At 46.6% G+C, this 57,671-nt stretch carries 49 protein-coding genes and 1 pseudogene (2 of these 50 running past the window's edge); 37 read left to right on the plus strand and 13 right to left on the minus strand.

The features are described from left to right. The 10 genes from ACTJJJ_RS29620 to ACTJJJ_RS29665 all read left to right on the plus strand — a co-directional run. Positions 1-368, plus strand: the 3' portion of a protein-coding gene (locus ACTJJJ_RS29620; protein ID WP_188932009.1) for a 7-carboxy-7-deazaguanine synthase QueE. The gene continues 214 nt to the left of window position 1, outside the view; 368 of the gene's 582 nt are visible here — the last part of the coding sequence; its start codon lies beyond the left edge, outside the window; it ends in the stop codon at positions 366-368. After that, positions 368-2,299, plus strand: coding sequence for an OmpA family protein (locus tag ACTJJJ_RS29625; protein ID WP_426293738.1), 1,932 nt, complete (start codon positions 368-370; stop codon positions 2,297-2,299). The genes ACTJJJ_RS29620 and ACTJJJ_RS29625 overlap by 1 nt, the downstream gene beginning before the upstream one ends. 175 nt (positions 2,300-2,474) lie before the next feature. Beyond that, on the plus strand, positions 2,475-3,437 hold the full coding sequence (gene trxB / locus ACTJJJ_RS29630; protein ID WP_188927464.1) for a thioredoxin-disulfide reductase: 963 nt from the start codon (positions 2,475-2,477) through the stop codon (positions 3,435-3,437). A 78-nt stretch (positions 3,438-3,515) separates the two neighbouring features. Beyond that, the gene (locus ACTJJJ_RS29635; protein WP_426293737.1) at positions 3,516-4,589 is read left to right on the plus strand and encodes a peptidoglycan DD-metalloendopeptidase family protein; all 1,074 of its coding nucleotides are present in this window, start codon (positions 3,516-3,518) and stop codon (positions 4,587-4,589) included. A 12-nt stretch (positions 4,590-4,601) separates the two neighbouring features. Further along, entirely contained in the window at positions 4,602-5,330 is a 729-nt protein-coding gene (bshB1, locus tag ACTJJJ_RS29640) for a bacillithiol biosynthesis deacetylase BshB1 (protein ID WP_426293736.1), read from the plus strand. A gap of 85 nt (positions 5,331-5,415) precedes the next feature. Next, complete coding sequence (gene msrB, locus ACTJJJ_RS29645) at positions 5,416-5,985, plus strand: peptide-methionine (R)-S-oxide reductase MsrB (protein WP_188927458.1); 570 nt, start codon at positions 5,416-5,418, stop codon at positions 5,983-5,985. Between the two features lie 228 nt (positions 5,986-6,213). Next, on the plus strand, positions 6,214-7,413 hold the full coding sequence (locus ACTJJJ_RS29650; RefSeq protein ID WP_229221025.1) for a DUF4856 domain-containing protein: 1,200 nt from the start codon (positions 6,214-6,216) through the stop codon (positions 7,411-7,413). Between the two features lie 85 nt (positions 7,414-7,498). Then, on the plus strand, positions 7,499-8,623 hold the full coding sequence (locus tag ACTJJJ_RS29655; RefSeq protein WP_188927456.1) for an imelysin family protein: 1,125 nt from the start codon (positions 7,499-7,501) through the stop codon (positions 8,621-8,623). A 10-nt stretch (positions 8,624-8,633) separates the two neighbouring features. Continuing rightward, the gene (locus ACTJJJ_RS29660; protein WP_426293735.1) at positions 8,634-9,983 is read left to right on the plus strand and encodes an HTTM domain-containing protein; all 1,350 of its coding nucleotides are present in this window, start codon (positions 8,634-8,636) and stop codon (positions 9,981-9,983) included. Further along, positions 9,964-12,384, plus strand: a complete 2,421-nt coding sequence (locus ACTJJJ_RS29665) for a TonB-dependent receptor domain-containing protein (RefSeq protein WP_426293734.1) — start codon at positions 9,964-9,966, stop codon at positions 12,382-12,384. Before ACTJJJ_RS29660 ends, ACTJJJ_RS29665 begins: the two co-directional genes overlap by 20 nt. 10 nt (positions 12,385-12,394) lie before the next feature. Here the strand turns inward: ACTJJJ_RS29665 and ACTJJJ_RS29670 are convergent, their stop codons facing one another. The 4 genes from ACTJJJ_RS29670 to ACTJJJ_RS29685 are packed head-to-tail and all read right to left on the minus strand — an operon-like array spanning position 12,395 to position 14,840. Beyond that, on the minus strand, positions 12,395-12,781 hold the full coding sequence (locus ACTJJJ_RS29670; protein ID WP_188927449.1) for a VOC family protein: 387 nt from the start codon (positions 12,779-12,781) through the stop codon (positions 12,395-12,397). Positions 12,782-12,817: 36 nt separating this feature from the next. Next, complete coding sequence (locus ACTJJJ_RS29675) at positions 12,818-13,513, minus strand: hypothetical protein (protein WP_188927447.1); 696 nt, start codon at positions 13,511-13,513, stop codon at positions 12,818-12,820. Beyond that, complete coding sequence (locus ACTJJJ_RS29680) at positions 13,510-14,277, minus strand: LVIVD repeat-containing protein (RefSeq protein ID WP_188927445.1); 768 nt, start codon at positions 14,275-14,277, stop codon at positions 13,510-13,512. The genes ACTJJJ_RS29675 and ACTJJJ_RS29680 overlap by 4 nt, the downstream gene beginning before the upstream one ends. A 23-nt stretch (positions 14,278-14,300) precedes the next feature. Beyond that, positions 14,301-14,840, minus strand: a complete 540-nt coding sequence (locus ACTJJJ_RS29685; protein WP_440703733.1) for a hypothetical protein — start codon at positions 14,838-14,840, stop codon at positions 14,301-14,303. Between the two features lie 163 nt (positions 14,841-15,003). Between ACTJJJ_RS29685 and ACTJJJ_RS29690 the strand changes: the two genes are divergently transcribed. The 3 genes from ACTJJJ_RS29690 (at position 15,004) to ACTJJJ_RS29700 (ending at position 18,532) form a co-directional block, all read left to right on the plus strand. Beyond that, on the plus strand, positions 15,004-15,990 hold the full coding sequence (locus tag ACTJJJ_RS29690; protein WP_426293732.1) for a c-type cytochrome: 987 nt from the start codon (positions 15,004-15,006) through the stop codon (positions 15,988-15,990). 555 nt (positions 15,991-16,545) lie between these two features. Further along, positions 16,546-16,866, plus strand: a complete 321-nt coding sequence (locus ACTJJJ_RS29695) for a hypothetical protein (RefSeq protein ID WP_426293731.1) — start codon at positions 16,546-16,548, stop codon at positions 16,864-16,866. A gap of 964 nt (positions 16,867-17,830) precedes the next feature. After that, the gene (locus ACTJJJ_RS29700; RefSeq protein WP_426293730.1) at positions 17,831-18,532 is read left to right on the plus strand and encodes a LuxR C-terminal-related transcriptional regulator; all 702 of its coding nucleotides are present in this window, start codon (positions 17,831-17,833) and stop codon (positions 18,530-18,532) included. 62 nt (positions 18,533-18,594) lie between these two features. On the opposite strand, the gene ACTJJJ_RS29705 is transcribed toward ACTJJJ_RS29700, so the two are convergent. After that, complete coding sequence (locus tag ACTJJJ_RS29705; protein WP_426293729.1) at positions 18,595-19,662, minus strand: mannose-1-phosphate guanylyltransferase; 1,068 nt, start codon at positions 19,660-19,662, stop codon at positions 18,595-18,597. Positions 19,663-20,336: 674 nt separating this feature from the next. Between ACTJJJ_RS29705 and ACTJJJ_RS29710 the strand changes: the two genes are divergently transcribed. Further along, positions 20,337-21,677 (plus strand): UDP-glucose dehydrogenase family protein, encoded by a 1,341-nt coding sequence (locus ACTJJJ_RS29710; protein WP_426293728.1) that lies wholly within the window; start codon positions 20,337-20,339, stop codon positions 21,675-21,677. A 93-nt stretch (positions 21,678-21,770) separates the two neighbouring features. Here ACTJJJ_RS29710 and ACTJJJ_RS29715 read toward each other — a convergent pair whose 3' ends face one another. The 5 genes from ACTJJJ_RS29715 to ACTJJJ_RS29735 all read right to left on the minus strand — a co-directional run bounded on the left by ACTJJJ_RS29715 (position 21,771) and on the right by ACTJJJ_RS29735 (position 26,885). Continuing rightward, entirely contained in the window at positions 21,771-22,466 is a 696-nt protein-coding gene (locus ACTJJJ_RS29715; RefSeq protein ID WP_426293727.1) for a pseudouridine synthase, read from the minus strand. Between the two features lie 79 nt (positions 22,467-22,545). Beyond that, positions 22,546-23,283, minus strand: a complete 738-nt coding sequence (locus ACTJJJ_RS29720; RefSeq protein WP_229223386.1) for a DUF1361 domain-containing protein — start codon at positions 23,281-23,283, stop codon at positions 22,546-22,548. 70 nt (positions 23,284-23,353) lie between these two features. Then, a complete protein-coding gene (locus ACTJJJ_RS29725; RefSeq protein WP_188939450.1) occupies positions 23,354-24,757 on the minus strand; it encodes a DEAD/DEAH box helicase in 1,404 nt (467 codons plus the stop codon). 201 nt (positions 24,758-24,958) lie between these two features. Further along, complete coding sequence (locus ACTJJJ_RS29730) at positions 24,959-25,324, minus strand: DUF779 domain-containing protein (RefSeq protein ID WP_426295910.1); 366 nt, start codon at positions 25,322-25,324, stop codon at positions 24,959-24,961. A gap of 7 nt (positions 25,325-25,331) precedes the next feature. Continuing rightward, positions 25,332-26,885 (minus strand): aldehyde dehydrogenase family protein, encoded by a 1,554-nt coding sequence (locus tag ACTJJJ_RS29735; protein ID WP_426293726.1) that lies wholly within the window; start codon positions 26,883-26,885, stop codon positions 25,332-25,334. Between the two features lie 240 nt (positions 26,886-27,125). Here ACTJJJ_RS29735 and ACTJJJ_RS29740 point away from each other — a divergent pair, with 240 nt between their 5' ends. Next, complete coding sequence (locus ACTJJJ_RS29740; RefSeq protein WP_426293725.1) at positions 27,126-28,052, plus strand: AraC family transcriptional regulator N-terminal domain-containing protein; 927 nt, start codon at positions 27,126-27,128, stop codon at positions 28,050-28,052. A gap of 50 nt (positions 28,053-28,102) precedes the next feature. Here ACTJJJ_RS29740 and ACTJJJ_RS29745 read toward each other — a convergent pair whose 3' ends face one another. Both ACTJJJ_RS29745 and ACTJJJ_RS29750 read right to left on the minus strand, forming a co-directional pair. Next, positions 28,103-28,579: a DUF1905 domain-containing protein gene (locus ACTJJJ_RS29745; RefSeq protein WP_426293724.1), complete on the minus strand. Its 477-nt coding sequence runs from the start codon at positions 28,577-28,579 to the stop codon at positions 28,103-28,105. 14 nt (positions 28,580-28,593) lie between these two features. After that, on the minus strand, positions 28,594-29,235 hold the full coding sequence (locus tag ACTJJJ_RS29750; protein WP_440703734.1) for a 3-keto-disaccharide hydrolase: 642 nt from the start codon (positions 29,233-29,235) through the stop codon (positions 28,594-28,596). A 189-nt stretch (positions 29,236-29,424) separates the two neighbouring features. Here ACTJJJ_RS29750 and ACTJJJ_RS29755 point away from each other — a divergent pair, with 189 nt between their 5' ends. From ACTJJJ_RS29755 to ACTJJJ_RS29845, 19 genes are all read left to right on the plus strand, one after another. Beyond that, a complete protein-coding gene (locus tag ACTJJJ_RS29755) occupies positions 29,425-31,203 on the plus strand; it encodes an ABC transporter ATP-binding protein (protein ID WP_426293722.1) in 1,779 nt (592 codons plus the stop codon). A gap of 405 nt (positions 31,204-31,608) precedes the next feature. Beyond that, entirely contained in the window at positions 31,609-32,346 is a 738-nt protein-coding gene (locus ACTJJJ_RS29760; RefSeq protein ID WP_426293721.1) for a tyrosine-protein phosphatase, read from the plus strand. A gap of 217 nt (positions 32,347-32,563) precedes the next feature. Further along, on the plus strand, positions 32,564-33,391 hold the full coding sequence (locus tag ACTJJJ_RS29765) for a polysaccharide biosynthesis/export family protein (protein WP_426293720.1): 828 nt from the start codon (positions 32,564-32,566) through the stop codon (positions 33,389-33,391). Between the two features lie 45 nt (positions 33,392-33,436). Next, complete coding sequence (locus ACTJJJ_RS29770; RefSeq protein WP_426293719.1) at positions 33,437-35,821, plus strand: GumC family protein; 2,385 nt, start codon at positions 33,437-33,439, stop codon at positions 35,819-35,821. A 619-nt stretch (positions 35,822-36,440) separates the two neighbouring features. Further along, positions 36,441-37,454: an NAD-dependent epimerase/dehydratase family protein gene (locus tag ACTJJJ_RS29775; RefSeq protein WP_426293718.1), complete on the plus strand. Its 1,014-nt coding sequence runs from the start codon at positions 36,441-36,443 to the stop codon at positions 37,452-37,454. Between the two features lie 2 nt (positions 37,455-37,456). Further along, positions 37,457-38,722 (plus strand): UDP-N-acetylglucosamine 1-carboxyvinyltransferase, encoded by a 1,266-nt coding sequence (locus ACTJJJ_RS29780; protein ID WP_426293717.1) that lies wholly within the window; start codon positions 37,457-37,459, stop codon positions 38,720-38,722. Then, positions 38,723-39,262, plus strand: a complete 540-nt coding sequence (locus ACTJJJ_RS29785) for a serine O-acetyltransferase (RefSeq protein WP_426293716.1) — start codon at positions 38,723-38,725, stop codon at positions 39,260-39,262. Beyond that, positions 39,259-40,551: an oligosaccharide flippase family protein gene (locus ACTJJJ_RS29790; RefSeq protein ID WP_426293715.1), complete on the plus strand. Its 1,293-nt coding sequence runs from the start codon at positions 39,259-39,261 to the stop codon at positions 40,549-40,551. The genes ACTJJJ_RS29785 and ACTJJJ_RS29790 overlap by 4 nt, the downstream gene beginning before the upstream one ends. A gap of 11 nt (positions 40,552-40,562) precedes the next feature. After that, the gene (murB, locus tag ACTJJJ_RS29795) at positions 40,563-41,417 is read left to right on the plus strand and encodes a UDP-N-acetylmuramate dehydrogenase (RefSeq protein ID WP_426293714.1); all 855 of its coding nucleotides are present in this window, start codon (positions 40,563-40,565) and stop codon (positions 41,415-41,417) included. A 47-nt stretch (positions 41,418-41,464) separates the two neighbouring features. Continuing rightward, positions 41,465-42,502: a glycosyltransferase family 2 protein gene (locus ACTJJJ_RS29800; protein WP_426293713.1), complete on the plus strand. Its 1,038-nt coding sequence runs from the start codon at positions 41,465-41,467 to the stop codon at positions 42,500-42,502. 88 nt (positions 42,503-42,590) lie between these two features. Continuing rightward, positions 42,591-44,099, plus strand: coding sequence for a hypothetical protein (locus ACTJJJ_RS29805; RefSeq protein ID WP_426293712.1), 1,509 nt, complete (start codon positions 42,591-42,593; stop codon positions 44,097-44,099). 23 nt (positions 44,100-44,122) lie between these two features. After that, complete coding sequence (locus tag ACTJJJ_RS29810; protein WP_426293711.1) at positions 44,123-45,082, plus strand: glycosyltransferase; 960 nt, start codon at positions 44,123-44,125, stop codon at positions 45,080-45,082. Beyond that, complete coding sequence (locus ACTJJJ_RS29815) at positions 45,079-45,600, plus strand: acyltransferase (protein ID WP_426293710.1); 522 nt, start codon at positions 45,079-45,081, stop codon at positions 45,598-45,600. The genes ACTJJJ_RS29810 and ACTJJJ_RS29815 overlap by 4 nt, the downstream gene beginning before the upstream one ends. A gap of 274 nt (positions 45,601-45,874) precedes the next feature. Next, the gene (locus ACTJJJ_RS29820; RefSeq protein WP_426293709.1) at positions 45,875-46,135 is read left to right on the plus strand and encodes an acyltransferase; all 261 of its coding nucleotides are present in this window, start codon (positions 45,875-45,877) and stop codon (positions 46,133-46,135) included. A gap of 9 nt (positions 46,136-46,144) precedes the next feature. Then, on the plus strand, positions 46,145-47,455 hold the full coding sequence (locus ACTJJJ_RS29825) for a nucleotide sugar dehydrogenase (protein WP_440703735.1): 1,311 nt from the start codon (positions 46,145-46,147) through the stop codon (positions 47,453-47,455). A 19-nt stretch (positions 47,456-47,474) separates the two neighbouring features. Continuing rightward, positions 47,475-48,653, plus strand: coding sequence for a glycosyltransferase family 4 protein (locus tag ACTJJJ_RS29830; protein ID WP_426293707.1), 1,179 nt, complete (start codon positions 47,475-47,477; stop codon positions 48,651-48,653). Between the two features lie 11 nt (positions 48,654-48,664). Then, complete coding sequence (locus ACTJJJ_RS29835; protein ID WP_426293706.1) at positions 48,665-49,477, plus strand: polysaccharide lyase; 813 nt, start codon at positions 48,665-48,667, stop codon at positions 49,475-49,477. A gap of 85 nt (positions 49,478-49,562) precedes the next feature. Then, a complete protein-coding gene (locus ACTJJJ_RS29840) occupies positions 49,563-51,107 on the plus strand; it encodes a capsule assembly Wzi family protein (protein WP_426293705.1) in 1,545 nt (514 codons plus the stop codon). Between the two features lie 123 nt (positions 51,108-51,230). Next, positions 51,231-52,004 (plus strand): rhamnogalacturonan acetylesterase, encoded by a 774-nt coding sequence (locus ACTJJJ_RS29845; RefSeq protein WP_426293704.1) that lies wholly within the window; start codon positions 51,231-51,233, stop codon positions 52,002-52,004. A 139-nt stretch (positions 52,005-52,143) separates the two neighbouring features. On the opposite strand, the gene ACTJJJ_RS29850 is transcribed toward ACTJJJ_RS29845, so the two are convergent. Next, positions 52,144-52,278, minus strand: a complete 135-nt coding sequence (locus ACTJJJ_RS29850; protein WP_426293703.1) for a hypothetical protein — start codon at positions 52,276-52,278, stop codon at positions 52,144-52,146. Positions 52,279-52,516: 238 nt separating this feature from the next. Between ACTJJJ_RS29850 and ACTJJJ_RS29855 the strand changes: the two genes are divergently transcribed. The 3 genes and pseudogenes from ACTJJJ_RS29855 to ACTJJJ_RS29865 all read left to right on the plus strand — a co-directional run. After that, complete coding sequence (locus ACTJJJ_RS29855; RefSeq protein ID WP_440703736.1) at positions 52,517-54,154, plus strand: DUF1800 domain-containing protein; 1,638 nt, start codon at positions 52,517-52,519, stop codon at positions 54,152-54,154. Between the two features lie 12 nt (positions 54,155-54,166). Further along, a complete protein-coding gene (locus ACTJJJ_RS29860; RefSeq protein ID WP_426293701.1) occupies positions 54,167-55,672 on the plus strand; it encodes a DUF1501 domain-containing protein in 1,506 nt (501 codons plus the stop codon). Positions 55,673-55,733: 61 nt separating this feature from the next. Continuing rightward, positions 55,734-57,671, plus strand: a pseudogene (locus ACTJJJ_RS29865) (hypothetical protein); its annotated part runs 580 nt beyond the window's last position; the annotation flags it as partial.

Below are 57,671 nucleotides of genomic sequence, written 5' to 3' on the forward strand. Positions count from 1 at the left end.
TAATGTACAATCTTGACGGTTTAACGAGTGCATTGCAAGCGGCTGGGTTCAAAACCAATATCGAAACCTCGGGCGTGTATCCTTTCACGGGGCATTGGGACTGGGTGTGTTTTTCGCCCAAAAAATTTAAGACGCCTCACCGGGATATTTATAAGAATGCCGACGAGTTGAAAGCGATCATTTACAATAAAAGCGATTTCGACTTCGCCGAAGAACATGCCGCCAAAGTTTCGCCTGACTGTACGTTGCTTCTCCAACCCGAATGGAGTAAGCAGGAGGTGATGTTGCCTTTGATAATTGACTATATCAAAGACAATCCCAAATGGAAAATGTCGTTACAAACTCACAAGTTTATGAACATTCCATAATGCACCGGGTATTTCTTTTCTGCATCGCACTAGGCTTCACCACACTCCAATCCGTTTCAGCTCAGGACGTTACATTATCCAGAACAGCCAGGCAAGTATACGACAAGGCACAAAAGGCCTGGCAAGAAAGAAATCTCCCCGAAGCAACTGAACTGTTTGAGAAAGTGCTCGAAATCGAGCCCAACAGCTATGACACCCACCTGCGGCTCGCGCAGGTTTACGAACTGCAAAGAAAGAGCGATCTCGTCCGCAAACATTATTACAAGGCCATAAGTCTCAAACCTGCCGCGCCGCAATCGGCAGCAGCCTTTCAGTGGATCGGCCGTGACCATTTCAACGTGCAGCGCTACGATTCAGCGCAGTTCTACTTCGAGAAGGCCTCTGCATTGTTCCCCGCCAAATCCAGTTTGGGCAGATTGGCGGAAAAGTCGGTGGCCTCGTCTAAGTTTGCGCAGCAGGCTGTTAAAAACCCGCTTCCTATTGAGAAAAGATCATTGGGCGACACGGTGAATTTCCTGGGAACGCAGTATTTCCCGGTGATGACTGCCGACGAGGAGACATTGATCTTTACAGGACTCACTGAAAACCGCGACGAGAACATTTATTTCACGCGCCGCATCAAAGCTGGCCGCGCGGCGGACCGCAGCCCGGCTGACCGTTGGGACGTGCCCGAAGAAATTTCCAAATCTATCAACACCACCAATAACGAAGGTACCTGCACGGTTTCCGCCGATGGCCGTACGCTGGTTTTCACCGCCTGCAACCGTCCCGACGGCCACGGCAGCTGCGATTTGTACATTTCCCACAAGGTAGGCAAAGATTGGAGCCAGCCCGCGAACCTGGGCCAGGAGGTTAATTCCCGCGAATGGGAATCGCAGCCTTCGCTTTCTGCGGACGGACATACACTCTATTTCGCTTCGGACCGAAAGGGCGGCGTGGGAAAGCGCGACATCTGGGTGACACACCTGGACGACAAAAAACAATGGACGGCGCCCAAAAACCTTGGACCGACTATTAACACCTCAGACGACGAGAACGCTCCATTCATTCATGCCAATAGTCGAACGCTGTTTTACTCTTCGAACGGCCTGCCGGGTATGGGCGGTTTTGATATTTTTATTACCCAAAAAACGGATACGGTATGGGCGCTCCCGGCAAACATAGGCTACCCTATCAACACGGTTTCAGACCAGGTCGGGCTATTTATCGCTTCCAACGGCGAGAATGCCTATTATACCGATGATAATACTGAAAAAGGCGGCGGCCGTTCGCTGATTTACACCTTCCGCGTTCCCGAATCGCTGCAAAAGATCATCACACCTACGCGCTATGCAAAGGGTAAGGTGTTTGATAAAAAAACGGGAACGGTTCTGGCTTCCGATATCGATCTTTTCGACCTGAAAACACAGACCAAGGTAGGCTCATTTACTTCTGATAGCCAAAACGGCTCATTTCTGGCTGTTTTGAATAGCGGTGGGGAATATGCATTTTATGTCTCAAAACCAGGGTATCTCTTTAAAAGCCTTTCATTTTCCGTTGATAACGACCAGTCGTTTGTAGACCTTGAAATCCCACTGGAAGCGATCGAAAAGGACCGCGCGGAGGTTTTGAATAACATTTTCTTCAAAACAGGGGAATATATTCTCGATGACAAATCCAAAGTGGAGCTCGACAAGCTGAGCGAGTTTTTGCACAAAAACAAAACCATTAAAATTGAAATATCCGGCCACACCGACGACGTAGGTTCGGATACCGAGAATATGGCGCTTTCCCAACGCCGTGCGCAGTCGGTGCAATATTATTTGCAACAGTCCGGAATTGCGACCGACCGGATTTTGGCCAAAGGTTATGGCGAAACAACGCCCAAAGCACCCAACGATTCGGATGAAAACCGGCAGAAAAACCGAAGGATTGAGTGGCGCATCCTCTAAATGCATTTGCATAACGGGCTGAAATTTTGCACTTTTGTCAGTCTGCCTGTGTTGTACTGACAGGTACAATAAGGCAAAATCAAGTCTCACACACGAAGATATGCCTTGCCTGGCACCGCTGGAATTTCCAGCTAAAACCTAGAAAAATCGTCATTAACAGTAGTTTTATATTAACATGTCATCCGAGAAAGTCTCTTGCTTAATTATCGGCTCCGGCCCTGCCGGTTATACAGCCGCCATATATGCTTCCCGCGCGGGATTGAATCCTGTACTTTACCAAGGCGCCCAACCGGGCGGCCAGCTGACTATAACCACGGAAGTTGACAACTATCCGGGCTACCCCGATGGCATTACCGGCCCTGAAATGATGATTAACTTCGAAAAACAAGCCAAACGTTTCGGTACCGACGTACGTTACGGTCTGGCTACTTCGGTTGATTTCACGGGTTATCCACATAAAGTGATCATCGACAACAAGCACGAAATCACTGCCGACGCGGTAATTATTTCGACTGGCGCTTCGGCCAAATGGCTTGGCCTTGAAGACGAAGAACGTTTGAATGGCCGCGGCGTATCTGCCTGCGCGGTCTGTGACGGTTTCTTCTTCCGCGGCCAGGACGTGGTAGTGGTTGGCGCCGGCGATACAGCTGCCGAAGAAGCCAGCTATCTTGCCAAGCTTTGCCGCAAAGTATACCTGCTGGTTCGCCGCGACGAAATGCGTGCCTCGAAGATCATGCAGAAACGTTTGGAAACGCTGCCGAATATCGAAATCCTCTGGAACACCGAAACTGTGAAGCTGAACGGAGAAGAGGGACTTGAATCGGTATTGGTTAAAAATAATAAAACCGGTGAGGAGCAACTTTTGGAAGCAACCGGTTTCTTTGTTGCGATTGGCCACAAACCCAACACGGATATTTTCAAGGGTTATGTTCACATGGACGAGACCGGATATATCCAAACCATTAAAGGAAGCTCTTGCACCAATATCAAAGGCGTATTCGCCTGTGGTGACGCTCAGGACAATGTCTACCGCCAGGCGATAACCGCTGCCGGAACAGGTTGTATGGCTGCGTTGGATGCTGAAAGATTCCTCGTAGAACGGGAAGTGGACGTTATTATCGAAGAAGAAACAGCTTAATTAATCGCACAACCCCTAATAGGAGTCAGGCTACGTTGAATGGTAAACATCAGCGTAGTCTGATTTGGTATTATACTTATGAAAGTAAAGCTTATTGTTTGTTTGCTAATGGCCGTGTGTCTGATCTCCTGGAACACGCAAGCGCAAGAGCGAGGAAAGTTCCGAAGAAACCCCAAGATCAACCAGTCGGGCAGCAATGCCAACGATGGCCCGACCACCAAAGCCACGCCTCAACCAGAGGACGAATACGAAGTAGAAACCTCCAACCTGAAATTCCAGAGCCAGTTCGAACCGGTCAAGCCGCTGAACCCCGTCGTCAATGAAGATACTGCCACCATCGACGAGGGGGAAACCGAAGTAGTGATCGCCGAAGATTCTGTACTCGTTGCCGATGAATGGGTAAAGGCTGCTGAGTATTACGTGATCTGGGACGCACGTACCATTAACCCTTATGGACTCAGCCCGGCCGAATTCGACGAGCCGGTTGATCTTAAATTGTATGACCAGACGGCTGGCCGTATGTGGGCCGCGCCTATGGAACGTACGCCGGTCACCTCTCATTTCGCCTACCGCTGGGGCCGCTGGCACAATGGTACCGACCTGGATCTGGAAACAGGCGATTCGGTTCGCAGCACCTACGATGGCATGGTGCGGATTGTCGCCTGGGACGGCAGTGGTTATGGCAGATTTGTCGTGGTACGGCATTATAATGGCCTGGAAACCCTGTATGGCCACCTTTCCAAACAAATGGTTGAGTCCGGGCAGCTTGTAAAAGCCGGAGAAGTAATTGGTTTGGGAGGAAATACCGGAAGGAGCTCCGGGTCGCATTTGCATTACGAGAACCGTTACGAAGGTAACCCGTTCGACCCTGAAAGTATATTCGACTGGCCCGGCGCAGCTATACGTTCCGATCATTTCCTGCTGACCAGCTCAGCATGGAGCCATATTCGTGGCAAATCAACCAAGAGCGAATTTGAAGCCGGCGATGCGCCTAAGGCATATTCGCGCTCCATTTTGCACAAAGTACGCTCGGGTGACACCCTGGGCTCGATCGCTTCACGTTACGGGGTGAGTATTTCAACCATTGCCCGCAAAAACCGCATGTCGACCCGCACGACGCTGCGGATAGGACAGAAACTGCGCATTAAATAAGCTGAAACTATCATGAAATTAGATATCCTTGCCATCACGGCGCATCCCGACGATGTCGAATTGTGCTGCGCCGGTACATTGCTCGCGCAGATTGCGCTAGGCAAGAAAGTAGGCATTGTGGACCTTACAAGAGGTGAACTGGGTACGCGCGGAACGCCTGAGGGCCGCATCCAGGAAGGCTTGGATGCCGCGCGCATTCTGGGCGTGCAGGTGCGGGAAAATGTGGGCCTTGCAGACGGCTTTTTCAAAAACGACGAAACGCATCAAAAGGCGATCATCCCTTTTATTCGCAAATACCGCCCTGAAATCGTTATTACCAATGCAATACACGACCGCCACCCCGATCATGGGCGAGGGGGAGCGCTGGTTGCCGAAGCCAGTTTCTATTCCGGGCTGCGAATGGTGAAAACCTACGACGAACAGGGCAGCGAGCAGCTGCCATGGAGGCCGAAACAGGTCTTCCATTCGATCCAGGACCGCTACATTAATCCTGACTTTATTGTCGACATCACCGAATTCCACGACAAAAAGGTAGAGGCTATCAAGGCATTCAAAAGCCAGTTTCACGTGCCGGAATACAAGGGCGAAGGCGAGCCGCAGAGCTATATTTCCTCGCCGGAATTCCTGGAATTTGTCATTGCGCGCGCGCAGGAAATGGGTCACGCGATCGGAGTGAAGTATGGTGAAGGTTTCACAACAGCACGCAAGCTGGGAGTACGCGACCTATCGGTATTCATTTAACATTTATTGTGAAAAAAATGAGGGAATTTGTTTGACCTATACGATTGTTTTCATCGTATATCTTGAAAAAACAGATCATAAACGCATGAAAAATTTCATCATGGTTGCCATTGCGGGTGTTTTTGCCCTTACCCTGCAGAACTGCTACGGGCAATCCCCGACCGGCCAGAGCAAACCGGCCCCAAAGGCGCCCGAATATTCACATAGCGAAACAGCACCGGTTAAGAAAAGCAACGACGACTGGCAGAAGATCCTCTCACCGGAAGTGTACCGGGTCGCGCGCCTGAAAGGAACCGAACGTCCGTTCACCAGCGAGTACGAGCATTCCAAAGAGATAGGCACATTCTACTGTGCCGTTTGCGGTAACCCGCTTTTCAAAAGCGACGCCAAATATGAAAGCGGCTGCGGCTGGCCGAGCTTTTTTGAACCGATCAACAAGAAATCGATCATCGAGGCGACAGATAACAGTCTGGGCATGCACCGGATTGAGGTTATGTGCGGCCGTTGTAAATCACATTTAGGCCACGTTTTCGACGATGGCCCGCCTCCTACCGGCCTGAGGTATTGCATCAACGGCGTGGTGCTGGATTTTGAAAAGGCGAAAACCGCCGAGAAGAAATTCAATAGTAAAAGGAAAGGAGAAAGCGGCAGCTAATACCTCCGCCTCTGATTTAGTAAGCAAAAGGGACATTCCTCTGATGCAGGTCAAAACGACTCGCACCCAAAGAGGAACGTCCCTTTTCTTTTCAGCACAAAAAACTTTTTCATACTCTTCATTTTATAATTTGTTCCAATTCTAAATAATCCCTATGTTTGCTGCGGTTTATAATTATTCTAAATAAACCACACAGTTACATCCTTAACAAAACGCTTACTGCATCAAATGCTACACCACAATTTCAAGTTGCGGGCTATGTTGTTGGCCTCTGTCGTTGCGTTCGGACTTGTCTCTTGCTCAGATGACGACGAACCTACACCTCCTGGGCAGCAAGACCTTCGTACCAAGATCGACTATGCGAAAGTAACGCCTACTACTCCTTATAAAAGCCTTTTCATCGACGCCAAAGGCGACACTACTGCCGATCTGAAATCGGGCACCGACCGTTACAGGATGTTCCAGGCACTGAATTACTACCTCGGCAGCGCTGTACGTGACTCGGCGACCCTTGATGCGACTGTGATGAAAAACATGTTTGCGAATAGTGGTAACCCGTTCAAAGACATTAAAGCGGGAGCTGTTGTGGTAAATGGAAACGATTTGAATGCCTCAGGCGTGCAGCTTCGTAACCTGACGGCCTCCTCGAGAGCCAATGCAGAGACAGACCGCAAGTTGCTGGAAGGCTATTTCAACGAGATGGCTGAAAGCAGCAAATCGGTGAAACAAACTGCGGCGAAAGGAAAGGCTGGAAAACTGGGCACTTACCTGGTCACTGCGAACGGTATTGAAATCGCGCAGATCATCCAAAAAGGCCTTATCGGCGCATTGCAGCTCGACTATATCGGTAACGTTGTGATGGACAAAGGTCTTGAAGCTGACAACAAAACATTGGTTTCCGGTAAAAAATACACTGCACTGGAACACAATTGGGATGAAGCTTTCGGTTTGCTTACGCCAAACCCTATTTTCCTCGAAGGAGCGACCGATGCCGCCAAAGGAGCAAAAGCGACCGAATCATTCCTGGGTTCTTACCTTTGGGAATACAACAAGGCTTCCTATGCCAAAATCCACACTGCATTTGTTAAAGGACGCGTGGCGATCGTGAATAACGACAAAACGGAGCTCAAAACACAGGCTACCTTCATCCGTACAGAAATGGAGAAAGCCATCGCCTCGGCAGCGTTGGGTTACCTGGCCAAATGGAAAAGCGGCACTACCGATGCGGCCCGCGCACACGCCATCGGAGAAGGGCTCGGCTTTATTTACTCGCTGCGTTACTGTACGATCAACGGCGCTGACTCTGACTTTTCCGACGCGATCCTTTTGGCACTGATCGGACCAGGCTCGCCCAACCAATTCTGGGACCTTACCAACGACAAGGTTAATGCCGCATCCGACGCTATTACCAAGAAATTCAAGCTGTAACAGCTCATATTATCTCTTTTCAAGTGGGTGGACTGGCATTTTGCCGGTCCACCATTTGTCGTTTTAAATATAACCTCTGATAAGAATGAAAAAGTACATCGCGCTCGTGCTGACATTGGTTTTCCTAGGCTGTTCGAGCGGAAGCGATAAGCCCGATCCGCAGCCGACAGACGAAGGAAAAGACCGGTCGGTGATGCTTAAAGCCTTGGCCGAAAATGTGATCATTCCCTCCTACGATCAGTTTAAAACCAAGTTTGATCTGATGTCGGCAAAGTCCAAAGCATTTACGGCAAAACCTGATAGCCAAACTTTGACTGAGTTCCGCAGCGCCTGGACCGATGCGTATGTGGCCTGGCAACGTGTGGAGCTATTCGATTTTGGTCCGGCTGAAAAACAGATTATCCGCAACTTCTTCAACATCTATCCCGCCAGCGAGGCAGGCATTGCAGCCAACATCACCGATCCAACCTCAAGCCTGGAAGTACCCGCATCCTACCCTACTCAGGGCTTTCCAGCGCTCGATTACCTTATCAATGGGCTGGGCGCCAACGACACCTCCATTCTTGCCCATTACACCACCGACAAAGATGCCGCCAAAAAACTCGCATACATTACCCGCGTGATCGCACGTATGGACTCGCTGCTGGGGAAGGTGATCAGCGACTGGAAAGGCGAATATCTCAATACTTTCATCAGTAAAACCGGCCTTGATATCGGCTCATCGACTTCATTGATGGTCAATGGCTCCGTTCTTCATTACGAACGCTACATTCGTTCGGGTAAGTTCGGGATTCCTTCCGGCGCCATGGCTAGCGGTATTCCGGCCCCGGAAAAGGTGGAAGCTTTTTACAAGAAAGACATTTCCAAAACACTCGCCCAAACGGCGCATAAAGCTTACGTGGACTTTTTCAACGGAAGACACGCGGTTACTGGCCAGGCCGGCCCAGGCCTTAAAAATTACCTGGATGCATTGGGCGCCAAGGACAGCGGCACCGGCAAATTGCTGACCGAGAGCATCAATGCACAGTTCCAGACTGCTGCCGCCAAACTCGACGTATTGAAGCCCAACTTGTACGAAGAGGTCAAAACCAATAACCAGGCCATGAAGGACACCTATACCGAAATGCAAAAGGCGGTGCGGATGCTGAAAGTGGATATGACTTCGGCCATGAGCATCACCATTACTTACACCGATAACGACGGCGATTAGCACCCAACCCATGCGGGCATATCTGCAAAAATATACCTCGGCGGCTCCCCTGGCCGTGTTCAGGGCCATTTTCGGCCTGATGCTGGCGATCAGCACAGGCCGTTTTGTGGCTTTGGGGTGGGTCAAAGAGCTCTATATCAACCCGCGGTTTTTCTTCCCGTTCTATGGTTTTGAATTCGTAAGGCCGCTGGGTGAATGGACTTACCTGCTGTTTGCGATTTGTGGCATTTCCGCATTGCTGGTCGCTATTGGCTGGCATTACAGGATGGCTTCGGTCGCACTTTTCCTGAGCTTCACCTACATTGAATTCATCGACAAAAGCACATACCTGAACCACTACTATTTTGTGAGCATGCTTTGTTTCATGCTGATATTTTTACCAGCAAACACCCTGTTTTCAATTGATTCACGCCAAAATCAAGCATTGCGTGCGGGGCAAATCCCTGCCTGGTGCCTGGATAGCATCCGGCTCATCGTGTGCATGCTGTATTTCTACGCCGGCATTGCCAAGCTCAACAGCGACTGGCTTTTGGAAGCACTACCCATGAAAATATGGTTACCTGCTAAAAATGACACGCTGCTCATCGGTACGTTGTTCAACCATTTGGAGACGGCTTACATTTTTAGCTGGATTGGATGCATTTATGACCTGAGCGTAGGATTTTTGCTCTGGAACGGCCGGACAAGACCCTTTGCCTACGCCTCGGTAGTGGTGTTTCATTTGCTGACGTCTCTGCTTTTCCCGATCGGCATGTTTCCCTATATCATGATCGTGACCGCATTGGTATTTTTTCCGGCGGAATTCCATCAGAAAATCATTGACCGTGCTGGTCGTTTGCTTGCATTACCTGCTGAGACCATCAAGCCTATTGCACCTTACCGGTTTCCCGCATGGCTTCAACCGATCGTTTACGCAGTTTTTGCGCTGTTTTTTGTATTCCAAATCACTTTTCCTTTCCGGTACCTGCTTTATTCCGACGAGCTTTTCTGGACCGAGGAAGGTTACCGGTTTTCATGGAGGGTTATGTTGATGGAAAAAGCAGGTTACACACAGTTTACCGTCACAGATGCCACTGGAAGACGACAGGTTGTAAACAATAACGATTTTCTCACGCATTTGCAGGAAAAAATGATGTCGACCCAGCCTGACATGATCCTGCAATACGCGCATATGCTGCGCGACCACTACGCTGCACGCGGCTTCACACGCCCTCATGTGTATGTAGATTCGTATGTAGCCCTCAACGGGCGCACCGGCAAACCATTGATTGCCCCAGATGTCGATTTGGCGCAACAAACCGACTCCTTCCGACACAAATCCTGGATTACCCCATTTGACAATGAAATTAAAGGTCTTTAAATTTTTACCCCTCCTGCTGCTGTTTGGCAGTTTTTCTCTGGCGCAGACCAGTCTGTCGGGCCGCATCTTTTCCAAGTCTGATACGACCGCTATTGCGGGTTGCACCATCTTTCTGAATGAAAGCCTCACCACAGTAACAGACCAGCAGGGCAGGTTCGTCTTCACCTCGGTGCCAAACGGGAATTATACCTTGCAAACCACGCTGTCGGGCTACCGGATCGAGAAAAAACATTTCAATGCCCGCGGCAAGGACCTGCGATTCGATATTTATCTGAGCTCTTCGGAGCAAAACCTTGACGAGCTAACCGTAAAAGAAAAAGCGGCGGATTTTGGTTTCTCGCGGCTACGCGGTGTGGAGAGTATGGGGATCTACGAAGGTAAAAAATCGGAGGTGATCACCCCCGAGCAACTGGTGGCCAATTTATCGACCAACAATGCGCGGCAGGTCTACTCGCGAGTGGCCGGGCTGAATATATGGGAGAATGACGGAGGCGGTTTGCAGCTCAGTATCGGCGGGCGTGGCCTGGACCCCAACCGGACGGCCAACTTCAATGTACGTCAGAATGGCCACGATATCAGCGCCGATGCGCTAGGTTATCCCGAAAGCTATTACACACCACCTATCGAAGCTGTCGGCAAGATCCAGATCGTGCGCGGGGCGGCTTCACTGCAGTACGGCACACAGTTTGGCGGGCTGATCAATTTTATCATGAAAAAACCGGTGCAGGATCGCAAAATGGAGGTGGTAGCGCGGCAAAGTGTGGGCTCTTTTGGGTTTTACAATGCATTTACCAGCGCCAGCGGCACAGTAGGCAAGCTGAGCTACTACACTTTTTTCCAATACAAAAGAGCCGACGGCTGGCGTGCGAATTCGCGGTTCAACAACTACACTTTTTATTCCGACCTTGACTATAAGCTCTCCGACAAAACCAGCATAGGCCTCGATATCACACACATGCATTACCTGGCCAAGCAACCCGGCGGGCTCACCGACGCAATGTTTGCCGACGATCCGCGCCAGACTAACCGCGAACGAAACTGGTTTGAGGTAAACTGGAACATGGCCGCCCTGCATTTCGACCATCGTTTCAATGCAGGTAATGAATTCAACCTGCGCGTTTTTGGCCTGGCAGCCAACCGGTATTCGCTGGGTTTCCGGCCCAACCGGGTGGCTACCATCGATGACAACGGAGAGCGCGATCTGATCAAAGGCGATTTCACCAACTGGGGCGCCGAAGCGCGTTACCTGAAAAGGTATTCGATTGCCAAGAAAATGTCGGTAATGCTCCTTGGGGGGCGCTACTATTATGGCTATAACCACAACTTGCAGGGACTTGGCAGCAAAGCAAAGGACGCTGATTTTACATTTGTGGAGCCCGACAGGTTTATCACCTACGACTACCGATTCCCCAACCGCAACATTTCTCTTTTCGCAGAAAACATCTTCTACCTCAACGACAAGCTCTCCATTACTCCTGGCTTGCGATTTGAATACATTAAAACCACCGCAGACGGCTACTATGGCAACATTTCGCGCGACCTTGCTGGGAATGTGATCAACATTTCCCGAACCGACGAATACCGCACCAATGCACGCCATTTCCTGCTTGCCGGCATCGGAATCGGTTATAAGCCTGCTGAAAAAGTCGAGCTTTACGGCAACATATCACAAAACTACCGCTCGATCACTTTCAGCGACATGCGCATTGCCAACCCATCCTCGGTCATAGACCCGAATTTAAAGGATGAAAAAGGGTACTCGATCGATATCGGCGTGCGCAGCCACCAGACCTCGCTGTTCAATTATGATGTTAGCCTGTTTTACCTCAACTACGATAACCGGATCGGCGAGGTGCAGTTTTATGACGAAAGCAACCGCGTGCTGCGTCTGAGAAGCAATGTCGGCCAAGCCATTATCATGGGGATTGAATCCTATGCAGAAGCTGACTTCATCAGGCTCGCCCGGCCGGAGCATAACGATTGGAGTGGCGTCCTGTTTGGAAATGTCGCGCTGATCAAATCCGAATATAATCATAGCGAGATCCCGGGCGTGCAGGGTAACCAGGTCGAATTTGTACCCAAACTCAACCTAAAAACCGGCTTGCGGCTCGGCTATAAGAAATTAAAGGGTTCTTTTCAGCTTACGCACCTGACTAACCAGTTTTCGGAAGCCACTAATGCTGTGGATGGCGGCGTATCCTCGGTGGTCGGCCTTATCCCGGCTTACAAGATCATGGACGTGAGCCTGTCCTACGAATGGAAGCGCTTCCGGCTCGAAGGCAGCGCTAACAACCTGACCAACGAAATGTACTTCACCCGCCGGGCAACAGGGTATCCCGGCCCGGGTATTTTGCCATCCGACGGGCGGGGCTTTTACCTGACATTACAGGTTAAAATCTAAGCCGGCAAAACTATTCGACCGGCGCTGAATGCAGTGCGATACGGTTCCCTTCCGAATCGATGAATGCGGCCATATAGCCGTATTCGGGGCTGATCTGCGTTTTGGGAACGGTAACTTTCCCACCTGCGGTGGCTACCCGGTCGAGCACGATCTGCACGTCCGGGTTTGCATTCAGATAAATCAACGGCCCATCGGTGGCGGAAGGTTTGTGAAACCCGCCGCTGTATACGAGCGCCCCGCCTACCCCGGTAGCCATATTGTCGATGGGGAACATCCGCATTTTAAGGTTCGGCGCGTCTAGCGGAATGAATTTAATCTCAAAAATCGACTCGTAAAAAGCGGTAGCACGATCTAGGTCGGCGGTTGGTATTTCAAACCAGCTGATGGCATTGTCCATAGTTGTCCGATGTTTAGGGATTGAATGGTAATGTAGTCAATCTCTGCGGTATTTCCCCAAAACAATCCCCAAATGGAAGCCTAGGACTGCGCTGGGACGAGTTTCGCTCTTCTCCGGATCAAGGTCTTCCCAGTTATCATGAATTCTAAGAACCTGTGAGTCGGGGATTCCCGGCGAATGTGAGGTGGCGAAAATGTGGCGGAACCCCAGGCCGGCAAAAAGATCAAACGTGAACCGGCTTGGCGTAATGAACTGCCAGCCGAAGCGCGCATGCCCGGCCAGAACGTTCTTATCGACCCGGACGTTCTGGTTTTGAAAAAAACTGCATGGGCCAAATGGACCACTGCAATCCCTGCCCGCCCATTGACTGTCGCGGTAAACGACTTTTTTGTACAAAATCTCGGGTCCAAAGTAAGCACGCATCCTGCGTCTTTCCACAAAATACCACCTCAAATGCGTGCGGGTTTTAAAAATCTGCTTGTCTGGCCGGTCATCATCGCTATACCAAGTACTGAAAGAGGAGTTTCCATAGCCCAAATCTTCCTGTAACGCGAAAACCCCGTCACCCAAAGGCACTTCCACCCCGAACTGAACGGTATTGTCGAAGTCGAACATCGGCAGCGGCGAATACTTAATGATCACGTGCCGCTTGGCGGTTTCGACGTCGAACTGGGCAAAGCAATTGTAAAAGGGATACAAGAGTGTAAGTATTGCAATGAGCGTGCTTCTCATAGAACGGGAATTTTGCTCAGGTACTCGATGCTGTCCGACTCATCGAACTTATACTGGTAGAGGCCTTCCTTGCCTGTAACGATCAACTGATTGTTTCGCACGATCACATCATATGAGGGCACTTCCTGAAAAAAATGTTTCTGGATCGGCACTTTACGGTCGGTAATATCCATCACGCGGAGTCCTTTATCACCTTCACAAACAAAAAGTTTGTTACCCGACACGCCCAACCCGTAAGGGGTATCCATTCGCTGGCTATTGACCATTTGAGGTTTGGTCGGATCGCTAATATCGACCACATCCAGCGAGCTGAAAGAACCGCCCGGCCGGCAGTTTACGCCCGCCCTCAATGTCACGTAGGCATACTGGCCCTGCACCACTACGGGATCACAGGAAAGCACATGGGTGTATTTCGATAAAAGGACCGGATCGTTCGGCGTGCTATTGTTATAAATATACATTCCGTCCGTAGCCCCTATGAACAGGCTCTTCTGATAGGGGAAGATTGTTTCAATCCCCACCCCCAGGTTCTTTGTGACCGCCTTGGCGGGGCTTCCACCTTGGTTGATATCGTAGACTTCCAAGGATTGTTTTGAAACTATATAGAGCGTGTTGCCTGTGATCGCAAACCGCGCCATTGACCCGCCTGTTCCGGTCTGCGGGCTGGGTGCAGAGTCAGACGCTCCGTCATCGCAGCTATTAAGCAAAAGCATCAGACCAACAGCGGCAAGTCCGAGAAATAAAAGGGGTATCAACTTTTTCATAGCTAAAAGATGTCTGTTAATGATTACCTGTAACATTTGGGCTGCTTCTCCATCTCGACCTTTTCCCAATCCACTATCACGCCTTTCTTCTCATCGGCACATTCAAAATAAACCCCCAGCAAAGGCGGATAGTCATGTACGGGAATAGCGTCCGGAATGACCTTGGTCACCTTCGGAGCCTTAGGATCAGCAATGTCAATAACAAGAAGGTTCGAGTGGTTGTCCGCATACAGCCAGTTATCCTTGACTGCGATATCGTAGTTACCAATAATCGAGACAAATGAAAGGTTTTCGGGCTTTTTCGGATCGGCATTGTCAATGATGTGAATGCCTTTACCGAGCTCATTAATAAAAAGGTAGCGGTCGAAAGTATAGATCTTGCCGGGCTTTCTCAGCGACTGGGCGGCTAACACCTCTACCTTCGAAATATCCTCCGGGTTTTTGTAGACCGGCCGGTAGCCTGTGCCATCGAACTTCACATTGCCGATAAAGGGTTCGGAGTCCCGGTAATAGCACGAGACCATCAGCAGCACCAGGCAGCTTGCAAGTAAGGTTCTTTTCATGGCAGGAATCTGGATTGAATTTCAGTTTTAGACACCATGTTGCATTTAAACGTTGCATTCGCTTCACCGAATTTCACTAAATAACTAAGTATTTGGACTTTAAGGGAATTATTGTACCTTATCAACAATCCTCATATTCACCATCTACTATCACCCCTCTGTTATGAAAAAGCTACTCAAAATCGTGGGCGTCCTGCTTCTTGTAATCATTCTGGCGGCCGCTGCTGCCGCTACCTATGTCAAGACTGCCCTTCCCGATGTGGGCGAGGCCCCTGTGCTTTCGATTGAAAAAACACCTGAGCGTATCGAACGCGGCAAGTACCTTGCCAACCACATTGCGGTTTGCGTGGATTGCCACAGCACACGCGACTGGTCGCGGTTTTCCGCTCCGCTTGCCGCCGGCAATTTTGGTGGAGGAGGCGAGCTTTTCAGCCGCGATATGGGTTTCCCCGGCAAGTTCTACGCCAGAAATATTACGCCCTACGGCATCGGCGAATGGACCGACGGGGAGGTCTTCCGCGCCATCACCACCGGCACCAGCAAGGATGGCCGCGCATTATTCCCTATTATGCCTTACCTGAACTACGGCCAGCTCGACCAGGAAGATATCTACTGCTTGATTTCCTATATACGCACCTTAGCGCCCGTAAAGCATGACATTGAAGCCCCGGAATACGACTTTCCGGTCAATATCCTGATTAACACGATGCCTACGAAAGCCAATCTCTCCAAACGGCCTTCTGAAACCGACCAGGTCGCCTATGGCCGCTATGTGGCCACGGCCGCAAGCTGCGTGGAATGCCATAGCAAACGCGAAAAGGGTGAAAAGGTACCGGGAACCGAATTTGGCGGCGGAATGGAATTTATCATGCCAAACGGCATTACCACCTCGGCAAACATTTCTCCCGACAAAACCAATGGTATCGGTTCGTGGACGGCCGACGCATTCGTCCAGCGTTTCAAACCCTATGCCGATTCCGCTTATCAGCCACATAAGGTAGGGGCCAAAGAAATGAATACGCCCATGCCATGGACCATGTATGCGGGAATGAAGGAAAGTGATTTGAGAGCGATTTTTGCGTATCTGCAAACTGTGAAACCGCAAAGCAACAAGGTGGTCAAGTTCCGGCCCCAATATTCGGCCGACTAAGCCGGGCGATCCTGAAAACAAAGCGGGGGCTTTGCATTACGCAAACGCCCCCTTTTCTATCGTTGAGTAAAATCACAAGCAAAATAGTGACCTAATTCGTATAATAAGTAAAATTCATATGACATTCTACAAGTTAATTATCGACCGGCTACCTCTGTAATACTCGTTAATGACGCGTCCACATCAGGAAAGCAGTGTAGATTGACAGCGCTAAACTTTTAACTACGCAGCGAGGGCGACGGAATAAAAAACGATACGAATAAATTTGATGCCACATTTCGAACAGTCACTATATACCGGATCGTTCTACACCTTTAATAACGAAAGCAGCTGACTTCAAACGGGTTGTGACGTATTCAACCGCTAAATAAATAGTCTATTATTTTATTTAACGCACCTGGGACTGCAAGTCTCTTCAAGTAACTGTGTGTAAGCTATTTCAAGTCAATCCGTCTCTATTGACGCTGCGGGCAAAAGCGGAGTGGGTTGCTTGCAAGGCAATAAAATCATAAAATTGTTAAATGGTTACCCTATACAAGCCTCTTATCCTTTATCATGAAACCTTCTAACATATTTGCCTACGCTGAACTGTCGAAATTCTCCGACGGCCTGGATAATGACGATTGCCGGTCGACGCTTCTGAAATTGCACGCTTACTTCCATGTGATACCAGCCAAAATGTTTTCGGAGCAACTTGCTTTGGAGTGGGAAGAAATATATAAAAATGTAACCAAGCATGGTCCATTGTTAGATGAAGAGGGCCGTATTGTAGTCAATTCGGTTAAGAACACGATCAGTCAGATGCAAAAAAATGAATGCTTCGACCTGGTCAGGCAAATCAGGCTACTCAGAGAAAAAGTGGCCGCTGAATTTTAGCTTAAATAAGGTTTGTTTTTGCTGTCTGAATGTCCCCGATGGACCGTCGTAATGCGCTGTTTTGACAAATTCGTTGAAGCCGATGCAGCGCAGTACAGCCACGTACATAGATCAAATACGGCTATAATCATCAAACGTATATAGATTAGAGTAACTACCTCACGTTGCAACCTTTCAATGTAATCTCCCCCGCACACACGTCTAAAACTTTCCTGACAAGATCCACAATCGCGCATCTACACAGCCCCGCAAGCCGAGTCAACAAACATGAAATTATCCAATTAATTTATATAACTAATTGAACAATTATTAGTAAAGTCGCATAATATTACAATTACTGGCTTGCTATAATAAACTTTGTTTAATAGCTTCAACCACAAATATTCTATGCCTTGGCTTGCGTTTGGCGATCAACTAAATCGACCGTAGCCAAAATCACAGCCAGGTTCAAAAACTGGCAACGCCAATTAACCCCGCACACTCAATCTTGACAAGTCCGCTTTGGAATGATATCAAAGTGAATTTTACTCAACGTTAATCTTTCGAATAGATGCTACTAACAACCACTTTCGCAAACCGGCCGAAACGGTCAGTTTCTCAAACAAGGCCCGGCGAACATGCCTCCTCAGCCGAGATAGCGCGCTGGAAAGCGCACTTCCGACGATAATCTTACAGCAAGCATTGGTGAGCCTTAGGGTACTCTCCTGTCTTCACAGCCTCGGTCATTCTTATGCGGTTGCATATGGACAGGTGTCGGCTAAATACCGTTTGCCTATTTGCCTATCTGGTAGAGTTAGTCTGAATAAAATCAGCGGAATGATGCTATGACCGTACCATAAAAACAACGGGCTTTACCAATGACTGCACTTGCTTGAACATTCCCAGCAACCTCTGGTTACCTAAAAATAATTGTATCCATTGGCAAGCGGCTCCGAAACCCGTTTGCCATTAACATCCTCCTGTCATGAAAATTGCACTGATCGATAGTCATCGAATCTTCACCGAAACCTTAAAAGAAAACCTCTTGAAAGCGATGCCCGGGCTAGAAAATATAAATATTTACAGCTCTATCGAAGCCTTCATCACACGTCAAAGCGAAGAAACCGCGCCGCTGGTCATAACTGAGCTCGTTTTCAACGGCCGGTATGACAAAGGTGTAGATTTGATTTTTTCCTCCGGGCCAAAAGCTGACGTAGTCATCTTAACCTCTATGAGCGATGAATGGCGGATTAGAAGCTATATGAACCTGGGCGCGAAAGCTTTCCTGACAAAGACTTGTCCGTTTCAGGAACTTTTGGACGCCATCGTGCAGGTGCAAAAGGGGAATTTGTTCCTATCGCAGGACATTCAGGATTTGCTATGGGCCGGAATAACAGCTGGCGGGCCGTCCCTGGATAACCTGTCAAGTATCGAGCGGGCAATCCTGGAAGGTTTATCGCGCGATGAGCCATTCAAAACGATCGCCAAACACCTGAACATTTCGATGATCGAGCTCAAATACCACCGGAGAATGCTTATGGAAAGATTCAGCCTCAAACATTTTGCAGATCTTTCGGCCATTGCCAAAAAGCCGGGCGTTTTGAACGCCGGTGCGTCCCCGAGCTACGTCGTTCGTCCTAAAAGGGCCAAGCGCCAGCGTCCGGCTCAGAAAGCTGACATATCATAAATGCCAAAGCCAGGCATCAAAGACCTGGCTTTTCAAGTGATTTGTATTAAACAGATATCGGATCAAATATATTTTGGATCGAGCGCCTTAGCCTGGGCTACGAATTCCTTTACTTTTTGCTCATCATCCTTTTTGCAGATCAACAGCACACCATCGAATTCAGCAACGATAAAGCCGTCAAGCCCGTTGATAACCACCAACTTGTCGCTTGGTGTCTTAATGATCGAGTTGGTGGTATTGTGTAGGATCAAGGTACCATCTGTTACATTCAGATTATCATCCTTTTCTGATATTTCATACATCGATTTCCAGGTTCCCAGGTCCGACCAGCCGAAGCTCGCAAGTACTACCTTGACGTTTTCAGCTCTCTCCATAATGCCATTGTCGATCGAAACGCTGCCACAATGTTGATAAACTTGCTGAATAAAGGATGCTTCCGAATCGAGATAATAATGCTCATCTCCGCTTTCAAAAATTTCAGCGATATCCGGTATGAACCGGGTCAATGCTTTTTTAAATGCGTTAACGTTCCAAATAAAAATTCCCGCGTTCCACACAAAGTCACCACTATCGAGGAATTGTAATGCGAGTTCAAAATGTGGCTTTTCAGTAAAAGACTTTACTTTTTTGACCGCCTGCTCATCGGGAACATACTGGATATAGCCATAACCGGTGTCTGGACGGGTTGGCTGAATACCTAATGTCACCAGAATATCTTCCTTACGAGTGGCCTCGAGTGACAGTTTGATCGTATTCTTGAATTCTTCTTCGTTAAGAATGATATGGTCTGCGGGAGCTACCACGACATTGGCGTTAGAACTACGTGCGGCAATTTTGTAGCAAGCGTACGCAATGCAGGGCGCAGTGTTCCTCCGGTTTGGCTCTAGCAAAATCTGGTGGTCGGCCAACTCGGGAATCTGACCTTTGATCAGATCCTTATATTCCTGACTGGTAACTATATAAACGTTTTCAATCGGGCAAACACCTTCGAATCTGTCGACAGTTTGTTGCAAAAGCGTCCTGCCCGTACCGAGGACATCATGAAACTGTTTGGGAAAGTCTGTTCTACTAAAAGGCCAAAATCGGGTGCCTATGCCTCCCGCCATGATAATAACATAAGTATCCTGCATCTGTGTTGAGTAAGTATTTTGAATTGCACTAATTAATCCTTCAAAACTATTGATAAAGCGTCAGGATGCTTTACTAAGACGGCGAAAATTCTTAAAAAACTAGTCAGCTAAGGCCCGTCCTCTCAAAAAACTTTGCGAATTCATTCCTTACCAGAAGCTTTTAGGCTAAAACATCATCAACCAATCGCATGCGAGGTGGCTTTGAATTGATACAGTTCTTGTTGCTGTTGGTTCACAGCAAAAGGAACTGTGCTCCTACCGGCTTCAAACCGACGCGCTCGAAAAGGAAATCCAACCGCAAACAAGTTTTCGTCAGTGGTCCATTTTTTAAGATTTTACTTGGGCAAGATACTTTTTCGAAGAAGGAACATTCAGCTTCTATCAGTTGCTGCTCAGCCAAAATCACCAATCCGTGCAAACAAGTTATTTTCTACATAAGGACACCTCAGAGTGGGCAAGATTTCATAACGGACGTTTGTAGAACTTTCCAGAGATGTTCAAAACAACAACCGAACGGACTGTTACGTGTCGTAACCATCAGCATCTGTGTTGAAATCGATGCGGTATAAACTCCGAGTCGTAGAAAAGCCTTATATTTACGACTCTTCCATAATTACAATTTAATAGCCTAATTTTGGGGAATTATTCAACGTTTATCTTTTAATATTTATATTATGAAAATTGCAGTAGTAGGAACAGGATACGTTGGTTTGGTAACAGGCACCTGCTTTGCCGAGACCGGTAACCAAGTGACTTGTGTCGACATCGACGTCAGAAAGGTGGAACGCCTTCAAAAAGGAGAAATACCCATTTACGAGCCAGGTCTGGACGTTCTTTTCGACCGCAATGTGGCCGAGGGACGTCTGGTTTTTACCACCAACCTGGCCGAAGGCATCAAGGATGCGCAGGTGATATTCCTCGCATTGCCAACGCCTCCGGGGGAAGATGGCTCCGCCGACCTTAAATATATTCTCAAAGTTGCCGACGATCTCGGACCGATCCTGGATCACTACGCGGTAATCATCGATAAAAGCACAGTTCCGGTGGGAACAGCTGAGAAAGTACGGGCAGCAATCGCTGAAAATGCGAAAGTGGACTTCGACGTGGTATCCAATCCGGAATTCCTTCGTGAAGGCGTTGCCGTGGAAGATTTCATGAAACCCGACCGCGTGGTAGTAGGAACAACCTCGGAAAAAGCAAAAAAGGTAATGGAGAAGTTGTACGCTCCGCTGGTACGTCAGGGTAACCCTGTTATCTTCATGGATGAGCGCTCGGCGGAAATGACCAAATATGCGGCCAACTCGTTCCTGGCGATGAAGATTACCTTCATGAACGAAATCGCAAACCTTTGCGAGAAAGTAGGAGCCAATGTCGACGATATTCGTCGTGGTATCGGAACCGACAGCCGTATCGGAAAGCGTTTCCTGTTTGCGGGTATCGGATATGGCGGTAGCTGTTTTCCAAAAGATGTTCAGGCTTTGGCTAAAACTTCATTGGATTACGATTACGACTTCCGCATCCTAAAATCGGTCATGGATGTGAATTACGACCAGAAGAAGAAATTGCTTCCAATGGTAGATAATTACTTTGCAGACGGTTTAAAAGGTAAAACGATCGCCGTTTGGGGATTGGCATTCAAACCTTATACTGACGACATCCGCGAAGCACCGGCATTGGAGAACATCGAAGCATTGCTGGCCGCCGGTGCGAACGTGACCGTCTACGACCCAGAGGCAATGAATAACGTAAGGAGAATTCTGGGCGATCGGGTTACGTTTTGCCACACGCCTTACGCAGCGCTCGACGATGCAGATGCTTTGATGATCTTTACCGAATGGCCTCAGTTCCGCACACCGGAATTCGAAAAAATGGGTAAACTGCTGAAAAACAAAGTGATTTTCGACGGCAGAAACCTGTACGAACTCGACATTATGCGGGAGCTAGGTTTTGTCTATTACAGTGTTGGTAGAGAAAAGGTGACGCCGGTATACGCCTCCTTAGAGAAACTTGTCTAACATTGTGTATGATAAATAGGCTTAATGAACTCTTCATAGAGTTCATTAAGCCTATTTATCAACATTATCTTCTGAAATTCGGTTTTCCTAAACCTAAACTGACGAATCCAATAGAAGAACTGTTCTTATTCTTGAAAATTCCGTGAGGTAAGGCGCTTCAATTTTCACATATCCGTTTGTATTAGGGTCAATAAATTCAACCGACACCGCATGCAACATCATTTGCATCATATTCAACTCTTCCTTAAAAAACCTGTTCTGCTTGTTGCACCCATGCGGCCGGTCGCCGATGATCGGGTGCATGATGTGCGCCATGTGCTTGCGGAGCTGATGCATACGGCCGGTGACCGGATTTAGCTTGACCAGCGAGTAGCGTGATGTAGGATGTTTACCGACAGCGAAGGGCATTTCCGTTCTTTGGAGCGTTTCAAAAAAGGTTACGGCATCCTGAACCACGCCGTCGTCGCGTTTGAGGGGGTAATCTATTTCCCCGCTATCAGGCGCATAGCCCCTAACAATAGCGTGATAGGTCTTTTTGACTTCACCGTCCATGAATTTGCGCTGCATTTCACTGTTCGTAGCTTCGTCGAGTGCGAAAAGCAACACGCCTGAGGTCTTACGATCCAGGCGGTGTACAGGGTAGACCTTCTGCCCAAGCTGGTCGCGCAGGAGTTGTACGGCGAAAACATCGGCGTCGCTGGCGATTGGTGAGCGGTGCACTAGCAGGCCATTGGGTTTATTGATCGCTACAAGACGCTCGCAGCGAAACAGGATCTGTAAAGGGTTCATTAAAATGTCTGAAAGCGGGGAAATTTAGCCCACCAAAATCGATTGATGTGTCGAAAATCAACAGCCGGACACATTCACACTAGTGATTTCCCGAGTCCGGGCTCTTTTTCGAATGCCGGATCCGGAACCTGATTATCCCCCACAAGACCAGGTACAATATTCCCAGCAACATGCCGATCTCCATTGCGAAGACCCAGGCGGTGCGATCCAGAAGGCTTTCGAAGAGGTTATTGATAATGGCCCTTGGCTCATGAATGATGTCCCAGCTATTCATTCTCCGCACGCGTCCCAGATATACCCCGAACCCTGCCAGCGGAAGACTGATCAGCAGCAGGGTGTTGGCTGGCTTCTTGTCGTACACCCGTCGCCACGAGCGGTGGATCCAGTAAAGCGATACCAGACCATTGAACAGACTTACTTCCGCATAGGAGAAAAGCATGATGGTGTCGTGCCAGGTGAGGTCGCGTTGGTAGTCCACGGTGAGGTGGGCAAGATCGGTGATCATGTAAGGCGCATTGGGGAGAAATGCCAGCCAGGCAATACTCAAAATGCCCAGAATCACCGGAATATCCCCGAAACGCTTCGTAAGATTGTCCGCGAAGAAAGCGATAATGAGGGGTATCCAGCTCAGAAAGAGGTTCCAGTCGAGGGAAAAATCGACGGGGGAGTTGAAAAGGATGCGGACAAGGTGAAAAAACACCGCAAGCAGGCTCAGAAGCAAAAGCAGCAGTAGCGAAAACAAACCCTCCATCGTGATGATGGGAGGATCGGATACGCTGAATTTATAATTCCTTATCCAATCTATCAGACGGTCCAAGTGTACGTAATTTAAGTTCTTCCATGACGATTAAGCAAGACAAATAATGCTCACGTCTGACCAACGCTGATCAAGAGGCCTGTGCCTCAGTAGGGTTTACGGTTTTGGGCTGATCCTTTTTAGGTCTTCGCCGCTTGTTCCTGCGCTTCGGCATGTCGGTTGCCGTCACAACGGCGCCCGTCGCCACAGCGCCCACTTCCACGCTGGTGGAGTCCTGGGGTTTTGCCTCGCGGTGTGGCTTTCTCGCAGACGTAGCCCCCGGTCCATCTTTCTTTCTATTCTTCCTGTTGCTACTGTTACGCCCTCCCGAACGAAAACGTGGCGGCTCAAATACAGGAGCCTCTCCCAGTCCCAGTTCCGAGGTAACGGATTTTTTCTCCAATTCCTTCTCAAAAAGCCTTTCGATCTTCAATACATATTTCTGATCGTGCTCATTGATCAATGTCATGGCTGTACCTTTCGATTCCGCTCGTGCCGTACGCCCTATACGGTGCACGTAATCTTCGGGATCGCGGGGAACGTCGTAGTTCACCACATGGCTGAGATTATCAATATCTATGCCGCGGGATAATACGTCGGTCGCGACCAGGATTGGAAACTGCCGGTTTTTGAAATCACGTAGTACGATTTCACGCTCACCCTGCTCTGAATCAGATGAGATACCATGCGCACCCAGGCCCAGTTTTCGCAGCGCCCGCACGATCGGCTCCACGTTCGATTTACGGGAGGTGAACAACACCATGCTGATATTTTCAACGCCTTTCAGCAAATGCATCAGCAAAGGTAGCTTTTGCTCGTCCCTGGCAAGGTAAAATTGTTGGTCAATCCGGTCAGCCGGACGTGATACCGCCAGTCTTATCTCCTCTGGGTCTTTCAAAATACGTTTGGCCAGATCGCCGATCTTTGGCGGCATCGTGGCCGAGAACATCAGCGTCTGTCTCTCAGTAGGCAGATAGCTCATGATCTTTAGTATATCACTCAGGAAACCCATGTCGAGCATACGGTCGGCCTCATCAAGAACCAAATGCCGCAGATCCCTAAAATGAACGTAACCCAACTGCAAATGCGCGATAAGCCTGCCGGGTGTTGCAATGATAATGTCGGCACCCTGAGTCAATGCTTTTTTCTGTTGGTCCCATTCGGGGCCTTTATTGCCGCCATACACGGCGATGCTCGTCGCACCTACAAAATAGCCCAGGCCCTGAATTTGCTGGTCGATCTGAACGGCAAGCTCGCGGGTTGGCACCAAAATCAGTGCACCGGTATGTTCATTGGCCTCGTGGGCGACCTTGTCGAGAATAGGAATCAGGTAAGCGGCGGTTTTGCCGGTCCCGGTCTGTGCGCAAGCGAGTAGGTCTTTGCCGCTGATAATATGTGGTATAGCCTGCTCCTGGATAGGCGTTGCCTGTTGGTAGTTCATAGAGTCCACGGCGTTCAAAACGTCTTCGTGGAGTTCAAATTCGTTGAAATTCAAAATTCAGCTTTTAAAAATCCGCAAATCCATTGATTTACAGATATGTTATAGATATAGCTGACTTTGATTTTCCCAGTCAGCAAACCGCTCGATTTGAACAAATATAACCAATAAGTGCTAAAATGACAAGAAGGTGCGAAACCATCGTGTAAAAGATTCACTACACGGCTGTCTCGCACCTTCTCCAATTAACCCGTTTTTTCAGACGTGGATCGTCGTCAGATCGTTCGCTTCCTCAGGCGTATAAAGTCTTGAACGGGTAAGAAAACGCAGCCCCAGCGGTATTTCCAGCGAAAAGCTCGAGCCCCTGCCGGGCACAACATCGATCGTCAGCTGGGTATGCTGCCAGTATTCAAACTGATCACGACTCATGAAAAACTCACAGCCCCTTATTTGCCCCAACAAAACATCATTTTCCGACAAGCGGAATTCGCCTCTGGGAAAACACATGGGTTGTGAGCCGTCGCAGCAACCGCCACTCTGGTGAAACATCAGCTCTCCGTGCAACTCCCGAAGCTGGTCGACGACCCTTTCGGCTTCGGGAGTAATCAATACGCGCTCTGTCATGACATACTCAGAAGAATCCCAACTTGTTCTTGTCATACGAAATCAGCATGTTCTTGGTTTGGCGGTAGTAGCCCAGCATCATTTTGTGGTTCTCCCGACCAAAACCCGATTTCTTATAACCACCGAACGGAGCGTGGGCTGGATAGGCGTGGTAGTTATTAACCCATACCCTACCCGCCTGGATCGCCCGCGGTACCTGGTAGAGCTCGTGTGCGTCGCGCGTCCATACACCCGCGCCCAGGCCATAAAGTGTGTCATTGGCAATGGCAATGGCTTCTTCGGTCGTTTTAAATGTTGTCACACATACCACCGGACCAAATATCTCCTCCTGGAACACCCGCATTTTATTATGACCTTTGAAAATGGTGGGTTGAATGTAATACCCCCCCGAAATACCGTTCTCAAAAGCCTGTGCAGCCCCGCCAGTGAGCACCTCTGCGCCTTCTTCTTTGCCTATTTTAAGGTAGGACAGTATTTTTTCATACTGGTCATTCGAAGCCTGCGCGCCCATCATCGTACTACCATCAAGCGGATGACCCATTTTGATAGCTTTCGTACGCTGTATCACTCTTTCAATAAACTTGTCGTAGATACTTTCATGCACCAGCATCCGCGAGGGACAGGTACAAACTTCGCCCTGGTTCAATGCGAACAGCACCGCGCCTTCGATGGCCTTGTCCAGAAACGCGTCGTCCTCATCCATTACCGACGGGAAGAAAATATTGGGCGACTTACCTCCAAGCTCCATCGTTACCGGCACCAGGTTGTCGGAAGCGTACTGCATAATAAGCCGGCCGGTAGTGGTTTCCCCTGTAAATGCAACCTTGGCCACGCGCGGCGACGATGCGAGCGGCTTTCCGGCTTCCACGCCGAAGCCGGTCACAATGTTGAGCACTCCCGCAGGCAAAATATCTCCTATAAGCTCCATTAATACCATAATAGAAGTCGGTGTCTGTTCGGCGGGTTTCACCACCACACAATTTCCCGCAGCTAGTGCGGGCGCGATTTTCCAGGTTGCCATCAGCAAGGGAAAATTCCAGGGGATGATCTGCGCGACCACGCCCAGCGGCTCATGCAGGTTAATGCAAACGGTATTTTCGTCATGCTCAGAAACACTGCCTTCCTCCGCACGGATGACGCCTGCAAAATAGCGAAAGTGGTCGACGCAAAGCGGCAAATCGGCTGCGCGGGTCTCGCGGATCGCCTTGCCGTTATCGATGGTTTCTACAATAGCCAGATATTCAAGATTATCTTCAATCACCTGCGCGATTTTCAGGAGCAGGTTGCTGCGATTGGTCGCGGAGGTTTTGCTCCAAGCCGGAAATGCGGCATGTGCCGCGTCAAGGGCGGCTTCCACGTCTTCCTTCGTGGAACGGGCGGCCTGGGTGAACACCTGTCCGTCGATCGGCGAGACGTTTTCGAAATACTCTCCTTTGGCGGGTGCCACAAATTTTCCGTTGATATAATTACCGTATTTTTCCTTGAAATCGGGCCGCCTGGCCAGATTCTCACTACTGTACGTCGTATGCTCGGCCGTCTGATTTCCGGTGATCGTGTCCATGATTAAAGGTTAATTTTAGAAATAATTGACATTACAAACCTAGTCTCGGCAACCGTTAATCATTGGCACGATCGTGTCAAGTGTTAGGATAATTATCTCATTTTTTCAAAAAACAATTATATTTAATGATTGAAGGAAAGGAAGGATCGAGAAAAGGAACGATCTTCATTTGCGATCAGAAGCAATTCACCTATTGCAGGGATTCTGAAAAAGGTTGTTGAGATTTTAAATAAAAGGACAATGGCGGCAGGTTTGAGATTGGATCAGGTGGCGGTTTCGGGAGAGAAATCGTTGAAGACATTGGTAGAAAACCGCAGAGCATTTACGCTGGAAAACTGTGAGCTGAACCTGTTCGAAACTTTACAGACTTCGGCATTGGTGCCACTTACATTCCCTGATTTTGTGGTGACTAGCATGCTGCGTGGTAAAAAAATCATGCATTTGTTTGATCAGCCGGGCTTCGAATATTTACCAGGCGAAACCGTGCTTGTACCAGCGAATGTGACGATGAAAATCGACTTTCCCGAAGCTGCCCGCGAGAATCCCACCCAATGCATTGCCCTGGCGATCGACCAAATGAAAATCCAGCAGATCGTCGACCGCCTAAGTGAGGCTTACCCGCGCGAAGGTCGGCAGCAATTCTGGTCGTTACAGCACAGCCAGTACCATTTCCTCAACAATATCGAGCTCGCCCAGACGCTCAACAAGCTCATAAAAATCTGCTCGGGCAGCGCATTAGGCAAAGACATCCTCGCCGATCTCACATTACAGGAGCTCATCGTGCACATCATTCAAACTCAGCACTTGGCGGCCACCGACGAAGCCTCTTACCTGCATGAGGACAACCCATTGGCATTTGTGGTGAGTTATATCAAGGCTAATATCAACGAAAAGATCCAGGTAGAAGACCTGAGCGAAAAAGCGTGCATGAGCCGGGCATCATTCTACCGCGCATTTAAACGCGAGTTCAGCATCAGTCCCCTGGATTTTATATTAAGAGAAAAGATCAAAAAGGCTAAGCAGCTTTTGTCCCACACAAAGGACAGCATTTCCGACATCTGCTACCAGCTTGGCTTCACCGATTTGAATTACTTCGGAAGGCAATTCCGAAAGTCGGAAGGCATTTCGCCAAGCCAATACCGGAATGTCTCGACTCGCGAGGAATGATGTTAGGTCAGATGGGGCAGGAATAGTCGTTGACCACACCTGACAAACCGTTACACGATACGCCCCGCCTTTAACCTGTCCGTCATCATAATAGACCGGTCGATTCGCACCTGCACCGATTTGGCGCCGGCGATATAGTGAATAATAGCCCGTTGGTTCACGGGTTTCGCATTTTGGAACAACCTGTTTGCTTCTTCGTCCTGGGCCAGCAGTTCCTGCAATTCCTCCGGCATATCCCGGCCGTACTCGCTGTCGTCCTTGCGGACGGTTGCATGTAGCTTTTGGCCTAATGCCAATTTGCCCTGTTGACGAAGTTGTGTAGCTACATTGATATAGAAGCCTCCCCCACCTTTCGGCCGGATCGCGCATTGAAAATGCACATGTCCGTTGATCACACAACGTACACGCGCGGGCTTGCGGCCCTCCACGAACTGGGCGGCCACCTCCTCAGGGACCATCATATAAAATTCGCCTCCCTTTTTGGGGAGGCGTTCCAGTATCGATTCAAAATGAACTTCTTCTTCCATCGGAAGTAATGCGGTTACTCAGTTAATGGTCTTACCTGAATGTCTTTATAATACACCACGCTCTTGGGATCGTGCGCCTGCAATGCAAATGTACCTTGTTTCAGGAACCTGTTCTTCATCTCACCCTCACGCTTGTCAACGCCGGTTTCTTCATAATCTACCACCACTTTGTCGTTGATCTTAATGGTAATGTGTTTGCCTTCGACTTTGACGTACTCGGTATACCATTCGTTGTCTTTCACGTAGGTATCTTTCACGTCTATTACATTATAAAGGCTGCCGGTACGCTTATAGTCGGTATGCGACTGGTTTACCTGCACTTCGTAGCCTAGCGCGGGCCAGCCGTCTTCCTGGTACGTGGTGTGGATGAAAATACCTGAATTGGAACCCGGCGTGGTTTTGACCTGTGCCTTAAACTCGAAATTTTTGAACATATGGTTCTTGACCGGCCATTCATAGAAAAGATGCGCCCGTGGCCCGGCCACTTTGATGGTGCCGTCCTCGATGGAAAAGGAGCTCGCATTCGCACCGATTTTCCAACCTGTAAAGTCCTTTCCATTGAATAGGCTAATCCAGCCGTCCTGTGCGTGTGCAGAAATTCCAAGGGCAATGCTCAGCAAAACAGCGCTGCAAAAACCATGCATTAATCTTTTCATAAAATTCCGGTTTGGTGGTTCAAAAAGGTTGGTTTGTGAAAATCAGTCAATGTGTAACTAAACCGCAAAGTCCCTAAAACTACTGATTCTTCACACAAAGTTTACCCACCGGACGGCAACCTTCGAGCCTGTTTTGTGGTTGTATGGTGTCGGGAGGCCAGCCGCCGTTCCGCAACCACCGAAATTTCGATGAAGAACCCCTATTTATCCCTTCTTGCCACTGCATGGCGCTACGCCCGGCAGCAACGCGGTCGTTACCTGCTCGTTTACGGAATGTTCGTGATGGCCAACCTGGTGCTGGCGGCACATCCACTGCTTTATGGATGGTTCATTCAATCCATACAACAAGACGCGGAGGGCACTTTGCGAAATGTGTGGGTATATGGAGGCGCATACCTTGGCCTGATCCTGCTGGAATGGGCATTTCACGGACCCGCGCGTATAATGGAGCGCAAACTGGCATTCGACCTGAGCCGTAATTTCCTAGACGAACTTTATCACCAGTCTTTGCATTTGCCCATTCGCTGGCATCAGGACCACCACAGCGGCGCGACAATCAACCGCATCCGCAAAGCCTATGAGGCATTGAAGGATTTTTTTCAGAACGGCTTTATGTTCCTGCATGCATTCGCGAAATTCGTCTTCTCATTTGTCGCTATCATCTGGTTTTCATCGCTATATGGGGCCATCGGTGTACTGATCGGCATTATCAATGTCTATGTGATTTTCAAGTTTGACAAACCATTCATCAAAGCGCTCGACGAATCGAACGAGAAAGAGCATATTGTTTCCTCAACATTGTTTGATAGCCTGTCCAATATCATCACCGTGATCACGCTACGGCTTGAAAAACGGATGAAAATCAGCCTATTGAATAAAGTCGGCGATGTTTTTCCTCCTTTCAGGCGGTCGGTGGTGATTAATGAATGGAAATGGTTTGTGGCCAGCGTCTTCATTGCTTTCATTTATGTAGTGGTCACAGTCGGTTATGTGCACCAGCATTATGTGCCAGGCGAAGTATTTCTGGTCGGCGGACTGGTGACATTGCTGAGTTACGTCAACCAGTTCACCAGCGTGTTCCAGGACATCGCCTGGCAATACACCGAAATTATCCGTTATAACACGGAAGTCCAGACCGCGAGAGCCATCGGTGAAGCTTATCATGAGCACCACCGGGTCGATGAGGCCGGCGATCTTCCCGACAATTGGCAGGAAATCCATATCAGTAACCTGAACTTCTCGCACGGCGAGGTTTACGACTCCAAAAAGCAAACACACAGTCTGCACGCGCTCGATATCCGCATCCGTCGGGGTCAGCGTATCGCATTCATCGGCGAAAGCGGCAGCGGGAAAAGCACCCTACTGGCATTGTTGAGGGGTCTATACCAACCGGAAAATGGCTCAAAAGTGTCCGTCGACGGCCAGGATGCCGCTATCGAAATGCTCGCCGACCAGGTGACACTTTTCCCGCAGGATCCGGAGATCTTTGAAAATACTATTGCTTACAACATAACTCTCGGCCTGCCATTCGAAGAGCGCGATATTATGCGGGTCTGCGAAACTGCGCACTTCGCCGAAGTGGTCGACAAGCTACCCAAAGGCCTCGAATCAAGCATTCAGGAAAAGGGTGTTAACCTTTCGGGCGGGCAAAAACAGCGGCTCGCGCTCGCTCGCGGCATCCTCGCAGCACGCACGAGTGATATTATTCTGCTCGACGAGCCTACCAGCAGCATTGATCCAAAAACAGAGGCACAGATTTACGATAAGATGTTTGGGGAGTTTTCGGACAAAGCGGTGATATCTACCCTACACCGGCTGCATCTCCTTGTGAAGTTCGACTACGTATATCTGCTACAAAACGGGCATTTAATAGATGAGGGAACATTTGCACATTTACGCCAAAACAGCCCTACCTTCAAAGAACTATGGCAACATCAGCAGGCGCTGGTGCACCGCCATGCAGAATAACTTCCTGGTTACCGGCACGTTTTTTTGAATGAATGTTAACAGAAGTTTAAATAAATAAAAATAGTGCAAATAACACGAAACATTATCCCATCTCCCGACTACGTACCGTCAATACACCTCTGCCAAGACCGACCACATAACAAACAGAAACCTGCTTATATCTGGCAAATCGCAGTTTGTGGTAGCTTTGAGACTGTCGGTAACAAAGTAAGTGCGCCATTGAATAGTACAATTCGTTACCGTTCAGTTAAATCTTGAATTTTAAACCCGGAATTTTTCGGTAAACGGACTATTTTGACTTATTTTGATCCAAAGTCTTTTAAACTTACTACTCCGGCTTAGCACTTTTGATAATTTCATTTTTCTAATTTTGTAAATCATCGAAGTCTGCTGGCGGAATTTCATATGCTCAACTGGTTATTTAATAAAAAGTCAAATAAGGAAGTAACGCTAGATCACATCGGTATCGACATACATTCCCATATGATCCCGGGAGTCGACGACGGAGTTGAGACGGTGGCGGACTCGGTAGCGATGGCCTCCAAAATGCAGGCCCTTGGCTACCGGCATATCATCACAACCCCTCACGTGATGTGGGATTGCTACCGCAACACCCCTGAAATTATCCTTGGAAAACTTGAAGAAGTGCGGCAAGCCAGCAAGGATGCTGGTTTAACCATCCAAATTGGAGCTGCCGCAGAATATTTCCTGGACGAACATTTCAACCATTTGCTGAACACCGGACAACAAATGCTAACCCTGCCAGGCAACCGGCTCCTGGTAGAGCTTCCCTATTCCACGCCACTGATGAACACTTCGGAAACGTTGTTCTCCATCGTTGAAAAGGGCTATCAGCCGGTACTGGCGCACCCTGAACGCTACACATACTTCTATTCGGACCCATCCATTTACAAAAAACTGGCGGATGGCGGCTGTGAGCTACAAGTAAATATTTTGTCATTATCAGGATACTACGGAGAAAACATCGGCAAAATGGCAGAATGGCTTTTAAAAAATAACCTGATCACATTTTTGGGCACTGACGCACATAAAATCCAGCATTTGGAGATGATTCAGCGCAGCAACAGGAACAACTGGATCTCGCGGTATCCTTTTCAAAATGAAAAACTTATAAATTTTTAATGACGATAATTGAATTTATTTTATATTTGTACTACATCCCGCCAATTTGAGTGGTTTGGACATTCCCAAGAAACAGCGATTTTAAGTTATTAACAATCTCAACGATGCTATATAGTAAGTCGCAAGCATCATTGCAGTAAGCTTGTATGTAGCAATATGTAATAAACCGGTTCGAATCAGAAATAATAGATAATAAAAAACTACTCAACGTTTACATATGAATCAATACCCCAGAAAATTTAAGCGGTCGGCCATAGTCCTAATTTTTAGCTGTATCGCAATATTTGGAGGATTCACTTCCTGCGTATCCCCCAAATCGATTGTATATTTCCAAGGCGACTCTACCAGGTACTCGACTCAGCAAATAGCTCAAAAGTATGTTCCTACTATTCAGCCAAATGACGTCCTATCGATTGTCGTTGGCAGTTTGAACACTGAGGCGAACGAGGTATTCAACACTGCTAATAGTACGAATGTCACCAGTACCAACTACTCCGTTACTGGTGGGGGGGCGCGTCTTCAACCATTGGGCTACCTGGTAAGTACTGACGGCACCGTCGATATTCCTCTGATCGGTAGATTGAAAATTGGCGGCTTGCGCACTACCGAAGCTGCGGATACCATCCGGACACGTCTCGAGACATTTTTGAAGGAACCTTCCGTAATCGTAAGAAATCTGAACTTTAAAGTGTCGGTACTTGGTGAAGTAGGCCGACCTGCGGTTTATGTAATACCGGACGAAAATATCTCCCTGCCCGAAGTTTTAAGCCTTGCAGGCGATTTATCGATCTACGGAAAAAGGGATAACGTGCTTATAATTCGTGAGGAGAATGGCACCAGAAGTTACGCAAGAATAGACCTAACAGATAGAGAAATTTTTAATTCTCCATATTACTACATCCACAAGAACGACATAATCTATGTCGAGCCGATCAAAACCAGAATCAATGCTACCGACCGTAATGTCCAGCTGGTCCCAATCATTGCATCGATAGTTGGTGGAATAAGCACCTTAGGTATTTTAATCTTAAATATTACTCGCTAGGCAAAAGAGGCAGCTTAGAAATTCAAACTTGTTCCGCACTCAGTTATGAAATCCGATATATCAGACCTAGTAAATCAAGATCTAATAGAAGAAGAGTTTAATCTAAACGATTACATACATCGTTACATCAGATACTGGTTCTTGTTTCCAATATTTCTAGTTTTATCGTTAACGGTTGCGTTCTTCTATTTGCAGATCACTCAACCGGTGTACAGTACTAAGACCAGTATACTCATTAAGGATGAGAAAAAAGGCTTGAGTGGTGCTCAGGGAGACATTCTTTCGGAGATGAGTTCGCAGTTTGGCGGTAACAAATTGGTCGAGAACGAACTTGAAATCATCAAGTCACAAACATTGATGGAGCAGGTTATCAAGGAACTTACATTAGACGTGTCTTACACAGCTAAGGACGGGCTTCGTACTAAAAATTTATATAAGACGAGCCCAGTCATTGTCAAGCCGGAGGTTATCAACCCTTTGGGTTTTCAGAAGCCTCTGGTAGTTCATTTTGAAGATAGCACTCATTTCCGATTTAACGACGAAGAACAACTTTTCACCTTCAATCAAAGGTTTAATAACGCCTGGGGCGCTTTTATTGTCATGAAAGGCACACCTTCGGAGTACAGTGACGTAACAGTTACTTTTACCGATGTCAAGAACCTTGCTGAAGACATGCTGGACAGGCTTTCCGTTGAGCAGCCAAATGTAAAGAGTACTGTTTTGGAACTAACCTATCAGGATACTGACGTTCAGAGGTCAAAGGATGTTCTCAATAAGCTGTTGGATGTCTACGTACAGTCTTCACTGAGTGATAAAAACAGCGAGGCTAGTAATACGCTTAAATTTATCGAAAACCGTCTTGGTTTGATCACCGGTGAACTTGGTGACGTGGAGAAAGATGTTGAATCCTATAAAACCAATCAGGGAATCACTGACATCAGCGCCGAATCGCAATTATTCCTCGAGAATATCAAGGAGAACGATTCGAAACTCAATGAAGTCAACACGAAAATTTCCATTCTGGAGAGCGTTGACAATTACATTCAAAAGGCTGGCGAAGGGGCGGTTGCCCCTGCCACCTATATGATCGACGATCCTGTTTTGGTATCGTTGCTTACCAAGTTCAATGAACTGGAACTGCAACGTGAGAGATACGCCCGAACCACATCTCCAAACAACCCATTGCTACAAACCATCAACACGCAGCTGGAAGGTACAAGGCAATCAATCCGCGAGAACGTACAAAATTTGAGGCGAGGGATGGCTGTGACGAAGAGGAATCTGGAAGGGATCAACACCCGCTTTTCTGCCGGACTTAGAAGCATTCCTAAAAAGGAGCGTGAATTTGTAGGTATCAAACGACAACAATCCATCAAGGAGGAGCTTTACCTGTACCTTCTTCAGAAGCGTGAGGAAACGGCATTGGCATACGCCTCTACCGTTACCGACAGTCGGTTAATTGACGCGCCAATGGCGAGTTTTAACCCTATCAAACCGAAAAGACTTTTGATTTGGCTTGGTGCAGCCGGGATTGGCGTATTGTTGCCAGTGTTGCTGATCAACCTCCTGTTCATGTTGAATAACACGGTACAGCGCCGCGAAGAGATTGAGAAAGTGACTCATTCTTCGATATTGGGGGAAATTGGCCAGATGAAAAAAATCATCAACGGAGTACCCGGTGAAGAATCAATTATTAAGATGGCTGGACGCAGCGCGGTTGCCGAGCAGTTCAGGGCGCTGAGAACTAATCTACAGTACTTGGGAGATGGCACATGTCGCGTGATCATGTTCACTTCGTCGATTGGTGGTGAAGGTAAGAGTTTCATCAGTATCAACCTGGCCGCCAGCTTGGCTTATTCCGATAAACGCGTGTTGTTGATCGGTCTCGATCTGCGGAAACCTACGCTGCACGAACGGCTTGGGGTTTCCAATAAAGTAGGTGCATCAAACTGCCTCATCGGACAAGGTCACTATGAGAAGTTCGTTCAATCAACTGGTGTCCACCCGAAATTCGAGGTGCTGACCAGCGGACCAATTCCTCCAAACCCTTCTGAGCTATTGAGTAACGGAAAGCTACCCGAGCTACTTGCCGAACTTCGAGAGAAATACGATTATATCCTGATCGACTCACCTCCTTACGGCTTGGTTACCGATTCGGCCTTGATAGCCGAGCACGTTGATGCAACTCTGTACATTGTAAGATACAACTATACTGTTATAGACCACCTTAAGAGAATCGGGGACTTACAACGAGCCCGACGCTTTGCAAATCTTTCAGTGATTTTCAATGGTGTCGGTTACGGTGCCGGATATGGGTACGGATACGGGTACGGAGGCTATGGTTACGGATATTACTCCGAGGACGAGACGCCAGGTGCCAAGTCGGCCGGTGTAGGTGCTTTTCTGAAAAAGCTCGTTACCAAAGATTAGGAGACGCCCAATTTAGACACGTGCAAATGCCAATGTTGTGTTCAATTCCAATACACGCCAATCAGGTGTTAACCATTCATTTTTAGAAATGCATGGTTAACATAACGATAATAGTCCACACCAGGGATTGTTGTCAATTGCCTTTAAAATTTTTATTTACTCAACGTTATCAGAAAAATGAAAAATGTAACCTTCTTATCCGAAGCCCAACGCGGCAATCGCGCGGCAGTCGCGCAAATCTTTCCAATATCCGCTTCATCGGGGCTGGAAAATCCTCGTATCGACCAATAAACAGCTGTTGAAAATAAGAGTGGCCAGTCGATATCGAAGCAAAGGGCTCTATTTCGGTGCGCAAGGTGCAGTATGTCATTCTCTTTTGACATCGGTAATCTGCGTCAGCACGCAAAGGACCTGCCCGTATTCGACTTGCGTGCTCGTTTCATCGAGCTTTGTTCCTACTAATGTTACTCGCGCACGACAGATACCACAAGTTGTGTTGTAAAGATCAGCAGGTCGAACGATGGAGTACCGTACAATCTCGAGACCGTTCATTACAACTGCTACAAATTAGTGATCTGAGGCCTTTTGCCAATAACTTATACAAGAACATCACAAAACAATGAAAATCTTAGTAACAGGGAGTGCCGGATTTATCGGATTTCATACAGTTAATAAACTGATCGAAAACGGTTTCGAGGTAGTAGGTCTTGATAACATTAATGACTACTACTCGCCACAACTTAAATATGCCCGGCTGAAAGAAGCAGGGATTGAGCAGGACGAAATAAGATGGTACAAGCTGATAAACAGCAGGAAGACAACCCAGTACCGTTTTGTCAGGATGAACTTGGAGGACAAGCAACAACTTTTCAGTCTTTTTCAGGCCGAGAAGTTTGATTACGTCATAAATCTGGCTGCACAGGCAGGCGTAAGGTATTCAATAGAAAACCCTGACGTATATGTGCAGTCCAACATCCTGGGCTTTCACTACATCCTGGAAGCCTGCAGGTACTTTCCTGTAAAGCATTTGGTTCATGCCTCCTCCTCTTCTGTGTATGGCGCAAATGCAAAGATTCCCTTTTCAGAGGAAGATAAAGTTGATGCACCGGTGAGCTTGTATGCGGCTACAAAAAAAAGTAACGAGCTGATGGCCCATGCGTATAGCCAATTATATAAAGTGCCTATTACATGCTTGCGCTTCTTTACCGTTTATGGTCCCTGGGGTAGACCTGATATGGCCCCTATGCTATTTGCGAAAGCGATATTGGACGGTAAACCCATCAACGTTTTCAACAACGGCGAAATGGAGCGCGATTTTACTTATGTGGGGGATATTGTCAACGGCGTTGTTAAAACAACACTCAAGGAATTTGATGAAGAACCCATGTACCGTGTGCTGAACATTGGAAACGGATCTCCGGTGAACCTGATGGATTTTATATCCGAAATTGAAACCGGTATTGGAAATCCAGCGCTGAAAAATCATATGCCTATGCAGCCGGGAGATGTTCCCAAAACTTGGGCCAGTCAAGAAAAACTCATATCAATTACGAACTATAGTCCTAAAGTCAGTTTGAAGGAAGGGCTATCCGAATTCACTACTTGGTTCAAAAATTACTATAAAACTATTTAACTATGGAAACGGTAGCAAACGTTGGCACTGGCGCTCTCATCGTGCAGAAGACACGCCTGGAAGGTCTTGTAAAAATCAGTGGAGCAAAAAATAGCTCGCTCCGTCTTTTGGCAGCATCCCTGTTAACAGATGAGGATCTGGAATTATTTAATTTTCCTAATGGCCTCCTGGATGTTAAAATCCACCTTGATATGCTCAAAGTCTTAGGTAAGGACTACAAAAGTGCTGGTGACTATGTCAGAATCACGGAAGATAACGATCGACTAACGACCGTTTTGGATTGGAACGAAAGGTCAATACGTAATACGCTGCTCATTCTCGGCGCTTTGACTACGCGATTCGGAGAGGGACGTGTGCCTTTGCCGGGTGGATGCAAACTCGGCGAGCGCAAATATGACATTCACGTTATGCTCCTGGAAGCACTCGGAGCCACTGTATGGGAAGAAGGTGACTTCCTGTGCGCGAAATCAAATACCGGCAGGCTTCAAGGCAATGATATCTTTCTCCCGATGAGATCAACCGGCGCGACAGAAAATAGTATTATTGCCGGGTCGCTGGCTAAGGGCGTGACGACTGTCTGGAATCCTCATATCCGACCAGAAATTCTCGATCTTATCGATATGCTGAACAAAATGGGCGCAAAAATTACTGTCTTCGGACAAAAATGTATCCGTATTGAAGGTGTCGACAAACTTAGTGGCGTAAAGCATAGCGTGATTCCCGACAACATGGAAGCACTCACCTGGGCTGTAGGTTCCGTTATCACAAATGGTGATATCGAAATAGAAAACTTTCCGGTGGAACACCTTGAAGTTCCCTTGATTTTTCTGAAAGAAAGCGGAATGAAAATCTATCAGGGACCAAACTCTGTCATTGTCAAAGGCGGCACTTCTTATCCGTTGGAAATCAGCACAGGGCCCTACCCTGGAATCAACTCGGATATGCAGCCGCTGCTCGCGGTGTATGGAGCAATGTCAACAGGCGAGTCAAAGGTTGTCGATTTGAGGTTTCCAGGACGCTATGGTTATGCAGAAGAACTTGCCAAAATGGGAATGCGATATAGTGTTGAGGGCGATATGCTCGTGATCAATGGAGGAACGCCGTTGGAAGGTGCAGTAGTGAATGCACTTGATCTCAGAGCGGGAATTGCGTTGCTATTGGCCGGCCTCACAGCAGAAGGTCAGACGATCATCGAAAATTCCTGGCAGATTCACAGGGGCTACGAAAATCTCTTCGAAAAATTAAAAGGCTTGAATGTTGTAATATAGATGTCGGCGCTGCAACAATTGTCAGGGGAGATTAAAGGGGACTTGCCGGGTGGCAAGTTCATATTAAAAACATTTCTCACAAATTACTGGTACAAAGCGAGTTTCAGAGTCTTACTGAATCACAGGCTAGGAAAATTTTTCAATAGTCGCCAGGGATTTTTGTTTAAACACCTAGCACTTAAATACAGGTATCGCTTACTCACTCGCAGGAGCTGTGATATTTCATATAAATCCTCTATTGGAAAAGGCTTACGAATGCCCCATCCGATTGGCATCGTAATCGGGGATGGCGTTGTGATCGAGGATAACGTAACTCTTTTCCAGCAGGTGACTTTGGGAAGTCATGGTCGTGAAGGCGAGGAAATGCGGTATCCGGTGATTGAACGGAATGTTAAGATCTATACCGGGGCAAAAGTTATTGGCGGTGTAAGAATTGGGGAAAATAGCATAGTCGGCGCAAACTCCTTGGTGAATAAAGACGTGCCGCCCAACTGTATAGCTTACGGAGTACCTTGTAAAATTAAGGAAGTAAATCGATGAAGTCTTTCGTTCGTGACTTGCTGAGGGTGGGAACATCCAACGTATTGATTATCGTTTTTGGCGTTGTGACTTCAATTGTCACAGCCCGGTGGATCGGACCCGATGGAAACGGGGTTATCGCTGGATTGGCCGTATATCCTTCGCTATTTATGACAATAGGGTCCCTTGGCATAAGGCAATCTACCACATATTACCTTGGCAAGGGGATTTATCCGGAGGATAAGATCAAGACGGCGATTACTCAGATCTGGGCATTTACCACGATTTTGTCAATGTTAGTTTGCTATATTTTGATGACCCAATTCAGTAAATCGGGCGACAATATATATTGGGTTCTCCTATCGCTATTACCAATTCCGTTCAATTTATTCGTGACTTACAATTCCGGAATTTTTCTGGGCAAAAATGATCTCACCACTTTCAACCGGGTTAACTGGATACCACCACTGATTATACTGGCACTGACGCTCTTGCTGGTAACACTATTTTCATTGGGGGTAACCGGAGCACTCATTGCAGTGATTGGCGGTCCATTATTCATGGCTATTGTAATGCTATTCAAAAATGATTTCCTGAGTGCATTCAGTTTCCGTTATGAGGTAGCTATCATTAAGTCGCTTTTATCATTAGGACTGACATACGCATTAGCACTCCTGGTGATAAACCTAAATTACAAGGTGGATGTAATTATATTGGATAAACTCAGTACACCTTATGAACTGGGAATTTATTCCAAAGGTGCCTCGATTATCCAGTACCTATGGCAGATTCCTATGGTACTAAGTACGATTATTTTTTCGCGTAGCGCGGTGTCAAAAGATGATCATGCATTCTCCCTTAAAGTTGCACAGTTGCTCAGATTATCATTCATTCTTGTAGGAGGTGGATCACTGGCGCTGTTCATATTCTCGGACTTCATTATTATTACCATGTTCGGCGAGTCGTTTTCGGGTAGCATTAGTGTTCTCAAAATTCTTTTGCCGGGGGTGGTAATTCTGACCGTCTTTAAGGTAATGAATATGGATCTGGCGGGAAAAGGAAAACCATGGGTATCCATGAAGGCCATGGGGCCAGCCCTGGTAATTAATATCATATTGAATTTAATGTGGGTGCCGGATCACGGAGCCGACGGTTCTTCATTAGCCTCCACTGTCAGCTACATAGTTGCAGCTGTCCTTTTCACTTATTTCTATTGCATAGAGACGAAAATACCGATACAAATACTGTTAAAGTATAGCAAAAGCGATTTCGATTTCATTAGTTCATTCTTGGCAAAAACCAAAGCATAAACACTCCCAAAGTGAAGATCATAGACAATTTAGACCTGACAAACTACAATTCGTACCGAGTATCGGCTCAGTGCAGATTTGCCTATTTTCCCGAAAGTGAGGAAGACGTTGTCAATTTCTTTATCCAGAATAAAGATTTTATCCTGCTTGGGAGCGGCCATAATATCATTCTTTCCAAATCATACTACGAAACACCGATGCTGATATTCAACGGTAGTTTCAGCAGTATAAAGGTGTTGGATAACAATACGCTTGAAATAGAAGCCGGAGCAATGATGTGGGATGTTGCCGATGTTGCTTTGCAGCACTCTTTAAGCGGGGTTGAAATCTTCCACGACATTCCGAGTTCTGCAGGAGGAGCGGTTGTCATGAATGCAGGAGCATCGGGTGAGGAAATTAAAGACGTCTTGACAAAGGTTCGGTACCTGGATTTGGTTGACAATCAAATAAAAGAAATTCATAAGGAGGACATCTCGTTTGAATATCGCAACAGCTTCTTTCAGAAAAATACAGATAAGATTGTGCTAAAAGCCTGGCTAAAATTAAATGTAGGCGACAAAGAGGCCATTAGTAACAAGATGGAGACGATTAAAGCTCAGAGATGGGCAAAACAGCCAAAAGAATTTTACAATGCCGGAAGCGTGTTCAAACGTCCCCCCGGTTACTTTGTTGGCGCATTAATGGACGAATTGTCCCTTAAAGGCTTTACCATTGGAGGAGCCAAAATTTCAGAGAAACACGGAGGCTTTATTGTAAATTTCAACAACGCCACTGGTAGTGATATACTTCAAATCATCGACGAGGTAAAAAGAAGAGTCAGATCTCATATTGATGTAGACCTTGAAGTTGAACAGAGAGTAATTTAAGCAAGTTTCTAACTAGAATTTCCGAAGTAATAGAATTGACAAAAGCTATGGAAGAACTAACGCGTAATCCGAAAGTCTCGATAATAACAGTCTATTACAACAGGGCATACTGCGTCGCACAGTCCGTTGAAAGTCTATTGAATCAAACCTACGTTGACTTCGAACTACTGCTTGTAGACGATGGCTCCACTGATACAACTCTGGCCGAATTTAAGAAATTCGACGACCCAAGAATTCGCATTGTCGCTCATCCAAACATGGGTTTCACAAATTCCATGAGAAAGGCCATTGAGTCAGCTCGGGGAGAATATATTGCAGTGCATGGGTCCGGAGATATCAGTTATGAAGAAAGAATATCCAAGCAACTTGAATTCCTTGAAAACAATCCGGAATTCCTGATAGTCGCTTCGCGCTTCGACAGGTATGATGAAGAAACTTTACTTAAAATCGAAGAAAGCACATTTCACGGAGCTATCAATTACGACGACTTCGTCAGAAATTGCAGAATCATGCACGGAGCCGCATTTTTCAGGAAAAGTGCTTATGACGAAGCGGGTGGATATGAGCCGGTGTTCAGAACACAGCAAGATTGGGATCTATTTCAGCGATTTCTCGGTAAAGGGAAGGGAATCGTCTTAGATGACCTCCTTTACAAACAGTACAAAAGAGTTGACGGTGTGGTGGCATCTCCATCTTCGTATAGGAAAAGTAGTCTGACGTCAGCTTTGCGAATCAAATTGGCCACCAACCCATCTGAGCGGCAGGCGACGATCGACAAGGTTAAAAAAGACGGAATTGAATCGGTCATTACCGATCAAAACACTGATTTTCAGCAATCTATGATTATGATCTCCACAATGCTGGCCAAACGGGGGAAATATAAAGAATTCATCAACTTTCGAGATAATATAGATGTAACTAAGTTCAGAACGAGCTTAAAAATAAAATTCTATTGCTGGCTAATGATATCCAAAACTATCGTTTCACTACGCATAGATCCTTCCAGCAGCCTGAAATATATTTCCAAATTTAAGTACATGAAAGACCGCATAAGAACCCAGTTTTCTTTTAATACAAAAATTTAAGTCTAGCGGCCGGCACAGAGATACGCTTATAACGAATTAAATAGATGGAAGCATCTAAGATGCTTCGAACAACATTCATACCAAGTCCATGGCAACTGTTTCAAATGAGCTGACAAGGCAACTTTCGATCGCTAAATACAATGTCAAAGCAAATTTGCTATTTGGGCACCTCTTGTTGGGCGGCCTGATAGTCGCGATCAAGAGCCAACCAGTGCTACTTCTTGTACTCATCATATGCATAGGGGCATTTGCCGTAACAAGAAGATATAACGATTTAATAATTGTAGGAATATACTCACTTTGTGCGATAAGTGATGTTAACTACTATTGTTTCAGCATATTAAGCCTCGCTATCCTACCGTTTTTACATCATAAAATCCCGGCGTCGTTCTCGCCAATAAAAAGGATATTCCTATTCTTTTTATTGTTTTTGATCTTTCTCTATCTGCTGCAAATGTTCACTAATGGAAGCGTACTGTCGCTCCCATTATTCGTAATAACATTTCTCTCTCCATTTACGATCATATTTCTCATTGCTAAAATACCTGAGAACAAGTTATCCATACCCTATATTCTAAACCATCTTCTAGCAATCGCCATCAGCCAGGCCGTTATTGCATTTGTTTTTCAGGCACTGCCGCTAGGGATCTCAACCATTCTTGGCAGAGCGACCTACGGCGACCGCTTGCAAGGAAGTACCGGGAGTGCCCCGAATTTGAGTGTACTTTTGCTAGTAGCAGTTTTACCATTTTTCTTAAATATGTTTGAGGTGAAATTGTCAAAAACCAAAAGATTATTTACGATTACAACAGTCATTTTCTTCATTGGAATGATTATCCTCAATGACGCAAAGACATATTTATATGCATTCGTTTTCTCGTATGTCGTTCTGATATTCATGAAAAGATACATGTTGTACCAAACGCTACCTAAAATAGTTTTTACTATAAGTTTCGTATTACTGCTGCTCATCCTTCTTTCGCGATCCATATTCAGTTTTCTTGGCTACACAGCCGACAAATATGCTGAATATATTACAGGCCGATATAATTCTAAGGCGCTCTATTACCAGTATACCTTCGACCCCGCAACCCGCCCCCTCTATCAATATTTGCTAGGCACAGGGCCAGGCACCAATGGGTCGAGGGCTTCAAATGCCTTGGCCTATGATGTGATGTATAAGAAAGAAAACTCCGTTAAATTGCCCGGATTTATACCGCCCGCATCAAGCCCTTTCACAAAAAGATATCTGAGTAAACTCTATACAGTTGACTACGCCGAGTCCAGTGGCGGTCGAAGTGCTTTATTGGGAAACCCATTCAACTCGATATGTGCAATTTTCATAGAATTCGGAGTGGTTGGATTCCTTTTATATATGTTCCTCATATTTAAAATTCTTCAACAGCTCTATCTGAAAAAGAATGCGCTTTCCCTGAGTGCGATGCTCGCAATTTGCGCTATCCTCATCGTGTCGTTCTTTGATCAAACACTTGAACAACCTATGCCTGCTCACCTGATGTTTACTCTTGCAGGCTTATGCCTCAGAACAACGACACCTAATAAGTTGTCTGTTCTTGGCATTAAACGTCATAACTAATATAAAGCGAAAACAACGCACGAATGAAGGTTCTAACAGTTACAAACATGTGGCCAATCGAAAGCCATAAATATTTCGGGATATTTGTAAAAGAACAGGTAGAAGGTCTTAATAAATACTACCCCGAAGTAAAAAACAATGTTATATTTATTAATGGACGTGAAAACAAATTAAATTACCTACTGAGCATTCTCAAAGTCAATTGGCACCTCCTTCAAAACAAATATGACTTAGTACACATCCATTTCGGACTTTCAGGTTTGTTTCTGATAGCCAATCCATTTTTGAGAATACCGGTGATCACAATGTTACACAGCGCGGACATTGACATTGCAAAATCCAACAAGCTGTTCATTCTCATATCCAAGCTCGTTGTCGGAAGATCAAAACATGTGTTTTACTTAAACCAAAAGATGAATGAGATACTGGGAAAATGTTCAGCGACTCTGGAATATTTACCCTGTGGTGTAAACACAAATGATTTCCAGCCGACACCTACTCTTACGAGAAACTCGTCTATTAAGATTGCTTTTCCGGCATCAAGCAAAAGGCCAGAAAAGAACTATAAATTATTCAAAGAAATCATTGACCTATTACATGATAAACACAATATATTAGCTGAGACTGTTGAGATACACGACAAATCGAGAACCGAAGTTTGCGAAATATTGAATAGTGTAGACATCGTACTAATGACCTCGATTTCAGAGGGATCTCCACAGATTATTAAGGAAGCGATGTCATGTAACAGACCGGTTGTAAGTTCCGCCGTGGGCGATGTTGCTTATCTTTTAGAGAACGTTAAAAATTCTTATGTGATCGATAGTTATAATGCAGTCGATTACTTAAATCCAATTCTCAATATTTTGAAACAAGGTCCGGAAAACAGAATTTCGAACGGGCGGGATCGCATATTTGAAATTGGTTTGGACGAGAAAAAAATCAGTGAGAAAATATTTTCTGCTTACAGCTCAGTTATATGATTACTAGAAAACTAGTGTACTTTTTTTATCTGGTATTTTTGCGGTACACGCCCGAAATCTATCGTCCTTACGCACTATTCTTTCCATATATCCGGCGTGCAGCTGTAAAACATTTTTTGAATAAATGCGGAAAAGAAGTAAGAATTAAAAGAAACGCAGATGTTTCAATGTTTATTGAATTAGGAGACTATTCGGAACTTGGAACAAATTGCGTAATTCAGTCCAACACATATATCGGCGAGAACGTAATTATGGGGCCCGATGTAAAAATATACACCAAAAACCATAAGTATGACTCATTAGATATTCCCATTCAGTTCCAGGGACATACCGAAGAAGCTGTTCGTATAGGGAATGATGTTTGGATAGGAGCAAACGTCGTAATTACTCCAGGGGTAGTTATCGGAGATCATTCCATTGTAGCTGCTGGTGCTGTGGTTACCAAAGCCGTGCCTCCCTATGCTATTGTTGGGGGAGTTCCTGCCAAAGTACTTAAATATCGAAAAGACAATGCTTAGACGCCTCAAACTCCAAATCTATTTTATACTCTTATTTCTTTTCAACCTGGTCTTCGGATTGTCTTTCATTTGGTCTCTCAGATTCCTTTTACTGGTCCTCACAGGAAGCAAAATCGGAAAGGGAAGTATCATTCAGAAAGTACGTTTTTTTGGTTTCGGCAAGCTAACGGTTGGAACAAACACTGTGATAAATTCCGGATGTTACCTGGATAATCGAAGGGGCATAACCATTGGGAACAATGTCGTAATGGCTCATGACACGAAAATTTATACGATGGGCCATGAAATAAACGATGAATATTTCAAGACCAAGGGAAGCAGTGTCGTGATCGAGGATTATGTGATTGTTTTCTCAAACGTATTGATAATGCCTGGCGTAACAATCAAGCGCGGAGCAGTAATACTCCCCGGTGCAGTCATATCGAAGGACGTTGGACCGATGGAAGTCGTTGGCGGCAACCCGGCCAAGGTCGTCAAGATCCGAACCACATTACACGTAAAAAAGGAAAGTTATAAATATTGGTTTTCAATTTAATCAGGAACTATGAATATAAGTATTTTCGGTCTAGGCTACGTAGGTTGTGTAAGCTTAGGATGTTTAGCACAAAACGGACATAATGTTATTGGAGTTGACGTAAGTGAAGATAAAGTTGGTCAGATTAACTCCGGTATTGCGACAATCGTTGAAAATGAAATCGACGATATTATCGCTGAACAACACAAGCTTGGTCGCGTTAGCGCAACGCACGATGTAAAATACGCAGTCCAAAATTCAGAAATCTCGATCATCGCGGTTGGTACCCCATCGACAGACCAGGGACATTTAAATCTGGATTATATCTTTGCAGTCGCCGAATCTATCGCTGAAGCATTGAAAGAAAAAGAAGGTTTTCATGTCATTGCTTTGCGCTCCACTATTATGCCCGGGACTTGCGAGAAGTTTGCAAGGATCATCGCGGAAAAATCGGGTAAAGAATATAATAAGCATTTTACGGTTGCTGATAATCCCGAATTTCTACGTGAAGGAACTGCCGTTAAAGACTATTATAATCCCCCACTTACCTTAATAGGAAGTGATTCTGAAATTGGCATCCAAAAGCTGAGCCAATTGTATAACGAGCTTCCAGGTGAGCTGATTGTTACCGACATCAAGGTAGCGGAAATTATGAAGTATGTGAACAACAGCTATCACGCTCTTAAAATCTCGTTTGCAAATGAAATTGGAAACATTTGCTCGGCGCTTCAAATTGATTCCCACGAAGTAATGGAGATTTTCTGCAAGGACAAGCAGTTAAATATTTCACCTTATTATTTCAAACCGGGCTTTGCCTACGGCGGTTCATGTCTGCCAAAAGACCTGAAGGGGTTGAACACGTTGGCACACGACTTGTACATTCAAGCGCCAGTTTTGGAGAGCATTGATAAAACGAACGAGATACAAAAGCAACGCGCCGTCAGCCTACTGAGCAAGTACTTCGGAAAGAAAATCGCCGTGTTGGGTCTCAGCTTCAAAGCCGGTACCGACGATCTGAGAAATAGCCCCTCAGTGGAATTAGTCGAGTCGCTAATCGGTCGTGGGTTTGATGTGAGTATATATGACCAGAATATCAGCATAGCCAAATTGACGGGTAAAAACAAAGAATACATTCAAAAACGCATCCCTCACCTTTCCAATCTTCTACAAGACAATCTGGAACAACTTATTCAGAAAAGCGATGTGATTGTGATCAGTAACCGCGAAAAGCAGTTTTCTGATGCAGTTAAAAAGCTCTCCGGAAAAGTTGTCATCGACCTGGTTCGTCTCAACGTATCTGAAATTGCAGATAACAATTCATATATCGGCATTAACTGGTAAATCACTCCATCCATAAATCATGACTTTAAAGGGGAAACACATATTAATCATCGTTGAAAACTTGCCTCTACCATTCGACAGAAGGGTTTGGCAAGAAGCAAATACTTTGACCGAAGCTGGCGCGAAGGTTTCTGTTATTTGTCCCAAGATGAAAGGATATACAAAAAGCTTTGAAACACTCAATGGCATTGATATCTACCGGCACCCGCTTCCTCTTGAAGGAAGTGGTGCTCTTGGATATCTGGCAGAATACAGCACGGCTCTATTCTGGGAATTCACATTAGCGTGGAAAATATATTTCAAGAAAAAATTCCATGTTATTCAAGGTTGCAATCCACCAGATCTGATTTTTATAGTAGCTCTTTTCTTCAAGTTACTGGGTGTAAAATATGTGTTTGATCACCACGATATTAACCCGGAACTTTATGAAGCAAAGTTTGAGCGAAGGGACATGTTTTACAAGCTGATGGTGCTGTGTGAAAGGCTCACCTTCAAAGTGGCCAATGTGAGTATTGCCACCAACGAATCGTACAAGCAGATAGCTATCGAAAGGGGTGGCATGCCGGCAGAAAAGGTAACTGTCGTACGAAGTGGCCCGAAATTGGATAGATTGAGAATTACAGAAGGTAACCCAACCTACAAAAAAGGCAAGACGTTCTTAATAGGGTATCTGGGTGTTATCGGCGATCAGGAGGGCATCGACCTCCTTCTGGACGCATTTAAAATGCTCCTGGAACGCAGAAAAGACGTACAATTGGCAATTGTTGGAGGAGGTACGAGCCTGGAAAATCTTAAAGACTTATCGACTCAACTTGGGTTGAGTGACTATGTCGATTTTTACGGCCGTGTTTCGGACGAATTAATGGTAGACATTCTCAATACGGCGGATATTTGCGTAAATCCAGATAAACCACTAAGGATGAATGACTTATCTACTATGAATAAAATAATGGAATATATGGCTCTCAAAAAGCCGATTGTCCAGTTCGACCTCAAAGAGGGGAGATTTTCTGCCCAGCAAGCGTCTCTTTACGCAAAGGACGTGCCCGATTTTGCTGAGAAAATGAATTATCTTTTGGAAAATGAAGAGGCGAGAAAATCAATGGGTGAATTTGGCTACAACAGAGTGATCAGTGAATTGTCATGGGAATACGAAAGCAAAAAACTGGTCAATTTCTATAATAAGCTTCTCAATTAAAATCGCGCGCTATGAATACGACACTCTTTTACGGCATGCTAATTTACTTTGCCCTGGGTGCTGTCGTGCCGGAGCAAGATAAGCAAGAACGACAAAAAAAGCTGTTTGTAAAGGACTCATTTGAGGAACTTGACTTTGTCAAAAATTGGAAAGGTGCTGAGAAATGTTGTTCCTATTCCATGATGAGATCTGATTCGATTGCCCGCAAAGGTAAGTATTCGCTTCGGCTCGAACTGAATTTAGCGGATGGCGTCGTGGCGGGGAGCAAAAGAGTCGAGTTAAGAACCGCAAATGAGAAAAACGCAAATGTAGAGCGATGGTACAAGTTCAGTACCTATTTTCCTCAGGACTATGCATTGGATGTAATACCTGAGATTATTGCCCAATGGCATGAAAATCCGGATTTCGACTTAGGGGAAAAATGGCGTTCCCCTCCAATAGCCCTAGAGATTATTAAAGGAAAATGGCAAGTGCGCGTGTTATCGGCATCGGAAAAGGTCAACACAAATAAGACGTTATCATCAAACAACTCTTTTGATATTGAAGAGTTTAAAGCCGGCACCTGGAATGATTGGATATTTCATATACATTTTTCGTTTGAGGAAGATGGATTAATACAAGTATGGCACAACGGGAAGCTGGTCGTTGATCACGCGGGTCCTAACTACTACAATGATAAAAAGGGTCCTTACTTCAAAATTGGCCTCTACAAATGGGGATGGAAAGCTAAAAATGTAAGATCAGCTGTGGCCAGACGGGTGCTTTATATTGACGATGTGAAAATCGGAGGTGAAAATATGACGTACGATTTGATGAAAAAATAATTGTTGTCAAGCCCGCCTTAGAACTAATAACTAAATAACCCGAGTGGCCTGGATAGTCTAAGATCAAGGTCCGGAAAAATTCACTATGCTAAGATATAAGAAGTCGGTCTGTTTGATAGTAAACACGCTACTGTCAGTAAATCTGGCTTATGCGCAATCCTTCGAGAGTGATACGACCACACGAAGTTTCAATACGACACCATTAATTGAGGCAAGTCTTGAATTGCAGGGCATTGCGACTTCGAATAAAACAACCCCTTTTTGGTTGAGGGCGAACAAGTTTGGCAGCACGCCTTTGAATGGTTACTCGGCGGGATGGATAGCGCGACTGGCAAAAAACTACCAGCCAAGTCGCGAAAACAAATTCTTTGATTGGGCTGCTGCCGCAGAGTCACGCGTCAATCTGGGAAATAAGGCTGAAGTAATTTTAATAGAGGCCTATGCGAAAGCTAAACTCGGGATTTTTGAGTTAAAAGCTGGTCGGTCCAAAGATATAATGGGCTTGGTAGACACAACGCTGTCAACAGGAGCTTTTTCAATGTCTGGTAACGCTTTGGGAATCCCGAAAGTACAAGTGTCGATTCCCGAGTACTGGCCAATTCCTATATTGGGAGGGGTCATTGCTATCCAGGGACAATTCGCTTATGGATGGTTCGGGCGAACACCGATAGCTCCCAACCCTGGCGGCGGCGGCATACCTAATACTCCGCCTGTGGTCTCTTATTTCCAACAAAAATCACTTTATGCAAGATTCGGAAAACCGAATTGGCGATTGAAGGTTTATGGAGGGATCAACCACCAGTCAATTTATGGCAGCGAGCAAAAGATATTCCGAAACTTTAATCTGACTAAGTTCGAATCATTTCTTTATGCTTTCACCGGTAAAACGTGGTCTTCAAACAGCGGGTTTCTTACCAAATTAGGAAATCACATCGGATCAGTCGACTTAGGATTTACTTACGATTTAGATGCTGTGAAAGTTTTTGTCTATCGGCAGCAGTTTTATGACGTGGGAGCGCTCGGGCACCTGGCCAATATCCGTGACGGACTCAACGGAATATCAATCCAAAACAAGAAATCCGGTAATACAGGTTGGAGTAAAATCCTGTTCGAATTTCTGTATACGAAAAATCAGGCAGGTGAACTTTGGTCACCGTTTACACCGTCGGGTGATGAGTCCTATTACAACAATTCCATGTACACCAGTGGATGGTCCTACAATGCGCATGGTATTGGAAATCCGTTTCTTACACCTCGCCATGAAGCGCGAAGCAACCTTCGATATAAGGTTCATGAATATTTTGTGAATAACAGAGTGGTTGCGTTCCACACCGGCATTGAAGGTAAAGTCAATAAAACCAGAGTAATAACCAAGCTGTCCTATTCCCGCAATTTCGGAACTTACGGGACTAGTTCAATAGGGTCTACGCTGGGCGGCAAACGGAATGTCCTTCCCCCACCTTATTTCGAACAGGTAAATCAGTTTTCCGGCTATCTTGAGCTAAACCGGTCGCTCGCTAACAACTGGCAAATCGGTTTAGCAACAGCTTTCGACTCAGGGAAATTGCTCTACAACTCTTATGGGTTGCTGGTAAGTGCAAAAAAGACCTTTTCTTTTCCGCGCAACTAGTTAGCTCCTCCCCTTTCGGTATCAACCTATAAAGCAATAAACCGGTTAATGACCATCAAAACACCTTGGCAGACTTTTTTTGCCATTGGTTAGCTTGCGTACAAATCACAACCGGTCTACACAATGAAACTACCGAAAGGCAATCTATTTGGAGGCATATTGATCACTCTTTTGTTTTGCTGTTGCACTCCTGTCGAAACGATGCCTAGTCACGACTCTAAGAAAGTCAACGTGTACTTGGTCGGAGACTCGACGGTAGCTAAGAAAAAACCAAGTGTTTATCCGGAGACTGGCTGGGGACAGCCGCTGGCAGCCTATTTCGATAGCTCCGTAGTCATCAACAACCGGGCAGCAGACGGACGGAGCACAAAAAGCTTCATGAATGAAAATAGATGGACAGCCGTTTTGGATGTCCTGAAAGAAGGCGATTATGTGTTCATTTCATTCGGACACAATGATGAGAAATTGAACCTCCCCACCATCGGCGTTTCGTTGGAAGACTATAAAGGCTACCTGGCAAAATATGTCACCGATACGAGAGCCAAAAAATCGATTCCCGTCCTTGTAACACCTATCGCCCGCCGGAGTTTTGCCAATGGAAAATACGTCGAAAAGCACGGTAAATATCCGGAAGCAATGAGGGAGGTTGCGAAGCAGTATGGGGTCGTCATCATCGAACTACACGATAAAAGCGTAAACTTGGTGACTCAGCTTGGAGAAGAGGAGTCTAAATCAATCTACAACTGGCTGGCAACAGGTGAATCTCCGAATTACCCGCACGGGAATCAGGATAATACCCACACTAATGAAAAAGGCGCCGATGAAATGGCGCGCCTGATAGTCGATGGAATTATAAATTCTGACTTACCCCTCAAACTGCACGTCAAGATCCAATAAACACTTCCCGAAGCAGCGGAATCCGAAATTACACTGGAATTCCTCACACCTCAGCGGCCTGCAATCCTGCGACAGCCACTTCGAAATATGTTCATTTCACGTCGAATGTTTTGTATGGCATATCTATATCTGCCGAAAGTCACTTCATGTTGGAGTTTCCCTCCTTCGTAGGAGAGAAGTATCCCATTGCTCCTTCTACTTTGACCAACCAGCAAACCGGGAAGTTGTCGATACGGCGCAGTGATTTGTATATCTGCATGGCTATGAGCAGCATCCTAGCCCGTCAGTTGACATCGGCCAGTCCATCCCCCAAATCGTGACCAAACACGGCACCCGTCAGCTCTAAAGTGTAATGCAAAAATATTGTAGAAATATTTTTACAAATATTGTCACACATAGTATATTTGTAAAAAATTTCCTCCACAGTTATTTGTCAGTACACTCATATTAATATATAATAACATTGACAAACTTTTTAGCATTTTTTTCTACAAGCTGATACATCCAACTCAATGGCGTACCTGGACACTTATACTACACCGCTTACATCGAAAATGGCTGCTCATCTTCTGAGAAGGGCAACATTCGGTCCGACTTTATCAGAAATAGACAACTTCGAAGGTAAAACTGCGACACAAGCAGTGGAGGAGCTGATTTCAAATGCTACTTACTATAAATCCCCGGCGCCTCCCGTCGAGCTGGCTGATGGAAGGTCAGACTCCGGCCAGCCATTTCTTTCCAAGCCTTACGATCCAAATCGTGACGCGAATTATTACAGCTATATCCAGAACTGGTGGATCGGTCTTATGTCAGGACAATCCCAGCCGCCGTCGCTACTAGAAAAACTGACGGCATTTTGGCAAAACCATTTCGTTACAGCGTATGTCACGGTCGACGACCATCGCTTAATGTACAAGTATCTAACCTTTCTGAGGGCCGGAGCCCTGGGTAATTTCCGAAGCCTTGTGGTGGGGATCACCAAAGACCCGGCTATGCTTATTTATCAAGACGGATACAAAAACGAAAAGACGAAGCCCAACGAGAATTATGGACGCGAGTTGCAGGAATTGTTCACAGTGGGGCAAAAAGATTTTGCGGGCAATCATAATTACAACGAAGACGACGTCAAGGCTGCCGCGCGTGTCTTGACAGGTTGGGGGGTTACCAACTACAAAGCTGCCGGTTCGACCTCATTCGACACTGTTTTCAATCCCGATAGGCATGACACTGAAAACAAGACTTTTTCCAGCTATTATAGTAATACTGTTATAACGGGACGGAGTGGCGTTGGATCCGGAGATGCGGAGGTCGACGACCTGGTCGCTATGCTTTTACGCCACCCCCAAACCCCGCGGTTTATCTGCCGGAAGCTTTATCGATGGTACGTGGATCCTGAGGTGACGCAGGAAATTGAGGATCAGGTAATCACTCCACTTGCCGAGTTTTTTGCAAGCTCGGCAAATAACTACGCGATCACCCCGGTTTTAAGGAAGTTATTGAGCAGTCAAATATTCTTCGACAATCGAAATATTGGGGCCATTGTAAAGTCTCCCGCAGAATTGATGATTGGAGCCATTCGGCTTTTTGATCAGCCGGTGCCGGATATTACCACCGAATATGGCCCTTTCCGGATCATGATGAATTACATGAGTGCCAGCATGAAACTTCTTGATCTGAATTTCTTGAATCAACCTTCGGTCTTTGGCTTTCTGCCATACTACCAGACGGGTTACTCTAAAAACTGGATTAACGGAACTACACTCGGCCAGCGCGGGTCCCGCACAGACACGCTTGTAAACCCCACACTCACAATCAAGCCAGGATACGTCCTCGGTGTTGACATCCTTGGAAGACTCAGGAAAATCCAACCAAACTTCTCGAATGTAGCAAGCTCTCCGGCCATCACTTGTACGGATGTTCTAGCAGAGCTCTCGCGAGGCCTTTACGCAGTTGACCTTACTCAGATACAGCAGGACTTCCTGATCGACAAAATTATGATGATGAACAGTAGCCCTCGTACAAGCTGGATTAACGAATGGAACGCGTACAGAGGGAACCCGACAGACATTACCCGGCAAAACACAATTTTGTGGCGATGCAGAGCTCTGCTGAAATACATGTTAAGAATGGCCGAATATCAATTATTTTAATTCACACGTTTGATGAAAAGACGAGATTTTCTTTCAGCAGCATCCTCTATGATGTTGCCTGTGATGATGAATGGCTTCGGCGTACAATCACTAGCCAAGGGTTCAGCGTTGGTGAAGTCGCTGAGCAAAACGGCGGCTCTAAATAATGAACGGATTCTTGTGATTGTTTACCTGGCGGGGGGGAACGATGGTCTCAACGCAGTGATCCCTTTGGACCACTACAGCAAATATTATGAGCTCCGGTCGAACATCGCTATCCCCGAAGCGCAGGTCCTGAAACTTGCCGGGAACCAGGAAACAGGATTACATCCTGCTATGACCGGGCTGCGGGCATTATATGATGAAGGTAAACTTTCCATCATCCATTCGGTTTCTTACCCAAACCCCGATTTGTCGCATTTCCGCTCTACGGACATTTGGATGACTGCTGTCGATTCCTCAAAATATTCTTCGTCGGGATGGGCGGGCCGTTATCTTGAAGATCGCTTCCCCGGATATCCCAACAGTTACCCAAACGACGAAATGGAGGATCCGCTGGCTGTCCAGATTGGCAGAATCGGCTCACCTACTCTCCTGGGGAGCACACAGCCGATGGGAATAACCCTTCAGGACCCAAGTACTTTTTATCAGTTGATCGGCTCCCCAAATACTTCCATAGAGGAGGCCGTACCTTGCTGCCGTGCCGGAGAATTGGTCTCATACATCAGGCAACAGCAAGTATTGACGGTTGGATATTCCTCTGAGATAAAGGCAGCAGCCGAAGCCGGCAGAAACTTGGCTACCTACCCGGATCTTTCATTGGAAAATGACTTGGCTGAGCAGCTCAAGATTGTGGCCAGGTTGATACACGGAGGCCTGAAATCTAAGATTTACTACGTAGAGCTTGGGGGATTCGACACGCACTCAGGACAAATAGGAAATACTGTCCTCGAGGGAACGCACGCAACCCTCCTTAAGAAGCTATCAGATGCTATTGCGGCATTTCAACAGGACCTGAAACTCCAGGGAACGGAAGATAAAGTACTCGGGATGACCTTCTCTGATTTTGGAAGACGCGCTTCTTCGAATGCATCCAAGGGTACCGATCACGGAATTGGCGCTCCGATGTTTGTCTTCGGAACAGGCATGAAAAGGCAAGTGGTTGGTGTGAATCCCGACCTCACCAACGGAGGATATACGAACCTCGGGATCAATATGCAGGTAGACTTCAGACGAGTTTACTCGGATATTTTGAATGACTGGTTTGGAACAGCGGCTTCAAAGACAGACCAGCTGCTCTTTACAGACCACAAGACCACATCGCTTTTTTCGGAAACAGTCCAAACCATTACGTCCGGCGCGTGGCATAATCCTGCAATCTGGTCCAACGGGAGAGTTCCGACCACCTATGACCTAGTTCAAGTCAATTCGGGACATGTAGTGGAAATAGGCCAAAACAGTACAGCAAAAAAAGTAAAAGTGCTTTCCGGCGGCAAGATCAAATTCCTTGGAAATTACACTGTATCCACGGCAGGTTGACATTCTCTGAAATACGTAATCTACAATTGACACGTCGGTACACAGATCAACCTACTCAGCAATGAAAACAATTTACGCATATATTGGGCATCTACTGTTCTTGTTTTTCCTTACGCCTTTTGATAGCGATGCTCAAGAAAAAGGTATAATAGAAACTGAACGATCCAGCCCATACGGCATCGTAAGCTTTTCTGAATCATCACAGCTCACGGGAATCAGCAACACACGCCATGTGGATGGGTATGTCGAAAAATCGGGCACTACCCGTTTCACTTTTCCAGTTGGTAACAAAGGAGCTTACAGACCTTTCGCCACGGAAGCCGACGGCACAATAGGTGCTTACTTTCTGGGAAATCCATCCAGTGCATACTTACCTGATGGCGCCCCGTATGCTATTACGAGCTTTGAAAGCACTGTTAAGAAGGTTAGTGATAAGGAATTCTGGGACATTAATGGCACTAAGGCTACGAAAATCACTTTGACCTGGACTGCCGCAAGTGACATTGCAGGGATTACGGGGGATTCTTTACGTCTTTTAAGTATCGTGGGCTGGAACTCTACAACGTCCAAATGGGAGAAAATCACTTCCGTGGTGGACGAAATCGCGCTTTTGGGAGGTGCCAGTACCATACAGACAGGTTCTATAACAACGGTTAGTACTATCGTCCCGAACACCTATCGCGTATACACGTTGGCATCGCTTACAGTTGCCACCAATCCGGCAGTCTTCCAGGGTGGTTTCGAAGTTGCTAGTTGCGAGGCAATTACCGGGTGGGCGCTTGATAAGAATCATGCTGATGCACCTGTTACCGTTGAACTTGTGGAAGGCAGTGTCGTCCACGCTACAGCAACGGCAAATATCTTCCGTGAGGATCTTCTCCAATATGGCAGTACTGGGAAATATGGTTTTAGAATAGTACCACCTGCAACTTTAAATGATGGTAAAACAAGGCAGCTAAGCATTCGGATAAGAAACAGCAACTATATGCTACCCGGATCGCCACTGGAACTGAACTGCAATTATGAAAGCAGTTTCGAATCCGCAGATTGCGCGCAAATTAAAGGTTGGATTTGGGATAAGAACAATCCCGACAGGGCGCTTACCATAGAAATTCTTAACGGAAGTTCCGTCCTAGCGACGACGACAGCGAATATATTAAGAAGCGATCTTTTAAGCGCCGGTAAGGGTACGGGCAAATACGGCTTTAGTGTACCACTACCCCAATCTCTTCGAAACGGTGCGCAGCATAGTTTAACTGCAAGAATCAAGGATGTCAATTATATCCTGCCGGGAGGCCCCAAACTCCTAATATGTAGTCCACCTTCTAATACCGGCTCAGCCGCCGTAAGCTGTGAAACTGTATCTGGATGGGTCTGGGACAAGAATTATCCTAATGAAGCACTGACCGTTGAGTTGGTCGAAAACGGTATCGTGCGGGCTTCCGGCTTGGCCAATATTTTCAGACAGAACCTAAAAGACGGTGGCATCGGAACAGGGAATTATGGGTTCAGTATTCCTTTGCCCGCATCCTTGAAGGACACTAAACAACACCAGCTTGCGGTAAGGGTTAAAAATTCCGGTTATCTCATACCAGGCTCAGGTGGAGTAACTTCGTTCAGTGTCACATGTGCATTGCCTGTTGCATATGCAGGCGCATTCGAATCCATCGATTGCGGGACCATCAAAGGGTGGGCATGGGACCAAAACTACCCCAATAACGCGCTCACCGTCGAAGTGATGGAAGGCACCACGGTATTGGCTACTGTACTCGCAAACGCGTATAGGGCTGACTTGCAAAGCGCCGGGACAGGAACTGGTAACTACGGGTTCAGCATACCGCTTCCCGCTGTATTGAAAGATACAAAAGCACATCAGATTAGTATCAGGGTAAAAGGCTCGACCGTCCTGCTGGCCAACTCCCCCAAGTCAGTCACTTGCGCATTGCCATTCCTCAATGCGGGTTCTGTGGCTATAACCTGCGAAACAATATCAGGGTGG

Source organism: Dyadobacter sp. 22481, from assembly GCF_052044875.1.
Classification (GTDB): Bacteria; Bacteroidota; Bacteroidia; order Cytophagales; family Spirosomataceae; genus Dyadobacter; species Dyadobacter endophyticus.

Excerpts from the sequence above, each read along its gene's own strand:
- ACTJJJ_RS29765 (WP_426293720.1), top strand. The coding sequence starts at position 32,564 with ATGAATCAATACCCCAGAAAATTTAAGCGGTCGGCCATAGTCCTAATT.
- ACTJJJ_RS29755 (WP_426293722.1), top strand. The coding sequence starts at position 29,425 with ATGAAGAACCCCTATTTATCCCTTCTTGCCACTGCATGGCGCTACGCC.
- ACTJJJ_RS29735 (WP_426293726.1), bottom strand. The coding sequence starts at position 26,885 with ATGGACACGATCACCGGAAATCAGACGGCCGAGCATACGACGTACAGT.
- ACTJJJ_RS29790 (WP_426293715.1), top strand. The coding sequence starts at position 39,259 with ATGAAGTCTTTCGTTCGTGACTTGCTGAGGGTGGGAACATCCAACGTA.
- ACTJJJ_RS29715 (WP_426293727.1), bottom strand. The coding sequence starts at position 22,466 with ATGAACCCTTTACAGATCCTGTTTCGCTGCGAGCGTCTTGTAGCGATC.
- ACTJJJ_RS29840 (WP_426293705.1), top strand. The coding sequence starts at position 49,563 with ATGCTAAGATATAAGAAGTCGGTCTGTTTGATAGTAAACACGCTACTG.
- ACTJJJ_RS29650 (WP_229221025.1), top strand. The coding sequence starts at position 6,214 with ATGCTACACCACAATTTCAAGTTGCGGGCTATGTTGTTGGCCTCTGTC.
- bshB1 (WP_426293736.1), top strand. The coding sequence starts at position 4,602 with ATGAAATTAGATATCCTTGCCATCACGGCGCATCCCGACGATGTCGAA.
- ACTJJJ_RS29680 (WP_188927445.1), bottom strand. The coding sequence starts at position 14,277 with ATGAAAAAGTTGATACCCCTTTTATTTCTCGGACTTGCCGCTGTTGGT.
- ACTJJJ_RS29780 (WP_426293717.1), top strand. The coding sequence starts at position 37,457 with ATGGAAACGGTAGCAAACGTTGGCACTGGCGCTCTCATCGTGCAGAAG.
- ACTJJJ_RS29820 (WP_426293709.1), top strand. The coding sequence starts at position 45,875 with ATGGGCCATGAAATAAACGATGAATATTTCAAGACCAAGGGAAGCAGT.
- ACTJJJ_RS29785 (WP_426293716.1), top strand. The coding sequence starts at position 38,723 with ATGTCGGCGCTGCAACAATTGTCAGGGGAGATTAAAGGGGACTTGCCG.
- ACTJJJ_RS29845 (WP_426293704.1), top strand. The coding sequence starts at position 51,231 with ATGAAACTACCGAAAGGCAATCTATTTGGAGGCATATTGATCACTCTT.
- ACTJJJ_RS29775 (WP_426293718.1), top strand. The coding sequence starts at position 36,441 with ATGAAAATCTTAGTAACAGGGAGTGCCGGATTTATCGGATTTCATACA.
- trxB (WP_188927464.1), top strand. The coding sequence starts at position 2,475 with ATGTCATCCGAGAAAGTCTCTTGCTTAATTATCGGCTCCGGCCCTGCC.
- ACTJJJ_RS29665 (WP_426293734.1), top strand. The coding sequence starts at position 9,964 with ATGAAATTAAAGGTCTTTAAATTTTTACCCCTCCTGCTGCTGTTTGGC.
- ACTJJJ_RS29695 (WP_426293731.1), top strand. The coding sequence starts at position 16,546 with ATGAAACCTTCTAACATATTTGCCTACGCTGAACTGTCGAAATTCTCC.
- ACTJJJ_RS29830 (WP_426293707.1), top strand. The coding sequence starts at position 47,475 with ATGACTTTAAAGGGGAAACACATATTAATCATCGTTGAAAACTTGCCT.
- ACTJJJ_RS29855 (WP_440703736.1), top strand. The coding sequence starts at position 52,517 with ATGGCGTACCTGGACACTTATACTACACCGCTTACATCGAAAATGGCT.
- ACTJJJ_RS29815 (WP_426293710.1), top strand. The coding sequence starts at position 45,079 with ATGATTACTAGAAAACTAGTGTACTTTTTTTATCTGGTATTTTTGCGG.
- ACTJJJ_RS29655 (WP_188927456.1), top strand. The coding sequence starts at position 7,499 with ATGAAAAAGTACATCGCGCTCGTGCTGACATTGGTTTTCCTAGGCTGT.
- ACTJJJ_RS29850 (WP_426293703.1), bottom strand. The coding sequence starts at position 52,278 with ATGCTGCTCATAGCCATGCAGATATACAAATCACTGCGCCGTATCGAC.
- ACTJJJ_RS29750 (WP_440703734.1), bottom strand. The coding sequence starts at position 29,235 with ATGAAAAGATTAATGCATGGTTTTTGCAGCGCTGTTTTGCTGAGCATT.
- ACTJJJ_RS29770 (WP_426293719.1), top strand. The coding sequence starts at position 33,437 with ATGAAATCCGATATATCAGACCTAGTAAATCAAGATCTAATAGAAGAA.
- ACTJJJ_RS29800 (WP_426293713.1), top strand. The coding sequence starts at position 41,465 with ATGGAAGAACTAACGCGTAATCCGAAAGTCTCGATAATAACAGTCTAT.
- ACTJJJ_RS29625 (WP_426293738.1), top strand. The coding sequence starts at position 368 with ATGCACCGGGTATTTCTTTTCTGCATCGCACTAGGCTTCACCACACTC.
- ACTJJJ_RS29635 (WP_426293737.1), top strand. The coding sequence starts at position 3,516 with ATGAAAGTAAAGCTTATTGTTTGTTTGCTAATGGCCGTGTGTCTGATC.
- ACTJJJ_RS29825 (WP_440703735.1), top strand. The coding sequence starts at position 46,145 with ATGAATATAAGTATTTTCGGTCTAGGCTACGTAGGTTGTGTAAGCTTA.
- ACTJJJ_RS29690 (WP_426293732.1), top strand. The coding sequence starts at position 15,004 with ATGAAAAAGCTACTCAAAATCGTGGGCGTCCTGCTTCTTGTAATCATT.
- ACTJJJ_RS29675 (WP_188927447.1), bottom strand. The coding sequence starts at position 13,513 with ATGAGAAGCACGCTCATTGCAATACTTACACTCTTGTATCCCTTTTAC.
- ACTJJJ_RS29710 (WP_426293728.1), top strand. The coding sequence starts at position 20,337 with ATGAAAATTGCAGTAGTAGGAACAGGATACGTTGGTTTGGTAACAGGC.
- ACTJJJ_RS29760 (WP_426293721.1), top strand. The coding sequence starts at position 31,609 with ATGCTCAACTGGTTATTTAATAAAAAGTCAAATAAGGAAGTAACGCTA.
- ACTJJJ_RS29670 (WP_188927449.1), bottom strand. The coding sequence starts at position 12,781 with ATGGACAATGCCATCAGCTGGTTTGAAATACCAACCGCCGACCTAGAT.
- ACTJJJ_RS29660 (WP_426293735.1), top strand. The coding sequence starts at position 8,634 with ATGCGGGCATATCTGCAAAAATATACCTCGGCGGCTCCCCTGGCCGTG.
- ACTJJJ_RS29860 (WP_426293701.1), top strand. The coding sequence starts at position 54,167 with ATGAAAAGACGAGATTTTCTTTCAGCAGCATCCTCTATGATGTTGCCT.
- msrB (WP_188927458.1), top strand. The coding sequence starts at position 5,416 with ATGAAAAATTTCATCATGGTTGCCATTGCGGGTGTTTTTGCCCTTACC.
- ACTJJJ_RS29700 (WP_426293730.1), top strand. The coding sequence starts at position 17,831 with ATGAAAATTGCACTGATCGATAGTCATCGAATCTTCACCGAAACCTTA.
- ACTJJJ_RS29835 (WP_426293706.1), top strand. The coding sequence starts at position 48,665 with ATGAATACGACACTCTTTTACGGCATGCTAATTTACTTTGCCCTGGGT.
- ACTJJJ_RS29730 (WP_426295910.1), bottom strand. The coding sequence starts at position 25,324 with ATGACAGAGCGCGTATTGATTACTCCCGAAGCCGAAAGGGTCGTCGAC.
- ACTJJJ_RS29810 (WP_426293711.1), top strand. The coding sequence starts at position 44,123 with ATGAAGGTTCTAACAGTTACAAACATGTGGCCAATCGAAAGCCATAAA.
- ACTJJJ_RS29705 (WP_426293729.1), bottom strand. The coding sequence starts at position 19,662 with ATGCAGGATACTTATGTTATTATCATGGCGGGAGGCATAGGCACCCGA.
- ACTJJJ_RS29745 (WP_426293724.1), bottom strand. The coding sequence starts at position 28,579 with ATGGAAGAAGAAGTTCATTTTGAATCGATACTGGAACGCCTCCCCAAA.
- ACTJJJ_RS29740 (WP_426293725.1), top strand. The coding sequence starts at position 27,126 with ATGGCGGCAGGTTTGAGATTGGATCAGGTGGCGGTTTCGGGAGAGAAA.
- ACTJJJ_RS29805 (WP_426293712.1), top strand. The coding sequence starts at position 42,591 with ATGGCAACTGTTTCAAATGAGCTGACAAGGCAACTTTCGATCGCTAAA.
- ACTJJJ_RS29685 (WP_440703733.1), bottom strand. The coding sequence starts at position 14,840 with ATGAAAAGAACCTTACTTGCAAGCTGCCTGGTGCTGCTGATGGTCTCG.